The sequence below is a fragment of the Stutzerimonas sp. NM35 genome (assembly GCF_054604355.1).
This window is the reverse complement of the sequence record NZ_CM137728.1, coordinates 3,591,675-3,645,497: the sequence shown is the minus strand read 5'-3', so window position 1 is coordinate 3,645,497 and position 53,823 is coordinate 3,591,675. Positions and strand designations below refer to the sequence as shown.

Here is a 53,823-nt window from a genome sequence, read left to right as displayed (position 1 = left end):
CGCTTCGGCAGCCGCATGCGTGGCGAAGGTCAGTTCGCCGAGTTGCTTGCCCAGCGTTTTCGGCTGGCCTGCAAGCGTCTGGGTTACAACCGCCGTGACCAGAACTTCGGGCTGGACTGCAGCCGCTTCGCCCCGCCGGGGCAGCAGATGCGTTTGTGAAACAAAGGCCGAACACGTTCGGCCCTACGACAGCCCGGTATGGGCGCTTGCCGACCGTAGGACTGCATTCATTCAGCCATTGGATAACCCGCACTCGACGGGCGGGATCTGCGGCTTTTCTGCCCTCACGGATTTCGCACCGGAACTCTGGCGAGCGCGAATGGCACCAACCCATGCACGCAACGGATTGCCTGACGTGTTTCTTGGCTTACTGGAGGCGATATGGATTGGTTCGACCTGCTGCAATGGCCGGCGATGGTGGTCACGGTAGTCGCGGCGTGGCTGATCGGTTCGTTGCGACCGGGACGGCGGACGACTGGTTTCTGGTGCTTTCTGGCAAGCAACCTGCTCTGGGTCATCTGGGGCTGGCATGCCGGCGCCTGGGCGCTGATCGTCCTGCAGGTATGCCTGGCGCTGATGAACATTCGGGGCGTGAAGAAGAACGATGGTGGTACCGAGCGGTCCGAAGCAGCGACGGAGGGTTCATGAATTGCCAGTCGGCAATCGCTGTCTATACTCCGAAGCGTAGGGGTACTGAGTGCAATCCGACTGTGTTATGCAGGCGAAGGATTGGCCACTGTAGTCTCGGTGGCGCAGCCAGAGCAGATCGGTCTGATCGGGAACGTAGCTGGGATCACCGGGTCAAGGCCTCAGGCCCGGAACAGCCGCTTTTCGGCGGGGCGAAGCAGTCGGCGGGATAACAAGAACCATAAAGGGGACCCGCAATGTCTCGACATCCAACGTTCTGGATGAGTCTCGGGCTGTGGCTATTGTTCGGTCAGGCGCACGCCGCCTGGGACGTGAACATGCGAGCCGGTGTAACCGATGTCAGCCGCTCCGTCTTCGACCTGCACATGGCGATCTTCTGGATCTGCGTGGTGATCGGCGCGCTGGTGTTCGGCGTGATGATCTATTCGATGATCGCGCACCGCCGCTCCAAGCGTCCGCACTCGGCGAACTTCCATGAAAACACCAGGGTCGAGGTGCTCTGGACGGTCATTCCCTTGCTGATCCTGGTGGGCATGGCGGTGCCGGCCACGCGCACGCTGATCCATATCTACGATTCGTCCGAGTCCGACGTGGATATCCAGATTACGGGCTACCAGTGGAAGTGGCACTACAAGTACCTGGGTGAGGATGTGGAGTTCTTCAGCAACCTCACCACGCCGCGCGACCAGATCAACAACCTGGTGCCCAAGGGTGAGCACTATCTGCTGGAGGTCGATGAGCCGCTGGTGATTCCCACCGGCGCCAAAGTGCGCTTCCTGATTACTGCGGCGGATGTCATCCACTCCTGGTGGGTGCCGCAGCTGGCGGTGAAGAAGGATGCCATTCCCGGCTTCATCAACGAATCCTGGACCCGCGTCGAGGAACCCGGCATCTACCGCGGTCAGTGCACCGAGCTGTGTGGCAAGGATCACGGCTTCATGCCGGTGGTGGTGGACGTACGTGCGCCGGAAGACTATGCCGCCTGGCTCGTCGAGAAAAAGGCCGAGGCCGCCAAGCTGGCCGAGCTGACCAGCAAGGAATGGACGCTGGAGGAGCTTATTGCTCGCGGCGAGAAGGTCTATCAGACCACCTGCGTGGCCTGCCACCAGGCCAGCGGCGAGGGCATGCCGCCGACCTTCCCGGCGCTCAAGGGCTCGCAGATGGTCACCCAGGACATCGAGGCGCATATCGATATCGTCGTCAACGGCAAGCCGGGCACCTCCATGGCGGCCTTTGGCAAGCAGCTGTCGGAAGTCGATCTGGCTGCCGTCATCACCTACGAGCGCAACGCCTGGGGCAATGACACGGGCGAGATGGTCACGCCGAAAGACGTGCTCGATTTCAAACAGGCCGAAGAAGCCACCCAATAAGAGGACAGGCTGATGAGTGCAGTGATCGACGACCATGGTCATGCCGGGCACGACCATCATCACGGCCCGGCCAAGGGCCTCTCGCGCTGGCTGCTGACCACCAACCACAAGGACATCGGCTCGATGTACCTGTGGTTCAGCTTCGCCGCCTTCCTGCTCGGCGGCTCCATGGCCATGGTGATCCGTGCCGAGCTGTTCCAGCCGGGCCTGCAGATCGTGCAGCCGGAGTTCTTCAACCAGATGACCACCATGCACGGCCTGATCATGGTCTTCGGCGCGGTGATGCCGGCCTTCGTCGGCCTGGCCAACTGGATGATCCCGCTGATGATCGGCGCGCCGGACATGGCCCTGCCGCGGATGAACAACTTCAGCTTCTGGCTGCTGCCGGCGGCCTTCGGCCTCTTGGTCTCGACGCTGTTCATGGAGGGCGGCGGGCCGAACTTCGGCTGGACCTTCTACGCGCCGCTGTCGACCACCTACGCGCCGGAGTCGGTGACCTTCTTCATCTTCGCCATCCACCTGATGGGCATCAGCTCGATCATGGGCGCGATCAACGTCATCGCCACCGTGCTCAACCTGCGCGCGCCAGGCATGACGCTGATGAAGATGCCGCTGTTCGTCTGGACCTGGCTGATCACCGCCTTCCTGCTGATCGCGGTGATGCCGGTGCTGGCCGGTGTGGTGACCATGATGCTGATGGACATCCACTTCGGCACCAGCTTCTTCAGCGCGGCGGGTGGCGGCGATCCGGTGCTGTTCCAGCATGTGTTCTGGTTCTTCGGCCACCCCGAGGTGTACATCATGATCCTGCCGGCGTTCGGCGCGGTCAGTTCGATCATCCCGGCCTTCAGCCGCAAGCCGCTGTTCGGCTATACCTCGATGGTCTACGCCACCGGCGCCATCGCCTTCCTCTCGTTCATCGTCTGGGCGCACCACATGTTCACCGTGGGCATCCCGCTGACCGGCGAGCTGTTCTTCATGTACGCGACCATGCTCATCGCCGTGCCAACGGGGGTGAAGGTGTTCAACTGGGTGAGCACCATGTGGCGCGGCTCCTTGACCTTCGAGGCGCCGATGCTGTTCGCCGTGGCCTTCGTCATCCTCTTCAGCATCGGCGGCTTCTCCGGACTGATGCTGGCCATCGCCCCGGCGGACTTCCAGTACCACGATACCTATTTCGTGGTGGCGCACTTCCACTACGTGCTGGTGCCCGGTGCGATCTTCGGCATCTTCGCTTCGACCTACTACTGGCTGCCCAAATGGACCGGGCACATGTATGACGAAACCCTGGCCAGGCTGCATTTCTGGCTGTCGTTCGTGGGCATGAACCTGGCGTTCTTCCCGATGCACTTCGTCGGTCTGGCCGGCATGCCACGGCGTATCCCGGACTACAACATGATGTTCGCCAACTTCAACATGGTGTCCTCGGTGGGTGCCTTCATGTTCGGCGCCACTCAGCTGCTGTTCCTGTTCATCGTCATCAAGTGCATCCGAGGTGGCCCCGCTGCTGCAGCCAAGCCTTGGGACGGTGCGGAAGGACTGGAATGGAGCGTGCCTTCGCCGGCGCCCTACCACACCTTTACCACCCCGCCGGACATGCACACCCTGCATGAGCACCGGACGGGTCCCAAGCATGAATAGGTTAGAAGCCGCTGGAGGCTGGAGGCTGGAGGCTGGACGAAGAGGAGGCTTCGACGACGTGCTTTGCCGTCACTTGGATGAGACGCAAAGCTTCGCGAGCATGTTTCTGCGGATAATTCTGGAGTGGCTAAAGGGCTTTTTCGTCCAGCTTCCAGCTTCCAGCTTCCAGCCTCCAGCGCTCTTGTCGTCTTCTGGAGATACGGCCATGAAAGCTGAGCTGCCGCTTGCCCAACTGGTCCGCCGCCTGATCTTCGTCGTGGTGGCGATGTTCGCCTTCGGCTTCGCTCTGGTGCCGATCTATGACGTGATGTGCCAGGCCTTCGGCATCAATGGCAAGACCGCCGGTGCCTATCAGGGGGCGCAGACGGTGGACGAGGCGCGAGAAATTCGCGTGCAGTTCCTGGCCACCAACGCCGCCGGCATGGTCTGGCAGTTCGGTCCCCAGGCTGAGCAGCTCAGGGTCAACCCCGGTGCCAGCGAGGAAATCCGCTTTGTCGCCTACAACCCCACGGACAAGCCGATGACCGCCCAGGCCGTGCCCAGCGTGTCGCCGTCCAGAGCGGCAGCGTATTTCCACAAGACCGAGTGTTTCTGCTTTACCCAGCAGGTGTTGCAGCCGGGTGAGCGTATCGAAATGCCGGTGCGCTTCATCGTCGACCGCGACCTGCCGGGCGATGTGCACAACCTGACCCTCGCCTACACGCTGTTCGACATCACGTCCAGCCAGCCGCCGGTTGCCGCTCTGTCCAGGGCGACCAAGGAGAGCCCGCAATGAGCACCGAGAGCCATCAGCCAACCGAAAGCCATCAGCAGTACTACGTCCCGGCCCAGAGCAAATGGCCCATCGTCGCCACCGTCGCACTGCTGGTCACCGTCTACGGCCTGGGGCTCTGGTTCAACGATCTCAAGGCCGCACGGGCCGAATCCAGCGGTCCGCTGGTGTTCTTCATCGGCGCCCTGCTGATCGCCTGGATGATGTTCGGCTGGTTCGGTGCGGTGGTCAGAGAAAGCCGCTCGGGCCTCTACAGCCCGCAGATGGACCGCTCGTTCCGTTGGGGCATGACCTGGTTCATCTTCTCCGAGGTGATGTTCTTCGCCGCCTTCTTCGGTGCGCTGTTCTACATCCGCTACTGGGTCGGCCCCTGGCTCGGCGGCGAAGGTGACAAGGGCGTCAGCAACATGCTCTGGCCCGGTTTCGAATACACCTGGCCGCTGCTGAACAACCCCGACCCGAAACTCTACCCGGCACCGGACGGCGTCATCAGCGCCTGGGGCCTGCCGCTGATCAACACCATACTGCTGGTGACCTCCAGCTTCACCCTGACCTGGGCGCACCATGCGCTGAAGAAGGACAACCGCAAGCAGCTGAAGATCGGCCTGGGGCTGACCGTGCTGCTGGGTGCGATCTTCCTGGCGCTACAGATCGAAGAGTATGTCCACGCCTACAGCGAGCTGGGGCTGACGCTGGGATCGGGCATCTACGGGGCGACTTTCTTCATGCTCACCGGCTTTCACGGCGCCCACGTCACCATCGGCGCGATCATCCTGACGGTGATGCTGGTACGCATCCTGCGAGGCCACTTCACGCGTGAACATCATTTCGGCTTCGAGGCGGCTGCCTGGTATTGGCACTTCGTGGATGTGGTCTGGCTGGGGCTGTTCATCTTCGTCTACGTGCTCTAGCCAAGAACCGACCGCAGCTGGCCCGAATAGAACCCCCAGCCGATCAGCGCGACGATCAGCGCGCTGAGGATGACGCGAACGAACAGGGCCATGACGACACGAGACGTCCGTCCCGCGTCATGGACCAGGAAGAACAGGCCACTGAACAGACTGATCAGCGTGGCGACTAAGAGAACAACGATAACCGCCTTGAGCATGGGCGGATCCACGACAGGGGTGATGGGGGTGGAGTATAGCCAGCCGTATCCACAGACGAGAGCGACCGCAGGAGGGCCGCGTCATGAACGGCTTCCGACCGGGGCTGCTGCCGACGCTGGTGGTGCTGGCCCTGCTGCCGGTGCTGGTCTGGCTGGGGTTCTGGCAACTCGAACGCGGCGAGCAGAAGCGCGACATGCTGGAGCGACAGGAGGCCCGCGCCCAGCTCGGAGCATTGTCGCCCGCCGAGCTGGACGGGCTGCCGGACCCTGCCTACAGCCGCGTACACCTGCAGGGCCGTTTCGATGCCGAGCACAGCTTCCTGCTCGACAGCCGCACCCGCGACGGCCAGGTCGGGGTCGAGTTGCTGCAGCCCTTCCAGGATCAGCCCAGCGGACGCTGGGTCATCGTCAATCGCGGCTGGATTCCCTGGCCGGACCGGCGTATCGCGCCCGCATTCGATACCCCCGGGCAGGCGCTGAAGCTGGCCGCCTGGGTCCATGTGCCGGCGGGCAAGCCGTTCGTCCTCGACAGGGGCATGGCCGAAGGCTGGCCGCGGCTGATCAATCATGTGGATGTACAGCAATTGTGGGAGACCCTTGGGCGCGACGGCATTGCCTACGAGCTGCGTCTCGAGCCGGGGCCGACGGCCTATCGCGCCGACTGGCCGGTCACCAGCATGAGCCCGGCGCAGCATCGGGGCTATGCCGTGCAATGGTTCGCGCTGGCCGCCGCGCTGCTGGCGCTGTTCATTTATCTGGGCGTGCATCAGGCACGGGAGAATCAGCATGCCAATCATGAATCCGACCGCCGCCCAACCTGAGCCACGACGTGGCCGTGGTCGCCTGCAACTGCTGCTGATCATCGGCGTGGTGCTGGGGCCGATGTTGCTTGCTTCGGCCATGTACCGCTTCGGTTTCTGGGTGCCGGAAAGCCGCAGCTACGATGGCGTGCTGGTCGCCGACGGACAGGGCCGCGATGCCATCGGCGTGACGGCTGCGGGCGAGCCGCGCTGGGAGCTGCTGGTCACCGCACCGCAGGGCTGCCACGAGGAATGCCGGCAACTGGTCTACCTGGCGCGACAGATCAACATCGGCCTGGCCCGCGAAGCTGCTCGTGCCGGGCATGCGCTGGCCACGGCGCAGACGCTGGAGGCCGATTACGAGCAGCGGTTGCGACGCGAATACCCGCAGCTGACACGCTATGCACTGGATGCCGCCGCCTATTCGGCAAATCCCGAAGTCCCCGCCGGACCGCAACTGTGGATCGTCGATCCCCTCGGCAACCTGGTGCTGCGCTACGCGGCCGATGCCGATGGCAAGGCGATTCTTGATGACCTGAAGTACCTGCTGAAGATTTCGCAGATAGGGTGAAGACGATAAAGGCGCTGGGGGCTGAAGGCTGGACGGGGAGGCGTCTGCCACATGGATTACTGGTGAGACGGCGGTCTGAGCGTCCAGCTCAAGCCTCCAGACCGAGTGAAACGAGGACTCTATGCAAGCATCACGCCCCGGATACCGTCTCGCCCTGATCGCCACCGCCCTGGCCGTGGTGGTGGTGTTGCTGGGCGCCTATACGCGGCTGACCCATGCTGGCCTGGGCTGCCCGGACTGGCCCGGCTGTTACGGTTTTCTCGCTGTGCCGATGAGCGAGCACAAGCAGAGCCTCGCTGCCCTGCGTTTCCCCGAGGCACCGCTGGAGGTGCGCAAGGGCTGGAACGAGATGGTCCATCGCTACTTCGCCGGCGCCCTGGGGCTGGTGGTTCTCGGGTTGGCGGTACAGGCCCTGCGCCGTCGCGGCGAGCCGGGCCAGCCAGTGAAACTGCCGCTGCTGTTGCTCGCTGTGGTGATCGCCCAGGCGATCTTCGGCATGTGGACGGTGACGCTGCAGCTCTGGCCGCAGATCGTCACCACGCATCTGCTCGGCGGCTTCGCCACCCTGAGCCTGCTGTTTCTGCTGTGTCTGCGCCTGTCCGGACGCTTACCCGCTCTGTCTGTAGCCGTTCCGGCACGGCTGCGGCTGTTCGCCGGGCTGGCCATGTCGCTGGTGATCGGGCAGATCGCCCTGGGCGGCTGGGTCAGCAGCAACTATGCGGCAGTGGCCTGCACGGATTTCCCGACCTGCCACGGTGAATGGTGGCCGCAGATGGATTTCATCCGCGCCTTCGATCTGACTCATCACGACATCGGCCCCAACTACCTTGGCGGGCTGCTCTATGGCGAGGCGCGCACCGCCATCCATGTCGCCCACCGGATCGGTGCGCTGCTGATCATTCTGGTACTGCTGATGCTGGCCTGGCGACTGTTTCGCTACGGCCTCGGTCACCTTGCCGCGCTGTTGCTGGCGGCGCTAGCCGTGCAGGTCGCCCTGGGCATCAGCAATGTGCTGCTCAACCTGCCGCTGGCCGTCGCCGTGGCCCACAACGGTGGCGGCGCGGCTCTGCTGCTGGTGCTGGTGCTGATCAATTTCCGCTTGCGTGCGCAGCGCCGGACGGTTGCCCGGACACACACTGAAACCCCTTCCGGCATGCTGCAGCGCGACCCCAATGGCAATGCCGGGGTCGAACTGCCCAGCCCATGACCACAAGGAGAAGCCCATGGCCACAGTACTCAGCCAATCGAGCGTCACGGCAGGCTGGCGCGACTACCTGGAGCTGACCAAGCCGAAGGTGGTGCTGCTGATGCTCATCACCTCGCTGGTAGGCATGTTCCTCGCCACCCGCGCCGGGGTGCCCTGGACGGTGCTGCTGTTCGGCAACCTCGGCATCGCCCTGTGCGCCGGGGGCGCGGCGGCGGTCAATCATGTGGTGGACCGTCGTATCGACGCGGTGATGGCGCGCACCCACAAGCGGCCACTGGCCGAGGGGCGGGTTTCACCCTTCGCCGCGCTGACCTTCGCCCTGGCGCTGAGCGTCGCCGGGCTGGCCCTGCTGCTGGTGTTCACCAATGCCCTGGCGGCCTGGCTGACGCTGGCCTCGCTGCTCGGCTATGCGGTGGTCTATACCGGCTTTCTCAAACGCGCCACGCCGCAGAACATCGTCATCGGTGGGCTGGCCGGCGCCGCGCCGCCGTTGCTGGGCTGGGTCGCGGTAACCGGGCAGGTCAGCGCCGAACCGCTGCTGCTGGTGCTGATCATCTTCGCCTGGACGCCGCCGCACTTCTGGGCGCTGGCCATCCATCGCAAGGCCGAATACGCCAAGGTCAATATCCCCATGCTGCCGGTGACCCACGGCGAGCATTACACCAAGGTGCACATCCTGCTCTACACGGCGGTGCTGCTGGCGGTGAGCTTCATGCCCTATGCCATCCACATGAGCGGCCCGCTGTACCTGGCTGCCGCCGTCCTGTTGGGTGCGCGTTTCCTCTACTGGGCCGTCGTGCTGTACCGCGACAGCCGGCCCCATGCGGCGATCAGGACCTTCAAATTCAGCATCTGGTACCTGTTCGCCCTGTTCATTGCGCTGCTGGTTGATCATTATCTGCTGCTGAATATCTGAAGCCGCTCAACAAGGAAGCCCATGACTCGTATCCAGACCACCGTGTTCATCCTCGTCGCGTTGATCGCGCTGGTCATCGGGCTGACGGTCTACCGGGTGCTCGACAGCGAGCCCCAGGCCGATCCGACCCGGATGCTGGATGCCGGCATCATCCTGTTGCCGCAGAGCCGCACGGTGCCGGCGCTGAGCCTGACCAATCAGGATGGCGAGCCGGTCCAGGTGGATGAGCTGAAGGGCAAGTGGACCCTGTTGTTCTTCGGCTATACCTTCTGCCCGGATATCTGCCCGGCGACTCTGGCCGAGCTGCGCCAAGTGCGAAACGAGCTGCCCGAGACGGTGCGCGAGCGCATGCAGCCGGTGCTGGTCAGCGTCGATCCGCACCGCGACACGCCTGAGCAGCTCAAGCAGTATCTGGGCTTTTTCGGCGATGGCTTCACCGGGCTGACCGGCCCGCTGGACGATATCCAGACCCTGGCCAATGGCGTCGGCATACCCTTCATTCCCGGCGATACCAGCCGGGAAAACTACACCGTCGATCACAGCGGCAACCTGGTCATCATCGGCCCGGACGGTCGCCAGCGCGGCTTTATCCGCGCGCCGCTGAAAGTGCAGAAGCTGAAGGCAGAATTGCCGGGGCTACTGACCCAGACACAGTAGAAGCCGCCCGCTCCGAAACTAAATCCCTACTCGTAGGGCCGAACTTGTTCGGCCATTACCCGTTCGTGGCCGAATGAATTCGGCCCTACAGCATGAACGACGAACCCCGCACATGGCGGGGTTCGGGGTTAGTCTCGGGATCGGTGGTGCGCCAGCCGGCCCGCTCAAAAAACCTATGTCCTGAAAATGAAACCCCTCGTAGGGCCGAACTTGTTCGGCCATTGCCGGTTCGTGGCCGAATGAATTCGGCCCTGCGCCATGAACGACGAACCCCGCACATGGCGGGGTTCGTCGTCAGACCAAGAGCAGATCAGAAGGCGGGAACGACCGCGCCCTGGTACTTCTCTTCGATGAACTGGCGAACCTCCTCGCTGTGCAGCGCGGCGGCGAGTTTCTGCATGGCCTCGCTGTCCTTGTTGTCTGGGCGGGCGACGAGGATGTTCACGTAGGGCGAATCGCTGCCTTCGATGACCAGCGCGTCCTCGGTGGGGTTGAGCTTGGCCTCCAGCGCGTAGTTGGTGTTGATCAGCGCCAGATCGACCTGGGTCAGCACGCGCGGCAAGGTCGCCGCTTCCAGTTCACGCACCTTGATGCGCTTGGGGTTGTCGGCGATGTCCTTCGGCGTGGCGGTGATGCCGGCGCCATCCTTGAGGCTGATCACACCCGCCTTGGCCAGCAGCAGCAACGCGCGACCGCCGTTGGTGGCGTCGTTGGGAATCACCACGTTGGCGCCGTTGGGCAGTTCGTCCAGCAACTTGTGCTTGCTGGAGTAGGCGCCGAACGGTTCGATATGCACGCCCGCGACGCTGATCAGATCGGTGCCCTTGCCCTTGTTGAATTCATCGAGGTACGGCTGATGTTGGAAGAAGTTGGCGTCCAGACGCTTCTCGGCGACCTGGATATTGGGCTGCACATAGTCGGTGAAAACCTTCACGTTCAGCGTCACGCCCTGCTCGGCCAGCTTGGGTTTGACGAATTCCAGCAGCTCCGCATGGGGCACGGCGGTGGCGGCGACGTTCAGTTCGGCAGCCTGGGCGGAAAACGCCGCGACGGTGGCCAGGGCGGCAATCAGTTTTTTCATCGTTCGGTTCCTTCGGAGGTGAATGGGGTGCGAAGGTTCGCTCGCCCTGATAGGTCTAATGGTTCATTTGCGCGAAAAATGGGTAACCAGCTTGTCGCCGACGCTCTGCAGGATCTGCACCAGCACCAGCAGCAGGACCACGGTGACGACCATCACATCGGTCTGGAAACGCTGGTAGCCAAAGCGGATCGCCAGGTCGCCCAGGCCACCGGCACCCACCACGCCGGCCATCGCAGTGTAGGACACCAGGGTGATGGCGGTGACGGTAATCGCAGCGATGATGCCCGGTCGCGCCTCGGGCAGCAATGCACTGAAGATGATTTGCCGCGTCGTCGCGCCCATCGCCTGGGTTGCCTCGATGATGCCGCGATCCACTTCGCGCAGCGCGGTTTCCACCAGCCGCGCGAAGAAGGGCGCGGCGCCCACCACCAGCGGCGGGATCGCCCCGGCCACGCCCAGCGAGGTGCCGGTCAGCAGCACGGTGAAGGGAATCATCACGATCAGCAGGATGATGAACGGCAGCGAGCGCAGCACGTTGACCACGAACGACAGCGCGGCATACAGCGGGCCGTTCTCGAACAGCTGGCGCGGGCCGCTGAGAAACAGCAGCACACCCAGCGGCAGGCCCAGCAGGATGGTGAACAGCAGCGAGCCGCCGAGCATCAGCAGAGTGTCCAGCGTCGCCAGCCAGATCTCGTACCAGTCCACATTGGTAAACAAAGCGTCCATCAGCGCAGCACCTCCACATGAACATCGGCGCTATCGAAACGGGACAGGGCGGCCTCGATGTCGCCGCCCACCAGGGCCAGGGTCAGTTGGCCGTAGGGGGTGTCCTTGATGCGGTCGATACGCCCGGACAGGATCGAGAAGTCCACGCCCGTCTCGCGTGCGACGCTGCCCAGCAGCGGCTGGTAGGTGGAGTCGCCCTGGAAGGTCAGGCGCAGGATACGTCCTGGTACATGGGCGAAGTCGTCACGCTGTTCGCCTTCATCCACGGCTTCGTCTTCGAGAACGAAACGCTGGGTGGTGGGATGCTGCGGATGCAGAAAGACATCCGTGACCGCGCCCTGTTCGACGATCGCCCCGCCGTCCATCACCGCCACGCGGTCGCAGACCCGGCGGATCACGTCCATCTCATGGGTGATCAGCACGATGGTGAGGTTCAGCTCGCGGTTGATTTCCCCCAGCAACTGCAGCACCTGCGCGGTGGTCTGCGGGTCGAGGGCGCTGGTGGCCTCGTCGCAGAGCAGGATGTCCGGTTCGGTGGCCAGCGCCCGGGCGATGCCGACGCGCTGCTTCTGCCCGCCGGACAGTTGCGCCGGGTATTTGCGCGCATGGTCCTCCAGGCCGACGCGCTGGAGCAGGGCGGCGACGCGGCGCTCGATCTCGCTTTTCGAGTAGCTGCCGGCCAGCCGCAGCGGCATGGCGACGTTGTCGGCGACCGTCTTGGACATCAGCAGATTGAAGTGCTGGAAGATCATCCCCACGCGCTGGCGGAAGCGCCGCAGGCCTTCGGCATCCAGCGCGGTGACCTCTACGCCGTTGACCAGAATGCGCCCGCCGGAAGGCTCTTCCAGGCGGTTGATCAGGCGCAGCAGGGTACTCTTGCCGGCGCCGGAATGGCCAATCAGGCCGAACACCTCGCCAGCGCTGATTTCCAGTCGGGTCGGTTGGAGCGCGGCGATATCGCGACCGGCAACCCGGTAGGTTTTATGGACGTCTTGGAATTCGATCACGGGCGAACCTGTAGGTGCGACGTTCGGAGCCGATGTTCGGCGAAAGGCGGGCATTCTACCTGCTTGGCGTTCAGGTCGCTCGTTTGTGCTGGTTCGATTGAAGGAATCTACTGCTTCCATAGGCAACACAAATCGTCGCAGTCGGCAACCTTGCCGGCCCTGGAAGGGTCATTAATCGGTACACCGTGAATTGATCACGTATCCAGCCGTTGTCGGATGATCGTTTGCGGTTCAGCCAGTTGCTAACCGAGGCCCATCATGACGAACACAACCCCCAAACAGAGCGAGCTGGCCGGCACCGATACGGTAGACCGCGCCAATCACAACGCCAAGCTCGATCAGCTGGAGCAGTTTCGCAGCGACGCCACCGGCGCAGCGTTGAGGACCAACCAGGGCGTGAAGATCGCCGACAACCAGAACACCCTCAAGGCCGGTGATCGAGGCCCCTCGTTGCTCGAAGACTTCATCATGCGCGAGAAGATCACCCACTTCGATCACGAGCGCATTCCCGAACGCATCGTCCATGCCCGCGGCGCGGCGGCCCATGGTGTGTTCACAAGCTACGGCGACCACAGCTGGCTGACCAAGGCCTCGTTCCTCGCCGCCGAGGGCAAGGAAACGCCGGTATTCGTGCGTTTCTCCACGGTGCAGGGCTCGCGCGGCTCGGCGGATACGGTGCGTGACGTGCGCGGTTTCGCTACCAAGTTCTACACCGACGAGGGCAACTTCGACCTGGTCGGCAACAACATGCCGGTGTTCTTCATCCAGGATGCGATCAAGTTCCCGGACTTCGTGCATGCGGTCAAACCCGAGCCGCACAACGAGATTCCCCAGGGCCAGTCGGCCCACGACACCTTCTGGGACTTCGTCTCGCTGACCCCGGAGTCGGCGCACATGGTGCTCTGGACCATGTCCGACCGCGCCATTCCGCGAAGCTACCGGGCGATGGAAGGCTTCGGCGTGCACACTTTCCGCCTGATCAATGCCGAGGGTGTCAGCCGCTTCGTCAAGTTCCACTGGAAGCCGGTGGCCGGTGCCTTTTCGCTGGTCTGGGACGAAACGCTGAAGATCGCTGGCAAGGACCCCGACTTCAACCGCCGCGACATGTGGGAATCCATCGAGATGGGCGACTACTTCGAGTGGGAGCTGGGTGTGCAGGTGGTGGAAGAGGCCGACGAACACAGCTTCGATTTCGACCTGCTCGATCCGACCAAGATCATTCCCGAGGAGCTGGTGCCGGTGCAGAAGCTCGGCAGGATGACGCTCAACCGTAACCCGGACAATTTCTTCGCCGAGACCGAGCAGGCCGCCTTTCACATCGGCCACATCGTGCCGGGCATCGACTTCAGCAACGACCCGCTGCTGCAGGGCCGGCTGTTCTCCTACACCGATACCCAGCTGTTGCGCCTGGGCGGACCGAACTTCCACGAGATCCCGATCAACCGACCGCTGTGCCCTTTCCACAACAACCAGCGTGATGCGTTTCATCGCCAGACGATCCACAAGGGTCGCGCCAACTACGAGCCCAACTCCATCGATAGCGGCTGGCCCAAGGAAACCCCGCCAGCGGCGCAGGATGGCGGCTTCGAGAGCTATCCCGAGCGGGTCGAAGGGCACAAGATCCGCAACCGCAGCGAATCCTTCGGTGATCACTTCTCCCAGGCCACGCTGTTCTTCAACAGCATGAGCGCGCCGGAAAAGGAACATATCATCGGTGCCTACACCTTCGAGCTGGGCAAGGTCGAGCGGGTGTTCATTCGCGAACGGCAGGTCAACGAAATACTCGCCAACATCGACCTGGAACTGGCCCGGCGGGTTGCCGAGAACCTCGGCCTGCCGGCACCGACGCAGCCCTCTGTGCCGAAGAAAGAGCCGACGCCGCCCAGCTCGCCGGCGCTGAGCCTGGCGAATCATGCGCCAGGCAACATCAAGTCGCGCAAGGTGGCGATTCTCGTGGCCAACGGTGTGGACGGCGCTGCCATCGATGCGTTCAAGGCCAAACTGGCCAAAGAGGGCGCCTTCGCCAAGCTGATCGGCCCGACGCCTGCGCCAGTGAAGACCGCCGAGGGCAAGTTGTTGGTGGTCGATGCGGCCATGGACGGCATGCCGTCGGTCATGTTCGATGCGGTATTCGTGCCCGGCGGAGCCGATGCGGCGGCGGCCATGGCCCAGTCCGGCGAGGCCAGGCACTACCTGCTGGAAGCCTACAAGCACCTCAAGCCTGTCGTCATGCTGGGTGCGGCGCGACCGCTGCTGACGTCGTTGAACCTTGTGCCCGATGCCGGCCTGCTGGAGGGTGATGACGTGGATGCGGTGTTCGGCGCCTTCGCTCAGGCGCTCGGTCAGCACCGTGTCTGGGATCGCGAGGCGGCAGCCAAGGCGGTGCCGGCCTGATCGCGCTTCGCGGCAGGCGCCACAAGCACCTGCCGCGATTCCATCCTGCGGAGCTACAACCCCGTAGGGCCGAATTCATTCGGCCAGCGGAGCGCACGAATGGCCGAAATTGTTCGGCCCTACAAATCCGTGGATCACGCTTCAGCGATCCACCCATGGTCTCTGGCCATAATGCGTTTCAGCCGTTCTGCCCCTCGCGCCAATGCAGGTACAGCCGCAGGTCGAATTCGATCTGGCCGTAGCCGGGCAGCATGTGTTCGCAGAGTTTGTAGAAGGCGCGGTTGTGCTCGCGCTCGCGCAGGTGCGCCAGCTCATGGACGACGATCATCTGCAGGAATTCCGGTGCGGCTTCGCGAAACAGCGAGGCGACGCGGATCTCCTTCTTCGCTTTGAGCTTGCCACCCTGCACGCGTGATACCGCCGTATGCAGGCCCAGGGCGCGGTGGGTGAGGTCGAGGCGGTTGTCGTAGAGCACCTTGTCGATGGCCGGCGCGCTTTTCAGATACGCCTGCCGGAGCTGCTGCACATAGCCGTACAGCGCCTTGTCGCTCTGCACCTGATGCCGTTCCGGGTAGCGCCGGGCCAGGTAATCGCCCAGACGATCCTCGGCGATCAGCTGGCGTACCTGGGCGAGCAGCGGCTCGGGGTAGCCGCGCAGGTATTTCAGGTCGCTCATGGCTCAGGCGCGCTTCGGCCAGGCGAAGCTGAGCAGGAACAGCGCGGCGGCGCTGACCACGATGGATGGGCCAGCCGGAGTGTCCTCGAACCAGGACAATGCCAGGCCCAGGCACACCGCGACGATGCCCAAGAGGCTCGCGCCGAGGGCCATCTGCTCCGGGGTGCGGGCATGGCGCTGCGCGGCGGCGGCGGGGATGATCAGCAGGGAGGTGATCAGCAGCACGCCGACGATCTTCATCGCCACCGCGATGACCACGGCGATCAGCAGCATCAGCGCCAGGCGGATCGCCGCCACCGGCAGGCCCTCGACCCTGGCCAGTTCCTCATGCACGGTGATCGCCAGCAGCGGTCGCCACAGCGGAATCAGCATCAGCAGCACCAGCGCGCTGCCGCCGACGATCCAGGCCAGGTCCGTTGGGCCGACCGCCAGCAGGTCGCCGAACAGATAGCCCATCAGGTCGATGCGCACGTCGTCCATGAAGCTCAGCGACACCAGTCCCAGCGACAGCGTGCTGTGGGCGAGGATGCCCAGCAGAGTGTCCGAGGCCAGCGGCTGGCGCTGCTGCAGTGTGACCAGCAGCAGGGCGAGCAGCACGCAGCCGACCGTCACCGCCAGGGTCAGGTTGACGTCCAGCATCAGCCCGAGGGCGACGCCGAACAGCGCGGCGTGGGACAGGGTGTCGCCGAAATAGGCCATGCGTCGCCAGACCACGAAGGAGCCGAGCGGGCCAGCCACCAGCGCCAGGGCGAGTCCGGCGAGCAGGGCGTTGAGAAGGAAGTCGGGCATGTCGATCAATGCTTGCAATTGGGGCCGTGGACGTGGGGTTTGCCGACCACCACGCTGCCATGCAGGTCGTGGCTGTGATCGTGCTGGTGGTGGTAGATCGCCAGGCTGCGTGCATCCTGGCCGAACAGCTCGACGAAGGCCGGGTCGCTGCTGACCTGCTCGGGATGTCCCGAACAGCAGACGTGGCGATTCAGGCAGACCACCTGATCGGTGGCGCTCATCACCAGATGCAGGTCGTGGGACACCATCAGCACGCCGCAGCCATGGCGCTCGCGCAAGACGCCGATCAGCCGGTACAGCTCGGCCTGGCCGGCCACGTCGACGCCCTGCACCGGCTCGTCCAGTACCAGCAGCTGCGGTTCGCGCAGCAGGGCGCGGGCCAGCAGTACGCGCTGCATCTCGCCACCGGAAATCCGTTGCAGCGGGCTGTCGATGACATGCCCGGCGCCCACCTCTTCGAGTGCTGCCAGGGCACGGGTACGCTCCACGCCCGGCACCAGGCGCAGGAAACGCAGCACCGACAGCGGCAGGGTGGCGTCCACATGCAGTTTCTGCGGCATATAGCCGATGCGCAGTTTCGGTTGCCGCCAGACCTGGCCGCGATCGGGCTTGAGCAGGCCCAGCACCACGCGCACCAGGGTGGTCTTGCCGGCGCCGTTGGGGCCGATCAGGGTGACGATCTCGCCGCGATGCACCTGCAACTGCGCGCCTTCCAGCACGTTCTGGCTGGCGAAGCGCACGTGGATGTCCTCCAGCCGCAGCAATGCCTCGTTCATGCCGCGCGCCGGCAGGGTGCGCACAGGCCGACCACTTCCACGGTCTGCCCCTCGACGCTGAAATCCACCGTGCGCGCGGCGGCAATGATGGCCTCGGCAATCGCCGGCTGCTCCAGCTCGATGGCGGTGTGGCAGTTGCGGCAGATGAGGAACTGGCCCTGGTGCGGATGCTCGGGACGGGTGCAGCCGATAAAGGCGTTGAGCGAGGCGATGCGATGCACCAGGCCGTTTTCCAAAAGGAAATCCAGCGCCCGGTAGACCGTCGGCGGCGCCGCACGGCGACCGTCCTGCTCGCTCAGCACGGCGAGGATGTCGTAGGCGCCAAGCGGTTTGTGGCTCTGCCAGACCAGTTCCAGCACGCGCTTGCGCAGGGCGGTCAGGCGCACGCCCTGGCGCGCGCAGAGCGTATCGGCTTCGGCCAGCGCATGGCTGACGCAGTGATCGTGATCGTGTGGCGTGCAGGCCAGCGGAGTTTTGGACATGGTCAGCGACGTCATAGTGGAGAGACGTTATTATGTACCAATTCACACCTGCGAGTGCTGCCCGTGATTCGTCTTTTCACCTTTCCCCTATTAGTAGCTGCGCTGGTTATCGGCGCAGCGCCCGCTCATGCCGAGATCCAGGTGCTGACCAGCATCAAGCCGCTGCAGCTGATTGCCGCCGCCGTGCAGGATGGCACCGGTGAGCCGGATGTTCTGCTCCCGGCCAATGCTTCGGCGCACCATTACGCGCTGCGCCCATCCGACGTGCGGCGTCTGCAGGAGGCCACGCTGCTCTACTGGATCGGCCCCGATCTGGAGAATTTCCTGCCGCGTGCGCTGAGCGGGCGCAAAGGTCCGAGCCTCGCCATACAGGAGCTGCCGGGGCTGACGCTGCGGCATTTCGGCGATGCCCATGACGATCAGCACGAGCATGCCGATCACGATCACGATCACGATCACGATCACGATCACGATCACGATCATGGGCCTGCGTATGCCGACGAGCATGACCACGACCACCGCCCTGGCAGTCTCGATGCCCATCTCTGGCTGCTGCCGGCCAATGCGCGGGTGATCGCCGAGCGCATGGCTGATGATTTCGCTGCCGCCGACCCGGCCAATGCCGAACGCTACCGCTCGAACAGCGCGGCATTCGCCGAACGCCTCGCGGCGCTGGATCAGCGTCTCAAGCAGCGCCTTGCCGGCGTGCAGAGCAAACCCTTCTTCGTCTTCCACCAGGCCTACGATTACTTCGAAGCCGCCTATGGCCTGCGCCATACGGGCGTGTTCAGCGCCAGCGGCGAGGTGCAGCCGGGGGCGCGCCACGTCGCGGCCATGCGCCAGCGTCTGCAGCAGGCCGGCCCCAGCTGCGTATTCAGTGAACCCCCCGCCCGCCCGCGCCTGGCCGAGACGCTGACCAGCGGTCTGCCGGTGAAAATGGCCGAGCTGGACGTGCTGGGCGTGGGCTTGCCGGTGGATGCCCGAGGCTACGAACAGCTCGCCGAAGGCCTGGGCAATACCCTAGCGGAGTGTCTGGAGTCGCTCTGACAGGCCGTTTCGTGATCGCGCAGACCTGCGTGCCACTGATCCGGAATGCGTCATTTTCATGCGTACCTGTGGGGTAGATTGATAACCGTCAGGTGCCATTCTCGCCGGCATGGCATAAGCTTCGCGTTTCGATTTTTCCCATACGACACGAGGATGCGCAGCGCATGGCGAAGACGGGCGGGCCGGTCGCGGCAGAGAGCACAACCACTTCCAGCATTCCCCTGCAGGTGGCCTCCGAGGATATCTGGGCGCAGAAATACCGCCTTACCAGCAAGGATGGCGCGGCGGTCGATGCGGACGTGGACGCCACTTGGCAGCGGGTGGCACGGGCGCTGGCCGAAGTGGAAGCGCAGGATACGCGCGAACTCTGGTATCAGCAGTTCCTCTGGGCGCTGCGTAACGGCGCCATCCCGGCCGGGCGGATCATTTCCAACGCCGGCGCGCAGGACTACAAGCCGGCGACCTCGACCATCAACTGCACCGTGTCCGGCACCATCGACGACTCGATGGACGAGATTCTCGGCAAGGTCCACGAGGCCGGGCTGACGCTCAAGGCCGGCTGCGGCATCGGTTACGAATTCAGCACCCTGCGCCCGCGCGGCTCCTTCGTTTCGGGTGCCGGCGCGCATACCAGCGGGCCGCTGTCGTTCATGGATATCTTCGACAAGATGTGCTTCACCGTCAGCTCCGCCGGCGGTCGCCGTGGCGCGCAGATGGGCACCTTCGACGTCGGCCATCCGGACGTGCGCGAATTCATCCGCGCCAAGCGCGAGGATGGCCGCCTGCGCCAGTTCAACCTCAGCCTGCTGATCACCGACGAGTTCATGCAGGCGGTCGAAGCCGACGGCGAATGGCCGCTGATCTTCCCGCTGCACCTCAAGGAAAAGGCCGAGCTGGACCTGGATGACCCCGAGCAGGTGGTCTGGCGCGAATGGCCGACCCACGAAGGCTACATCGTTCGCGAGGACGGCCTGGTGGCCTGCAAGATCTATGGCCGGGTCAAGGCGCGGCACCTGTGGGACATGATCATGGTCTCCACCTACGACTACGCCGAGCCGGGCTTCATCCTCATCGACCGCGTCAACCAGTTGAACAACAACTGGTGGTGCGAGGCGATCCGGGCGACCAACCCCTGCGGCGAACAGCCGCTGCCGCCCTACGGCTCCTGCCTGCTGGGCTCGATCAACCTGACCCGCTTCGTCATCGACCCCTTCGGCGAAGATGCGCGCTTCGACTGGGACAAATACCGCGAGGTGGTGCGCCTGTTCACCCGCATGCTCGACAACGTCGTGGAAATCAACGGCCTGCCTCTGGCACGCCAGCGTCACGAGATCGAGCACAAGCGCCGCCACGGCATGGGCTTCCTTGGTCTCGGCTCGGCCCTGACTCTGCTCAAGCTGCGTTATGGCAGCCCGGAAGCCTGCGTGTTCACCGAAGAAGTCGCCCGCGAAATGGCTCTGGTCGGCTGGCAGGTGGCGCTTGAACTGTCCCGCGAGAAAGGCCCTGCGCCGCTGCTTGCCGAGTCCTTCGAAGTCACCGCCGAGATGCTGCGCAAGCGCCCGGAGATGAAGAAGGACGGCTACCAGGTCGGCGATCAGGTGCCGGGCCGTGTGCTGCACGCCAGGTATTCGCGCTACATGCAGAAGATCGCCGAATACGCGCCCGAGCTGATCGAGGCGCTGGCCGAACAGGGCGCGCGTTTCACTCACCACAGCTCCATCGCGCCCACCGGCACCATCAGCCTGAGCCTGGCCAACAACGCCTCCAATGGCATCGAGCCGAGCTTCGCCCACCACTACTCGCGCAACCTGATCCGCGCAGGGCGCAAGGCCAAGGAAAAGATCGAGGTCTACAGCTACGAGCTGCTGGCCTACCGCACGCTGATCAACGAGCGCGCCAAGCCGGGCTCCCAGGAGCCGGGCGAGAAGCTGCCGGACTACTTCATCACTGCCGATGACATCACCCCGACGCAGCACGTCGATATCCAGGCCGCCGCGCAGAAGTGGGTCGATTCGTCGATTTCCAAGACCGCCAACGTGCCCACCGACTACCCGTTCGAGGCCTTCAAGGACATCTACCGCTACGCCTGGCGCCAGGGCCTCAAGGGCTGCACCACCTTCCGCTTCAACCCGGCGGCCTTCCAGGGCGTGCTGGTCAAGGAAGCCGACCTGGAGAAGACCCTCTACCGCTTCACCCTCGAAGACGGCAGCGTGGTCGAGCTCAAGGGCAACCAGGAAGTGGAATACGACGGCGAGGTGAACAGCGCCGCCAACCTCTTCGACGCCCTCAAAGAAGGCTATTACGGCAAGTACTGAGCCGGCCCACCTGACGTTAGCCGGGCGGCCCGCCGCCCGGATGGAGAACACAATGACCGTAAAGATCACTCAGCGCATCAAGGGCTTCAAGGTCGTCGATGAAACCCTCGAACGCCCTATCGCGCCCGCCGAGCCGCAACCCGCTGGCAAGCCCGTGGTGGAGATGGACGAGAGCCTGCAGCGCCCGGAAACACTGATCGGCATGACCTACAAGATCAAGTCGCCGCTGTTCGAGCACGCGCTCTACGTCACCGTCAACGACATCGTGCTCAACGCCGGCACGCAGCACGAGCAGCGCCGCCCGTTCGAGATCTTCATCAATTCGAAGAACATGGACCACTTCCAGTGGATCGTTGCCCTCACCCGCATCATGTCGGCGGTGTTCCGCAAAGGCGGTGACTGCACCTTCCTGGTGGAAGAGCTGAAGGCGGTGTTCGACCCGCGTGGCGGTTACCTGAAGAAGGGCGGCGTCTACATGCCGTCCATCGTCGCCGAGATCGGCGGCGTGCTGGAGCGCCATCTGATCGCCATTGGCATGCTCGAAGGTCAGGCGCTGGACGAAACCCAGCTCAAGTACCTGGCCGAGAAGCGTGCCGCCTATGAAGCCAGCCAGGGCGCCGTGGCGCTGGAGCCGGGCGACGGCTTTCCCGCCGGCGCCCAGCTGTGCAACAAGTGCAGTACCCAGGCCGTGGTGCAGATGGACGGCTGCGCCACCTGCCTCAACTGCGGCAATTCCAAGTGCGGTTGAGCTAACGTCCAGACTCTCAGCGAGTCTGACCGCCCGCTCGTCGGGTCGGTGAAGCGTGACCCGACCTACACAGCGCAGAGCCGACCGTTGTAGGTCGGATTAGCCGAAGGCGTAATCCGACGATCCGGTCTCGTAATCCGACGAGCAAAGCGCCGGCTCTCAGCGAGTCTGACCGCCCGCTCGTCGGGTCGGTGAAGCGTGACCCGACCTACACAGCGCAGAGCCGACCGTTGTAGGTCGGATTAGCCGAAGGCGTAATCCGACGATCCGGTCTCGTAATCCGACAAGCAAAGCGCGGCTCTCAGCGAGTCTGACCGCCCGTTCGTCGGGTCGGTGGAGCGTGACCCGTAGGTTCAGCTCACCACGCGATAACACGGCTCGTAGGGCCGTCCACCGGGCAATTTCATCCGGTGCTGTGCGACGAAGGCCTGCAACAGCGCGTCCAGCGGTTTCATGATCGCCGGGTCGCCATGGATTTCGTAGCGCCCGAACTGCTCGATACGGCGGATGCCCTTGTCCTTCACGTTGCCGGCGACGATTCCGGAAAAGGCCCGGCGCAGGTTGGCCGCCAGCTCATGGGGCGGTACCTCGCGGGTCAGCTGCAGGCTGGCCATGTTCTCGTGGGTGGGGTCGAAGGGGTGCTGGAAGCTTTCCTCGATCTTCAGCAGCCAGTTGAAATGGAAGGCGTCGTTGCGTTCGCGGCGGAAATTCTTCACCGCCTTCAGTCCTTCGACCATCTGCCTGGCCACTTCGGCCGGATTGTCGATGATGATCTGGTAGCGCTGCTGGGCCGCCTCGCCCAGGGTGGCGCCGACGAATTCGTGCAGTTGCTGCAGATAGGGTGCTGCTTCGCTCGGGCCGGTGAGAATGACCGGCAGGGGAATGTCCTGGTTGTCCGGATGCAACAGGATGCCGAGCAGATAGAGGAACTCTTCCGCCGTGCCGACGCCGCCCGGAAAGATGATGATGCCGTGGCCGACACGGACGAAGGCCTCCAGGCGCTTCTCGATATCCGGCATGATCACCAGTTCGTTGACGATGGGGTTCGGCGCCTCGGCGGCGATGATCCCCGGCTCGGTCAGGCCCAGATAGCGCCCGCCGACCAGGCGTTGCTTGGCGTGGGCGATGGTGGCGCCTTTCATCGGGCCTTTCATCACGCCCGGCCCGCAGCCGGTGCAGATGTTCAGGTTGCGCAGGCCCAGTTCATGGCCGACGCGCTTGCTGTACTGGTATTCCTCGCTGCTGATCGAGTGTCCACCCCAGCATACGGCCATGTTCGGCTCGGCGCCGGGATGCAGGGTGCGGGCGTTGCGCAGCAGGTGGAAGACATAGTCGGTGATGCCCTGGGACGTGCTCAGATCGATGCGCGTGCTGCACAGCTCGTTTTCGGTGTAGACGATGTCGCGTAGTGCGCTGAACAGCATTTCGCGGGTGCTGGCGATCATATGGCCATCGACGAAGGCGTCGGCGGGCGCGTTGATCAGTTCCAGGCGCACGCCCCGGTCCTGCTGATGAATGCGCACCTCGAAGTCCTCGTAGGCTTCGAGGATGGTCTTGGCATTGTCGATATGTGCGCCGGTATTGAGGATCGCCAGGGCGCATTGGCGGAACAGTGCATAGGTGCTGCCCGAGCCGGCTTCGCTCAGCTGCTGGACTTCCCGTTGCGACAGCGTTTCCAGGCTGCCCTTGGGGTGTACCGAGGCATCGATTACATAGCGTGAAGTCATTCGTGTTTCCCTGAAGACAATGCCACCGGCCCCGCAAGGGCACAGGTGCATCAGGATGGTGAGTGGTCAGCCTGACAAGCGTGAGGAATGGCCGAGGTGGCTCATCTTAACCGCACTCCTCGGGAGGACCACAAGCGGAGAGGACAGACGTCGGCGGCGGGGAAATGTTCCCTGCCTGTCAGAAGGCGAACGGCAATGCGCTGTGGAAATGCTGGCGCGCGCGCAGCAGGCGGTGGAACTCGTCGGGATCCTTGACCAGCACCTGCTGGCCGGCAACCTGCTGGGCGGCGACCAGGCGTGAAAGCCAGAAGCGCACGCAGGCCATGCGCAGCATCGGCTGCCAGAGCTCGGCCTCGACCGGGGTGAAGCGGCGCAGGGCGGAATAGGCCGCCAGCAGGGGCCGGCTGCGCGCTTCGTCGATTTCACCGTTGGGGTGCGAGCACCAGTCGTTCACCGCAATCGCCACGTCATAGAGCATCGGCCCCGAGCAGGCGTTGTAGAAGTCGACCACGCCGGTCAGGTGGCTGCCTTCGAAGAGCACGTTGTCGCGGAACAGGTCGGCATGCAGGTTGGCCCTGGGCAGGGTGCGGAACTTCGGCTTCAGCTCGGCGATTTCCGCCAGGCCATCGCGCAGCAGTGGCAGTTGCGTGTCGGGCAGGTTCAGCGCCAGGCTCGGCCCCTCCCGCTGCATCCAGTCCGGACCACGGTCGCTGGGGCGCTCCAGAATCCGCTCGCGGGTCGCCAGGTGGATGCGCGCCAGCAGGTGCCCGACTTCCGTGCAGTGCGCGGCATTCGGCGAGGTAACGTGCCGGCCCGGCAGGCGCGGTTGCAGCAATGCGGGCTTTTCTGCCAGCGTACCCAGCGCCACACCTTCGGCGGTGCGCACGGCATGGGGCACGGGGATGCGCGCCTGATGCAGCACGTCGAGCAGCTCGATGAAGAACGGCAGATCCTGCACTGGCCCACGCTCGATCAGCGTGAGGACGTATTCACCCCGCTCCAGGCTGACGAAGAAGTTGCTGTTCTCGGTGCCGGCGACGATGCCCTGGAAGTCGCGCAGGCGCCCCAGTTGGAAAGGCGCCAGAAAGGCTTCCAGTTCGTGCTCTTCAAGTGGCGTGAATACGGACATGGGCGGCCTTCCTCAATGACAGCGGGCGTTTACCAACGGAAGATCTCCCAGGCGGGAATCAGCATGTCCGGCTGGTCGGCGCGCACGAAATTGCTGTCGCCGTCGGCGCGCACCAAGAAGTAGGGCTTGCCGTGCTTGGGCGTGACTTTCACGGCGTAGAGGAAGCCATTGACGCGGTATTCCTCCACTGTGCGTTCGCCTTCCTGACGGATGGTGACGTCCGGATCGCCGTCCACCGATTCCTGGGCAAAGCCGACGAGCGGAACGGCTGCCAGCACACCGGCCAGCATCAGGTGTTTGAGAGCGCGCATGATAACCTTGTCCCTTTCCAGTGATTGGTCCTGCGCATTCTAGCCCCGAGGCCATCGAAAAGGTTGATCCCGCTCATGAGTCAAACGCCCCTGGTCCTGGTGGACGGTTCGTCCTACCTCTATCGCGCCTTCCATGCCCTGCCGCCGCTGACCACCTCCACCGGCAAGCCCACCGGCGCGGTGAAAGGCGTGCTGAACATGCTGCTGTCGCTGCGCCGGCAGTACCCGGACAGCCCGTTTGCGGTGGTCTTCGACGCCAAGGGGCCGACCTTTCGTGACGAGCTGTTCGCCGAATACAAATCCCACCGCCCGCCGATGCCCGACGACCTGCGCGGCCAGATCGAGCCGTTGCATGCCAGCGTGCGTGCGCTGGGCCTGCCGCTGCTGTGTGTCGAAGGCGTCGAGGCCGACGATGTGATCGGCACCCTGGCGCGCCAGTGCGCGGCGCTGGGGCGCGACGTGGTGATTTCCACCGGCGACAAGGACATGGCGCAGCTGGTCTGCCCTCACGTCACTCTGGTCAACACCATGACCGGCAGCGTTTATGACGTGGCAGGCGTGCAGAACAAGTTCGGCGTCGGCCCCGAGCTGATCATCGACTTCCTTGCGCTGATGGGCGACAAGGTGGACAACATACCCGGCGTGCCCGGCGTCGGCGAGAAGACCGCCTGCGGCCTGCTCAACGGCATCGCCGGCGGGCTCAAGGGGCTTTACGACAACCTCGATGCGGTTGCGGCGCTGCCGATTCGCGGCGCCAAGTCGCTGGGTATCAAGCTTGCGGAACACCGCGAGGCGGCCTTCATGTCCTACGAGCTGGCGACCATCAAGCTCGACGTGCCGCTGGACGTGCAGGTGGCCGACCTGATGCCCGGCGAGCCGCAGCGCGAGGCGCTGATCGCGCTCTACCGCGAGCTGGAGTTCAAGCAGTGGCTGGACGAGCTGTTGCGTGAAGCGAAAGCCGCTGAAAGCGATGAGGCCACCTCGGAAGGGGCTTCGATTCAGGCCGAAGCCGAGTACGAGACGCTTCTCGCACAGGCCGACTTCGACCGCTGGCTGGCGCAGCTCAAGCGCGCCGAGCGCTTCGCCTTCGACACCGAAACCACCAGCATCGACGCGCAGAAGGCGCAGCTGGTGGGTCTGTCCTTCGCCATCGAGACCGGCAAGGCTGCTTACGTGCCGCTGTGCCACAGCTATATGGGTGTGCCGCAGCAGCTGGACCGCGACAGCGTGCTCGCCGCCCTCAAACCGCTGCTGGAAGACCCGGACCAGGGCAAGATCTGCCAGCACGGCAAGTACGACATGAACGTGCTCGCGCACTACGGTATCGAGATGCGCGGCCTGCGCTTCGACACCATGCTCGAATCCTACGTGCTGGACGCCACCGCCACCCGCCATGATATGGACAGCCTGGCGCTCAAGTACCTCGGTCGCGGCACCATCCGCTTCGAGGACATCGCCGGCAAGGGTGCCAAGCAGCTGACCTTCGACCAGATCGCCATCGAGCAGGCCGGCCCCTACGCCGCCGAAGATGCCGACGTCACCCTGCGCCTGCACCAGACGCTGCTGGAAAAGCTCGAAGCCACGCCTTCGCTGCTCAAGGTATTGAACGAAATCGAAATGCCGCTGGTGCCGGTGCTGGCGCGTATCGAGCGTAGCGGCGCTCTGGTCGATGCCCAGTTGCTGGGCCAGCAGAGCGTCGAGCTGGGTGAAAAGCTGGTGCAGCTCGAACGCGAAGCCTTCGATATCGCCGGCGAGGAGTTCAACCTCGGTTCGCCCAAGCAGCTGTGCGCCATTCTTTATGAAAAGCTCGGTTGCCCGGTGCTGTCGAAAACCGCTGGCGGCCAGCCTTCCACCGCCGAAAGCGTGCTGGCGGAACTGGCCGAGCGTGACTACCCGCTGCCCAAGGTGATCATGCAGCACCGCAGCCTGAGCAAGCTCAAGGGCACCTACACCGACAAGCTGCCGCAGCAGATCAACCCGCGCACCGGGCGCATCCACACCAGCTATCACCAGGCGGTCACCGCCACTGGCCGGTTGTCTTCCAGTGACCCGAACCTGCAGAACATCCCGATCCGTACCGCCGAGGGCCGGCGTATCCGCCAGGCCTTCGTCGCTGCGCCCGGCTACAAGTTGCTGGCGGCGGACTACTCGCAGATCGAGTTGCGGATCATGGCCCACCTGGCCCAGGACGAAGGCCTGCTGCACGCCTTCCGCAACGGTCTGGACGTACACCGCGCCACTGCCGCCGAGGTGTTCGGCGTGCCGCTGGATGAGGTCAGTGCGGAGCAGCGGCGCCGCGCCAAGGCGATCAACTTCGGCCTGATCTACGGCATGAGCGCCTTCGGCCTGGCCAAGCAGATCGACGTCGCCCGCGGTGAAGCCCAGGCCTATATCGACCGCTACTTCGCCCGTTACCCCGGCGTGCTGGCCTACATGGAGCGCACCCGCGCCCAGGCTGCCGAGCAGGGTTATGTCGAGACGCTGTTCGGACGCCGCCTGTACCTGCCCGAGATCAACTCGAAGAACGGCGCCATGCGCAAGGGTGCCGAGCGCACCGCGATCAACGCGCCGATGCAGGGCACCGCAGCGGACATCATCAAGCGCGCGATGATCACCGTGGACGCCTGGCTGCAACAGAGCGGGCTGGATGCGCGGGTGATCCTGCAGGTGCACGATGAACTGGTGCTGGAGGTGCGCGAAGACCTGATCGAGCAGGTGCGCGAGGCGCTTTGCCCGCTGATGAGCCATGCCGCTGAACTGGATGTACCGCTGCTGGTGGAGACGGGTGTAGGTGGCAACTGGGACGAGGCGCATTGACGCGCCTCGTTTTTGTAACGGCGCGAATATTTTTCGTGGTGCATTGAACTTCGGGCGGACAGTCGAGTCCTAGGCTACGAAGGGTTTGAAAGCTCTTCGATGCTCCTTGTTGTGTTAAGTGTTGGCAGATCTTCGGACCCCGCCCTAGCGGTCCGGATTCAACCTCGAACTTCCCCCTCCCCCAACGAAGTTCGAGGTTTTTTTTCGCCCAGAGAAAATCAACCGCTGGGGCATGGACTCGTCTCTGAAACTGATAAGTGCTGCCGGTAGAAATTCGCTATTGAGAAGCGTTATCATTCCTCTCGCCAACCTGCGGGAGGCTCCATGGCAGCCGACAGTCTCATCCGGCAACAATACATACAGCGGCTCTATGTCGAGCATCAGGGCTGGCTGAATGGCTGGTTGCGGCGCCAGCTGGGCTGCAGTCAGAACGCCGCCGATCTGGCGCAGGATACTTTCGTCCGGCTGCTGGGCAAGGATCAGGACATGGCCGCCATCCGCGAGCCACGGGCCTATCTGCACACCATTGCCAAGGGGCTGCTGATCAATCACTGGCGTCGCCGGCAGGTGGAGCAGGCCTATCTCGATGCCCTGACACTGCAACCGGAGGCGGTCGCGCCTTCGCCCGAATCCCAGGCGCTGATCGTGGAAACCTTGCTGCGAATCGACGCGATGTTGGCCCGCCTGCCCTCGAAAGTGACAACGGCGTTTCTCATGTCCCAGCTGCATGGCATGAAGTACGCAGCCATTGCGGTGGAGCTTGGCGTCTCCGAGCGCATGGTCAAGAAGTACATGGCGCAGGCGATGCTGCACTGCCTGCTGTTGGTGGAAGAGCCATGAACGCCGATTACCGGGTCTTGCAGGAGGCGGCACACTGGTTCGCGGTGCTGCAGTCGGGCTCCGCCAGTGCGGTGGACCGGCAGGCCTGGCACGCCTGGTTGCGGGAGCCGCAACATGCACTGGCCTGGCAACGGGTCGAGCGCATCAGCGGACAATTCCAGCCACTGGCCGATGACCGGGCCGGGCGGGCAGCCAGCCGTCTGTTGCAACAACGTCAGCCCAACCGAAGGCAGGCGCTGAAGATGCTCTCGCTGGTGGGTGGCGGCGCGCTGGCGCTGTCTACGGGCCTGGGCGGGTGGCAGGAGTGGTCGGCTGATCAACGCACCGCCGTCGGCGAAGTCCGCGACCTGCGCCTGGCGGATGGCTCGCAACTGTGGCTGAACACCGACAGCGCCGTGGATGTGTCTTTCGACCGGCATGTCCGTCAGCTTTCCCTGTTGCGCGGCGAGTTGCTGCTCGATACGCCTGAGGAACGGCGTCCCTTGCTGCTGCGCACGGCAGAAGGCCGCGTGCAGACACGCCAGCAGGCACGCTTCGCGGTGCGGCAACATCCGGGGCTGACCCAGCTCGACGTCTTTGCCGGTATGGTTGAAATCCAGCCGACCCGCTTCGGCGCGCCGCAAACCATTGCCTCAGGACAACAAGCCACCTTCGGCATCGACTTCATTCGACCGGCGCAACCCGTTCAGGCGGCCAGCCAGGCATGGGCCAACGGCGTGCTGCTGGCCGACAATCAGCGCCTGGAAGACTTCGTCGCCGAACTGGGCCGCTATCGCCGTGGCTATATCGGTTGCGATCCGCGCATCGCCGACTTGCGGGTGGTGGGCGCCTTTCCGCTGGCGGATACCGAGCGGGTGCTGGATGCGCTGGAAAGCACCTTGCCGCTGCGCATCAACCGGCGCCTGCCCTGGTGGATCAGCCTTGAACCCTCGGGGCGAACAGGCGACGTCTGAGTTCGACCTTAACGCGAATAAAAAATATTCCTGTTCGGGTTCCTTTTTTGTGAGCTGGGCGGGCATAGGGTCACTGACCGTGAATTTGCCCTCCGCAAAAAGGATCACTCATGCCCTTCCAAGACCGCCCGTATCACCGTTCGCGTCCCCTGGCGCAGGCCATTCGCGCCGCGCTGTTCTGCCTGCCACTGGCGACCCTCGTCGCTACGCCTGCCGCGTTGGCGCAGTTCGCCGCCAGCGAGCAATCGGTTCGCAGTTATGAAATTCCCGCAGGCCCGCTGTCCAGCGTCCTCAGCCGCTTCGCCGGTGAGGCGGGCGTCATGCTTTCTGTGGATGGCGCCTTGCTCGAAGGCCGCCAGTCGCGCGGTCTGAGCGGGCAATACGGTGTGGACGAAGGCTTCGCCGCGCTGCTGCAGGGCAGCGGCCTGCAGGCGCTACGCAATGGGCAGGGCACCTATTCGCTGGCGCCGCGTGCCGAACAGGCCAGCACGGTCGAGCTCAAGCCGATGGTGGTCGAAGGCTTCGCTCTGGGTAACGCCCTGGGCGAGATGGAAGGCTACAACGCCACCCACAGCAGCGTGGCGACCAAGACCAGCATGCCGTTGGTGGAAACCTCGCAAAGCGTTTCGGTGGTGACCCGCAAGCAGATGGATGACCAGGGCTCGCTCACGGTTGCCCAGGCCTTGCGCTACACGCCAGGAGTGATGAGCAGCCCCTACGGCGCCACCAGCCGCTACGACTATGTGGCCATGCGCGGTTTCAACGATGGCTCGGTGGATAACCTCTATCTCGATGGCCTCAAGGTCATGGGGGATGCCGGCACTTACAGCACCATGCAGATCGATCCCTATCTGCTGGAGCGTATCGATGTGCTGAAGGGGCCTTCGTCGGTGCTGTATGGCCGCAGCCTCCCCGGCGGGCTGGTGACGATGACCAGCAAGCAGCCGACCCGCGAGCCATACCGCCAGATCCAGGCGACGGTCGGTAGCAACAGGCAGAAGGCCATCGGCGTCGATCTGGGCGGCCCTCTGGATGAGCAGGGGCAGCTTTCCTATCGCCTGGTCGGCCTGGCCGACCGGAGCGATACCCAGTACGACCACGTCGAATCGGAGCGTTATGCGCTGGCGCCGTCTTTGCGTATGGCGTTTTCCGAGGACACCGCGCTGACGCTGCAAGCCTATCTGCAACACGACCCTGAAAGCGGCTATCACGGCGGCTTGCCTGCCGAAGGCACGCTCTATCGGCGCAACGGGCGTTATCTCTCCGATGGTTTCTTCGAAGGCGAGCCCGATCACGAGAAATTCGAGCGCACCCAGCAGATGCTCGGCTACCAGTTCGAGCACCGCTTCGACGATACCTGGTCGATACGGCAGAATTTCCGCTATCTGGATTCGCAGGTCGAGTCGGAACAGGTCTATGGCATGGGCTGGGTCGGGGATACCTCGGAACTGGCGCGCGCCTATACCGGTGCGGATGAGCGGCTGCACTCCTGGACCATCGACAATATGCTGCAGGCCGAATTCGACACCGGTGCGCTTCGCCACACCCTGATCACGGGTATCGATTACCAGCGCGGAAAAGCGAAGGTGGCCTATTACGGCGCGGCTGTCGCCAACCTCGATGCCTTCGACCCGGTCTACGGTGCACCGGTGGCGCCCGGCGCGCCCTTCGCCCAGACCCGCCGCCTGGAGCAGACGGGCCTGTATATGCAGGACCTGATCGAACTCGATCGCTGGCGCTTCTCCCTGGGCCTGCGCCAGGACTGGGTCGATACCGAGGTGCAAACGGCGGGTGCGAGCGTCTCTTCAACCAAGGATTCCAGCCAGCTGACGACCCGTGCCGGCGTTCTGTACCTGTTCGACAACGGCGTGGCGCCCTATCTCAGCTATTCGGAGTCGTTCAACCCCAACTCGACCGCCGACGCCAATGGCATCCCGCTCGATCCGACCGAGGGCACCCAGTGGGAGCTGGGCATCAAGTACCAGCCGGCAGGCAGCGACGACCTGTATACCGCTGCGCTGTTCCACATCGAGCAGGAAAACCTCGCCTCCAAGCTGCCTGACGAGAACTTCTTCCGCCCGGTCGGGGCCGTTCGTTCGCAAGGTCTGGAGCTTGAAGCCCGTCTGCAACTGACCGACAGCCTGCGCCTGCTGGGCAGCTACACCTTCACTGATATCGAATACTCGAAGTCGGTGTTCAGCGCTTTGGACAGCACCCTGGATAACAAGGGCAACACCCCGACCCAATCCGTGCGTCACATGGCCTCCCTCTGGGCGGATTACCGTTTCATCGGTGAGCGCCTGGAAGGGCTGAGCACCGGCGCGGGCATCCGCTATGTCGGCAAGAGCTGGGCCGATGCCGAGAACACACAACGTATTCCGTCCTATACGCTCTTCGATGCCTCTATTGGCTATGACCTTGCCAATGTGGGCCTGCCGGGTATGGATGTCCGCTTGAACGCCAACAACCTCACCGACAAAAGGTACGTGGCGGCCTGCGGCAGCAGCCTGAACTACTGCTATCTGGGTGAGGAGCGCAATGTCACCGCAACGGTCAGCTACGAATTCTGATCGATAACCAGCCGCCGGCCTTCACGGGCCGGCGGCTTCGTGCTTTCTGAATCAACGGAAAACCGACGATGCGTTCTATCCTCGTGCTCCTGCACCGCTACATCGGCCTGGCCACGGCGTTGTTCCTGTTCCTGGCGGGCATCACCGGCAGCATCCTGGCCTTCCATCACGAACTGGACGAGTGGCTGAATCCCGAGTTCTACCACACCACCAGCGAGGGGCCGGTGCTGACGCCGGGCGATCTGGTCGAGCGGATCGAGGCGGCCAATCCGCGCATGCAGGTCTGGTACATGGAGTTCCCCGACGAGCCGGGCCATGCCGCGTTGATGGCGCTGGTGCCACGCAAGGACCCCGCGACCGGCAAGCCTTTCGATATCAGGCCCGTGGTGCATTACCTCGACGCGGTGACCGGCGAGCCGGTAGGCACACGCTATTGGGGCGAATGCTGTTTCTCGCGCAAGAACTTCGTGCCCTTCATGCTCGAGTTCCACTACAACCTGTCGCTGCCGGGCAACTGGGGGCTGTGGCTGATGGGCATCGTGGCGATCGCCTGGGTGATCGACTGCTTCGTCTCGCTGCTGCTGACGTTCCCGCGGGGGCGGCCGTTCTTCGGCAAGTGGTGGACGTCGTGGAAGATCAAGCGCCAGCGCATGAATCATGACGTGCACCGCGCTGGCGGCCTGTGGCTGTGGCTGCTGCTCACCCCGGTAGCGGTGAGCAGCGTGGCCATGAACCTGCCCGAGCAGGTGTTCAAGCCGGTGGTGTCGCTGGTATCCAAGGTAGAGCCGAGCGTCTACGAGGCGCGCGGCAGGCTGCCCAAGAACGAGCTGGGCACTACCGCCTACGATTTCCACCAGGCCTACGCCTACGCCATGCAGCATGCGGCCGACCTTGGCCTGAGCGAGCCCATCGGCGAGCTGTACTACAGCTTCGAATACAACTTCTACGGCGCCGGCTTCGGCGATCACGACAGCAACCAGGGCAATGCCTGGCTGTTCTTCCACGGTACCGATGGGACCCGGTTGCTGGGTCAGGAAATACCGGGGCAAGGCACCCTGGGCCAGCAGTTCCACATGCTGCAGCCGGCGATCCATGGTGGGCGTATTCTCGGGATGCCGGGGCGGATCCTGATCGCGGTGCTGGGCGTGGCGATAGCCGTGCTGTCAGTGACGGGTGTGGTGATCTGGTGGCGCAAGCTGCGTGCGAGGAGGGCGGCAGCGTTCAGGCGCGAGGCAGAGTGGGTGGTGTGATTGAGAGGTGTGTGTCGGGTTCGCCTTCGGATCGTCGGATTACGCCTTCGGCTAATTCGACCTACAAATGCCGCGGCTTCGTAGGTCGGGTCGCGCTTTATCGATCCGATGCGCAGCTCCACAGCTCCAGCGCAGGCCGCTCCGCCGTCGGCGGGCCGAGCCATTCGCTCAGCGCGTGGCAAGTACCTTCGAAGCACAACTGGTAATCCCCGGCTTCGGGGGTGCGTCCTACGCGCAGTGGCTGCATCGGTGGCAGCTGGCGCCGGTAGTGCCAGCTGCCGTCGCGCAGTTCGGCGTCGTCCGGGGCATCCATTCCGGCGCCGCTGCCCTTGATCCGCGCTTCTCCGAGCAGCAGGCCGTCCGGCGTCACGCGGTAGTCTTCTTCCCAGCGGATCTTCTCGATCGTATGGTTCCAGGCCAGGGTGAAGGATGGTGTGGGCACCTGCGCCCACACCACGCCCGCCAACCCCAGGCAGAGCCCGATCACGCCACCGCCGGCTCGGCACGACGGGCGCGCCAGAGGTGCTGGGCGATCAGGGCGATGCCCAGTACGAAGCCGATTTCATCGCTGATCGGCAGCGCCAGGATCAGCGCGACGCCAGCGGCGAAGGCCCACAGACGTTCCCAGATCGGCATGCGCAGGCTCAGGTGGCCGGTCACCGCCATGCCCCACAGGCACACCGCGAAGACCGTCTTGACCACCATGTACCCCGTGGCCAGCCAGCTGTCGCCCTGCATCATCAGCGCCGGGTCGTAGACCGCCATGAACGGCACGACGAAGCCGGCGGCGGCGATGCGGATCGCCCAGAGGCTGATCTTGAAGCCGTTTTCCCGGGCGATCGGCGCCGCGGCGAAGCAGGCCAGCGCCACCGGCGGCGTCAGGTCGGCCATCAGCCCGAAGTAGAAGACGAACATGTGCGAGACGATCAGCGGCACACCCAGCTGCTCCAGTGCCGGTGCGGCGATGGCGCTGGTGATGATGTAGTTGGGAATGGTCGGGATGCCCATGCCCAGCACCAGGCAGGTGATCATGGTCAGCACCAGCGAGAGGAACAGGTTGTTTTCGCCGATGGCCAGGATGTAGCCGGCGAAGGTGCTGGCGATGCCGGTCAGCGAGACGATGCCGATGATCACCCCCACCAGCACGCAGGCGATGCCCACCGGCACTGCATGGCGCGCGCCTTCCACCAGGGCGAACAGGCAGGCGCGAAGAGTCTCGCGACCGCCCTGGATGAACCAGCAGACCGCTACCAGTGCGCCGATGACGCCGAAGATCACCCCGATGCCGAGCTGGAAGAAGCCGGCGCAGAGTACGCCCAGCGCGATCCAGAAGGCGCCGCGCAGCCAGAAGCTGCTGGCCTTGAGGATGATCGCCGAGCCGAGAATGACGATGGCGGTCAGTGCCAGGCCCACGGTGCCGGAGAACATCGGCGTGCGGCCGGAGAACAGCAGGTAGACCAGCACGAACAGCGGGATCAGCAGATACCAGCGCTCCTTGACCGAACCCCAGGCGCTCGGGCACTGGTCCTTCGGCAGGCCCTTGAGGTTCTTGCTGCGGGCTTCCAGATGGACGATCCAGAATACCGCGAAGAAGTACAGCATCGCCGGGATCAGCGCCGCCTTGGCCACCTCGACGTACGGCACGTTGATGGTTTCGGCCATGATGAAGGCCACCGCGCCCATCACCGGCGGCATGATCTGCCCGCCCATGCTGGCCGTGGCCTCCACTGCGCCGGCGAAGGCCGGACGGTAGCCGAAGCGTTTCATCAGCGGAATGGTGAACTGCCCGGTGGTAACCACGTTGGCCACGCCGGAGCCGGTGATGGTGCCCATCAGCGCGGATGACACCACCGATACCTTGGCCGGGCCACCGGTCTTGTGGCCGAACATGCCCATGGCGAAGTCGGTGAACAGCTTGATCATCCCGGCCTGCTCGAGGAAGGAGCCGAACAGGATGAAGAGGAAGATATAGGTCGCCGAGACATAGGTCGGCGTGCCGTAGAAGCCCTCGGTGCCGAACGACAGCTGGTTGACGATCTGATCGAAGCCATAGCCGCGATGGGCAAAGTCGCCCGGCAGGTATTCGCCGAGCAGGCCGTAGGCGAGGAAGATCGCGCAGATGGTCGGCAGTGCGATACCCATCACCCGGCGCCCGGCCTCGAACACCAGCACGATCAGGATGATGCCGATGATCATGTCGGTGCCGGTCAGGTCACCCGAGCGCTGAACCAGGTCGCCCTCGAAATACCATTGATAGAAAGCCGTCGCCATGCCGGCCAGGCCGAGCAGCCAGGCCAGTGGCTGCCAGGGGCGGCCATTACCTTTGGCCGGGTAGCAGAGAAACACCATCAGCAGCAGGAAGCCGACGTGGCCCGCGCGTAGCACCTGGCTGGATACCGGGTGGAAGGCGGCAGTGATGATCTGGTACGTGGAAAACAGCAGGGCGACGTAGAACAACGTCTTCGGCCATTCGCTGGGACTGCTGTGCAGCCCTTGGGTCTCGCTCATGGGATGGCTCTCTCGGAAAGGTTGAAGCGTCGCGCCAGTGCGGAGCATGGGCGTTCTTCGCGATGGCCCGGGATGCGGGCCATCAGGCTATGCAGCCTTGAAGGCAAGCCGGGCGGGTATCAGGCCCGCCCGGCCCGGCTGTCACTTGAGCACGCCGGCTTCCTTGTAGTAGCGCTCGGCGCCCGGATGCAGCGGGATCGGCAGGCCTTCGGTGGCGGTTTCCAGCTTGATGTCCTTGGCTGCCGAGTGTGCGCTGGACAGGTGATCAAGGTTCTCGAAGATGCGCTTGGTCATCTGGTAGGCGACCTCGTCGGAAACCTTCTCGTGGCTGACCAGGATATTGGTGATGGCAGCGGTCGGAACGTCGGCGTCCTGACCGTCATAGGTGCCTGCCGGAATCATCTTCGGCTGGTAGGCGGCGCTGCCGATCTTGGTCACCACATCCTCGGGTACCGCCACGAAGGTGATCGGGACCATGGCAGCCAGGTCGCGGATCGCCGCCATGCCCAGGCCCGAGGACTGCAGGGTGGCATCCAGCTGACGGTTCTTGATCAGTTCGACCGATTCGGCATAGGGCATGAACTCCACGCGGCCCATATCCTCGTAGGTCAGGCCGGCGGCCTTGAAGATCGCGCGGGCGTTGAGCTCGGTACCGGACTTCGGCGCGCCGACGGAGATGCGCTTGCCCTTCAGATCTTCCAGGGTCTTGATCCCGGATTCCTTGCTGGCAACGATGTGGATGTAGTTCGGGTAGGTCGCCGCGATGGCGCGCAGACGCTTGAGGGGTGCCTTGAAGCCGGCATCTTCGACGCCGTTCCAGGCATCGTCCACCGAGTCACCCAAGGAGAACGCCAGCTCGCCACGACCCGCTTGCAGCAGGTTGAGGTTTTCTACCGAGGCCTTGGTGGCCTGAACGGAAGTCCTGGCGCCATCGATCTTGTTGTACTGCTGCGACAGGGCCACGCCGATGGGGTAGTAAACGCCGCTGGTGCCGCCAGTGAGGATGTTGATGAAGGTCGGTGCGGCGACAGCTGCCGTACTGGCGGTGAACGCCGCTGCTGCAGCGAGCAGGCCCAGGCTTTTGGTCAGTCTCATGGTGGATCTCCGTTTCGTTTTTATTGGATGACGCAGGATCACGATAGACGATTGCCTCGGCGTGCAGGTAGCGACCGAGTGGACAAGCAGGGCAGCGTTGGTGCTGGAAGCATCCCGCAAGGCGGGTTTATCGCTGCAATCTTCTTGTCGTTGGTATCGCATCGAGTGCTTATGCTCTGCAGAAGCCGTGCCAGCGCTCAACTCACCCATCCAGACGGGCTCGCACAAGAAAGATGAAGGCTGATCGGCGGAAAACCGCTTATGGGGTCTTCGACATGGGCAATATTGCGCTCATGGGGGCGGCGCGGTGTCGCCGAGGACCGGGAGCGGGCGCCGGGTGGTGCTTGTGCAACCTGCCGATGGCGCTACAGTAGTCCCGTCCTTTCCAGCGAAGCCCGACCATGCGTGTGCTGCTTTTCGCGTTCAGCCTGACAGTGCCGCTGCTGGCGAGCGCCGCCCCGGCGCCCTATTACCAGTGGCAAAGCAAGACCGACGGCACGGTCATCTGCCGGCAGACCCCGCCTGGACATGGCTGGGAACGTCTCAGCGATCAGCCGTTTCGCGACCTCAACTGCACGATGCCCGCCACCCGAACGGATCGTCCCGGTGCGATACCGGGTTTTCGCCCGCAGCCGGGGCGCTGACACCTCTGCCAGGTACCGCGACAAAGGGCGATGGGGGAGGTCTGAAGGTAGTCCAGCACTAGCCAGCCTATGTATGAGGCTTACCTATACTGCGAATGCTGCTTTGGGGGTGATCCATGTCGTTGCGTTATTTCGGGCTGCTGGCCGGACTGCTGGCCATCGCGGGTTGCAATCCCGTCACCCAGGAAAACTTCGCCAAGCTGGAAGCCGGCATGTCGCGCCAGCAGGTGGAAGAGCTGCTCGGCAAGCCGGGCGAATGTGCCGGGGCGCTGGGCATGTCCAGCTGTACCTGGGGGCAGAAGAACCGCTTCATCAGCATTCAGTTCGCCGGGGACAAGGTCATGATGTTTTCCGGCCAGGGCCTGAAATAAGTCAGCGTCTCGAGACAGGAGAGAACCATGCGTATCGCAGCAGCTCTATTCAGCGCTTTATTGCTGGCCGGGTGCGCCAGCTCCAACGCCGTCGATGCGCCACGGACGGTGGGTGACGTCGATCTGCAGCGCTATCAGGGCACCTGGTACGAACAGGCGCGGCTGCCGATGTTCTTCCAGCGCGACTGCGTGCGCTCCGAGGCGCGTTACCGGCTGCAGGAAGAGGGTCGCGTCGAGGTGGTCAACCGCTGCGAAACGGCAAGCGGCGAGTGGAAGGAAGCCAGGGGCGAGGCGGTGCCGCAGCAGCCGGGCCGCACCGACAAGCTCTGGGTGCGCTTCGACAACTGGTTCAGCACTCTTTTCCCCGGCCTGAGCAAGGGCCATTACTGGGTGCTCTATCTGGATGACGACTACAGCGTCGCGCTGGTCGGCAGTCCGGATCGCGACTACCTCTGGCTGCTGTCGCGCGAGGAGCGAGTCGACCCGGCGACGCGCGCACGTCTGCTCGACGAGGCGCACAGGCGTGGCTACGACACCGACGAGCTGATCTGGCGCGGCGCGGCGCGCTGATTACCGCTCCGTTTCGTCCGCAGCGCGCTGGGTGGCACCCCGCTGGCGCAGTTCGATGGACACCAGGCTAGCGGCCTCGCCATGATCGAAGGCACACCCCGAGGGCGCGGGTTTGCCCTTGAACAGGCGCGGGTTGCTGGAGAATCCCACCGGCTCGGTTGGCAGGCCTCGGGGCGTGAGGTCGAGCCGGCCATTGGCGTTCACGTCGACGAACAGTTGCACCGCATAGCGTCCGGGCGGGACATCATGAAAAACGAGCGCCTCCCGAGAACCGCTCATCCGCTGCAAGGGCGCGTCCCAGCGCGTCGCGTCGGCTGAATGCAGCTCGGCATGCAGCACACCCTGGGCGACATTCTCGACCTGCAACCGGATATCCGCCGCCTGCGCGGCAGCCATGCCGGTCGTCACAAGGCCGGCAAAGAGCCATGCGCGCGTTACATTCCGGTTTACATGCTGTGGCATAATCGCGACCATTTTCGGTGACTGAAGTTTCGATGCGCCAGGTATTGGTCGTTCACTATTCGCAAACGGGGCAGCTCGGCCGGCTGGTGCAGTCCGTCTGTGCGCCGCTGCTGGCGCGTGACGATGTGCAGCTGGACTTCCTCGCCGTGCAACCGGCCACACCTTATCCCTTTCCCTGGCCGTTCCTCACCTTTTTCAGCATCTTCCCCGAAACCGTGCTGATGCGCCCCGAGCCACTGCTGCCGTTGCAGGTGGATGCGAACAAGCGCTACGACCTGGTGATTCTCGCGTACCAGGTCTGGTTCCTCTCGCCGTCGCGGCCCATCACCAGCTTCCTCGCCTCGCCGGAAGCGGCGCGGCTGCTGCGGGGTACGCCGGTGGTGACGCTGATCGGCTGCCGCAACATGTGGCTGATGGCCCAGGAAAAGCTCAAGGCACGCCTCGATGCGCTGGGTGCGCGGCTGCTGGACAACATCGTGCTGACCGATGCATGCGGCAGCGCGGCGAGCTTCCTGGCCACGCCGCTGTGGATGTTCACCGGTCGCCAGCAACCCTTCGCCTGGCTGCCCAAGGCGGGCATCAGCGAGGCCGAGATCACCGCTGCGCAGCGCTTCGGCGTGGCCATCGGCGAGCGCCTGGCGCAAGGCGGCCCCATCGAACAGCCGATGCTGCGTGGCCTGGGCGCGGTGCGCATCGATGAAAAACTGATCGCCAGCGAGCGCGTCGGTACCCGCAGTTTCAAGGCCTGGGGCACGCTGCTGGCGGCGCTCGGCCCGCAGCACAGTCTGCGCCGACGTGTCGGGCTGATTGTCTATATCGTCTTTCTGCTGAGCCTGATTCTCACCGTGGTGCCGGTCACCGCATTGCTGAAAAAGCTGCTTAGTCCCCTGACCCGCGCCCGAATCCAGCGGGAAAAAGCCTATTTTGCCGCGCCGTCCGGCGAATAACGTTTCGAGGACCGTCCCGTGGCCAAGCCCGTCTACATCAATCGCATCAGCGCCTGCCTGCCGCACGACCCGGTGGACAACGAGCAGATGGAAGCACGCCTCGGTCAGGTCGGCGACCGTCCTTCGCGGGCGCGTTCCATCGTCCTGCGCCGCAATGGCATTCGCCAGCGCCACTACGTGATCGATCCGGCCACCGGCGAGCCGAGCATGACCAACGCGCAGCTGTCCGCCGAGGCCGTTCGCGGTCTGGCCAGCCCCGCCGAGCTTGCGGAACTGCAGTGCCTGGTGGCCGCCACCTCCTCGCCGGACCAGACCCTGCCCGGCCATGCGGTGATGGTGCATGGCGAACTGGGCAATCCGCCCTGCGAGGTGGTGACCACCGCGGGCATCTGCCTGTGCGGCGTCAGCGCGCTGAAATACGCCTGGCTCAACGTGGCAAGTGGCGAGAGCCGCAACGCCGTGGCCTGCGGGTCGGAAGTCGCCTCGGCGCTGATGCAGGCGCGCAACTTCAGCGCCGAGATCGACAGCGCCGCCGAAGAGCTGGAGCGCCGCCCGGAACTGGCCTTCGAGAAGGATTTCCTGCGCTGGATGCTCTCCGACGGCGCCGGCGCGGTCTGGCTGGAAGACCGCCCCAACCCCGAGGGCCTGAGCCTGCGCATCGACTGGATCGACATCCTGTCCTTCGCCGACCGCTTTCCGGCCTGCATGTACGGCGGCGCGGACAGGCAGGGCGAGCGCCTGGTCGGCTGGAGCCGCATGGACGTCGAGGAACGCAACCGCCGCTCGGTGATGGCCATCAAGCAGGACGTCAAGCTGCTCAACGAGAACATCGTCCAGGTCACCGTCGAGGAGGCGCTGCAACGCATCCGCCGCCGCCGCGAAATGCGCGCCGAGGATATCGACTGGTTCCTGCCGCACTATTCCTCGGAATTCTTCCGCGACCGCCTGGCCGAGGGCCTGGCCCGCATCGACTTCGCCATTCCCCAGCAGCGCTGGTTCACCAACCTGACGCGCAAGGGCAACACCGGCGCCGCCTCCTTCTTCATCATGCTCGACGAGCTGTTCCACAGCGGCCAGCTCCGTGCCGGCCAGCGCCTGCTCGGCTACGTGCCGGAAAGTGGCCGCTTCTCCAGCGCCTTCCTGCACATGACCGTGGTCCGGCCCGATGAGGCTTGACGAGGTCCCGCAGGACCCCGACAGCAGCTACGGCGGCCACAGCAAGCTGCTCTACGCCGTGGACGAACAGGGCCGCTACCGCGGTACCCAGAGTGCTGGCTGGGAGCCCGAGTCCTACGCCACGCAACTGGCCGTGGCGCAGCTCGAGGAGCAGGAAGCCCAGGCTCTGGCCGAGTGGCGCAGTGGCCAGGCCTCGCCGCTGAAATGCCTGATGTACCGCTACCGGCTCGACGAGCCGGCGCTGGCGCAGATAACCGGCTTCTGGCAATGGCGCATCCGCCGGCATTTTCGTCCTGAAATCTATCGCCGTTTGACTAGCAAGCAGCTGGCGCGCTACGCCGAGGCCTTCGGCCTGGACGTCGCCGAACTGATTCGCTACCAGCAGGAGTTGCCGCGATGAGCGCCTTCCAGCATCGCCAGAGCGCCCATTGCGAAAGTGGGGTGATGGCCAACCTGCTGACCCATGCCGGCCTGCCCATGAGCGAGCCGATGGCCTTCGGCCTGGCTTCGGGGCTGGCGTTCGCCTATCTGCCCATCGTCAAGCTCGGCGGCATGCCGCTGATCGCTTACCGGATGCCGCCGAAGCACATCATCAGAACGCTGAGCAAGCGCCTTGGCGCGCGCCTGTACACGGCCACCTTCCGTCAGCCGGAACAGGGCCGACTGGCGCTGGACCGCGCCCTGGCCGAGGGGCGCCTGGCCGGGTTGCAGAGCTCGGTGTTCTGGCTGCCGTACTTTCCGCCGGAGATGCGCTTTCACTTCAACGCGCACAACCTGCTGGCCTATGGTCGTGATGGCGACGACTACCTGCTCAGCGACCCGGTTTTCGAGGAACCGGTGCGCTGCGCCAGCGCTGACCTGCAGAAGGCGCGCTTCGCCAAGGGTGCGCTGGCCGCCAAGGGGCTGATGTACTGGCTCGAAGATGTGCCGCCGGAACAGGACTGGGATCGCCTGGTGCGCCAGAGCCTGGTGTCCACCACGCGCATCCTCGACGGCATGCCACTGCCCTGGATCGGCATTCGCGGCATCCGCCACCTGGCCGCGCAGATCCGCAAGCTCGATCCGGCCCAGGCGAAATACAACCGGCTCTACCTCACCCATATCGTGCGCATGCAGGAGGAGATCGGCACCGGCGGCGCGGGTTTCCGCTTCATGTACGCCAGCTTCCTGCAGGAATCCGGCACGCTGCTGGGCGATCCGGCACTTAACGACATGGCCACGCAGCTGACCCGCATCGGCGACGACTGGCGCCAGTTCGCCTCGGCCTGCGTACGCCAGTCGCGCAACAAGCAGGGCGACGGCGACTTCAATGCCATTGCCGGGATGCTGGACGGTATCGCGGTGCAGGAACGCGAGCTGGTGCGACGGTTGGCCGGGTGGGCCAAGCGGCGCTGATTCGGCACTGATCGTGCCAATGCTCCTGCGTGGGCACGCATGGGTGGCTTGCACGCCGAAGTTGTAGGTCGGGTTAGCCGAAGGCGTAACCCGACAATTCGAAGGCGTAATCCAACGTTCGAGACATCATCCGGGTGTAATGCCTTGGCATTTCTTGCGTCTGGCCGTTCGTCGTCGGGTCGGTGAGGCGTGACCCGACCTTGTATCTCGACTGCAGCCTTTCAGGAGGCGATAGTCCCCGGCTGATCATCGGGGGAGAGAGTGCAAGTAGTACCCGCCCTTAAGCTTCGAGCTTGTGACGTAGATAACGCTGCACTCCTCCGCACTCATCCAGTAAGTCCGAACGGTATCTTGAGCCACGAGCTCGCATTAGCAAGGTAGGACGGATGCAGTGACGATCTATCCGTTCACTGAGGAGGAAAACCATGGCCATAGTCGTCGGCATCGACATCGCCAAACACACATTCGACATCGCGACCCTGCAGAGCAACGGCAAGCACCGCACCAAAGGCAAGCTGACCAATGACTCAGCAGGCTTTGAGGTGTTCCAGCAATGGCTGCTCAAGTACGCCGAGCCGCAGGCATGGGTCGTCATGGAGGCTACTGGCATCTACTACGAAGCCCTGGCCGAATGGCTGCTCGCACGAGGCTACCGGGTGTGCGTCCTCAACCCGGCCCAGGTTGCCTATTACGCCCGCAGCCAATTGCAGCGGGTGAAGACCGACAAGGTCGACGCCAAGCTCATTGCCGATTATGGCAGCCTGCATCAGGCCAAGCTGCGTGCTTGGCAGCCTGATCCACCGTCCATTCGCCGCCTCAAGGCCCTGGTGCATCGCCTGAAGGATCTTCAGGAGCTGGAGCAGATGGAACAGAACCGCCTGGACGTGACCCGCGAGACCAAGGTCAAGGCGTCGATCGAGTCGGTTCTTGAACATTTACGCCAGCAAATCGCCGAGACGCTGGAAGCGATCAAGCAGCATTTCGACGACAACGATGACTTGCGCGGCCAGCGTGACCTGCTCACGAGCATCGACGGCATTGCTGAGCGGACGGCAGCACTTGTGCTGGCTGAACTGGGGGACATTCAACGCTTCGGCAGCAGCCGAGCGGTCACCGCCTTTGCAGGGCTCAATCCCAAGCTACAGGGCTCGGGGATACTCAAAGGGCATGTGCGGATTTCCCGCATGGGGTCGGCCAGCTTGCGCGCAGGGCTCTACATGCCAGCCATTACGTCCATGAGCCGTAACCCTGCCATTCGGGCAATGGTCGAGCGGATGAAAGCCAGAGGTAAAGTCGGCAAACAGATCGTCTGCGCGGCGATGCGTAAATTGCTCTGTATCGCCTATGGCGTGTTGAAATCCGGCGAACCGTTCAACCCCGAACTCGCTATTGCGAAGTGAGGGGCAAGACGGTATCTACCAGACTGGCGGGTTGGGCCAGGGGCTTGTAGGGCCGAATTTATTCGGCCACGGATACAAAGCCAGCCGAACAAGTTCGGCCCTACACGGATGTCGAGTCAGTCCCCAGCGCCATCCGAACAACCTCCACCGAGCCGCTCAGCGTGGCGAAATCCCGTGCGCTGAGCGCGTCGCCACCCGGCTCCAGCACCAGCGCCTGAGCGCTGAAGCCGTCCTGCTGATCTTCCTCGACCAGCAGCACCAGCGCCTGGCGTACCTGTGCCCGCTCCAGGTCGTTGCCGGCCAGGTCGAGCAAGTGCCCCCAGACCTGTGGCCCCGCGCCGATGAACAGGTTCGGCCCCTGCAGCCCCAGTTGCTGCGCCACGTGGAAACCCGCGGCATTGCTCACGCTGTTGACGAACTCGAAGGGCTTGGGCAGCCGCTGCTGGGCGCAGACGTTCTCCAGCAGGGCGAACATGTTCTGCCGCGCCGGGTAGGTGGCGGCGAGATAGAGCCCGCTGTCCGCCTGCATGTGTGCCTTCAGCGGCGCGGCGGCGAGCAGCGCCAGCAGGGTCAGGCGATCGGTGCGTCGTGGCGGGCTGGACAGGTAAGTGCCGAGGGCGGCCTTGAGCTGGCTGTCGCTGTGGTTGCAACCGCGAACCTCGCTGGCGGCGATCACCTTCATGCTGGAATTCCTTGCAGTACCAGGCTGGCGTTGTTGCCGCCGAAGCCGAAATAGTTGGCCAGCAACAGGCTGCCGGCGGACACCGACAGCGGCCCGGCGGCCAGCGGCAGCAACGCATGCTCGGCGTAGTCGCAGCCCGGCAGCGCGCCCTGGCGCAGGCTTTCCAGCAGCAACAGAGTTTCGCTGAGGCCACAGGCGCCCAGGGTGTGCCCCAGATAGGGCTTGAGCACGCACAGTGGCGGCAGTGCGTGGGCGAAGGTGCGGCGCATGCCGTTGCTTTCGGCCTGATCGTTGGCGGCGGTGGCGGTGCCGTGCAGCTTGACCAGGGCGATTTTCGCCGTTGTGGTTCGTGCGCTGTGCAGGGCGCGGCGCATGACCCAGTCGATATGGCTGCCGTCCTCGGCGGTGTTGGTCAGGCTGCTGGTGTCGCAGGCGCTGAAGCCGCCGAGCAGCTTCGCCAGTGGCGCCGATCCGGGTTCGCGGGTGAGCATTACGCTGGCGTAGGCTTCGCCGAGAATCAACCCGTCGCGTTCGGCATGGAAGGGCCGATAGGCGGCGCTGGGGCTGGTCAGTTCGAGCACGCCGAAGCCTTGCCGGGTGACTTCGCTGGGTGTCTCGAAGGCCAGCACCAGGGCGCGGCGATAGTGATTGCGGGCCACCAGCCGCGCGCCATATAGCAGCGCATTGGCGGCACTGGTGCAGGCGGTGTTGAGGGTGAAGGCGCCGGCGAAACCCCATTCCTGGCGCAGCTCTTCGGCGAGGGCATCGAGTGCCGGGGCCATCGGGTTGCCGGTCGCCTCGCCGGCCTTCACCCGCGCCTCGATGGCGACGATATCCAGGGTGGTGGAGGCCAGGATCAGCAGGCAGTCATCCAGCGCGCCGTCGCTGCTGGCGGCGACCAACTGGTGCAGGCGCTGGCGCAGGTCGAGCGATGCGCCAGCCACGGCCAGGTAGGGTCGTCGCTCGTTGCGTTCATGCAGCTCGAACCACTCCGGCTGCGGCAACCGGCCTTGCCGGCAGGCCGTCGCGGCGGCCTGCAGGTCTTCGCCCAGTGCGCTGCACAGCTGTGCGCGTTGCAGGTAGACCGGCTTCATGAGGCCTGCCGGATGAACGCGGCGATGCTGTCGATGCTATTGAGGATGCGCCGGCCATCCTTGGCGCCTTCGATGCGCACGCCGTAATGCTGTTGCAGGGCCAGCGACACCTGCAGGGCGTCGAGGCTGTCCATCTGGATGCGGCTCTGCTGGCCGAACAGCGGCTCGTCGTCGGCGATGCTCTGCCAGTCGATGTCGTCCTGCTTGTCGCACTCGCGGATCAGCAACTGCTTGAGCGCCTGTTTTAGTTGTGTGTCGTCCATTGCGTGTCGTTCAGTCGTTTGAGAAACAGGAACAGCGCCGCGGCGCCGACGATTGCCGCGAACAGCAACAGCCGGGCGCACCAGGGCGCAACATCGGAAAGCGAGCCCTGGCCGACCAGCAGCACCAGGAAGGCGTCCAGCGCCCAGCTCATGGGTGAAATCTCCGCCAGCCGGGCCATGGCCTCGGGCATCACGCTCCTGGGCACCATGATGCCGCCGATGGCGGCGAGAATCAGGTTGATGCCGCCGCTGAGCATCAGCGCCTGCTCGCCGTTGCGCGCCAGGCTGGCGATGGCCAGTCCCAGACTGCAGGCCGCCAGCGCCAGGCACCCGGCCAGCAGCACATAGGCCGCGACGCTGCCCGGCAGCTGCAGGCCGGGCAAGCCGAGCAGCGGCAGCGCCCAGACGCCGATGGCCAGCAGCAAGGCGAACTGCAGCAGGTTGATCGCCAGGTACGGCAGCAGCTTGCTCAGCGCCAGAGTGCCCATGCTGACGCCCAGGCAGCGCAGACGCAGCAGGACGCCGCTCTGCTGCTCGCGCTGGAAACCGTTGGCCATCGGCAGCATGACGAAGAACATGCCGAAGATCAGCCAGGCCGGCACGCTGTGCTGGCTGGCGTTGGCGCGCTGGGTGAGGGCGCCGCTGGCCAGTTGTTGCTGTTCGTCGATGCGCACTGCGGTGCGCTGTGTGATCAGCGCCAATCGTTCGTCCCGCGTCGAGTCGGGATCGAGTTCGCCGCTGTCGAGCAGGAAGGTCATCAGCCGTGTCTGCGCCAGCGCCACCTGCACCGCAGCGCGCAGGCGCTGGCGGGTCAGGGCGTCGGTGGCGGCGGGGAAGACCAGGCCCAGGCTGGCCTGTTCGGCATCCAGCAACTGCCCGGCGAAGTCGGCGCTCAGGCGCACCCGTGGCAGCAGCTGGCCGCTGGCATCCGGCATGTGGCCGTCGGGCAGTTGCTGGCGCAGCGCGGCGGTGAAGAAGGCGCTCTGCTCGCTGGCCTGGGGAATCTCCAGCACCAGTTCCAGAGACGGCAGGCGATCCTGGTTGACCTCCGCCAGGGCGAAGGCCATCAGCAGCACGAACAGCGCCGGCATCAGGAACAGCACCGCCAGCGCATGGTAGTCGCGCGTGAGCAAAAGGAATTCCTTGCGCACCAACGCTCCGAGTCTCACAGCGAACCTCCGCTGAGGTGCAGGTAAAGCTGTTCCAGCGAAGGGCGGCCAAAGCGCAGCAGATTGGGCGGTTGCGGCTGGTCGGCGATGAACTGGCACAGGCGCGCCAGCTGGGCGCTGTCGATGCGCTCGATGCGGCAGCCGCGGGTGGTCGGCTGGTATTCCAGGCGCAGCTCGGCGAGCAGTGCAGCGAGGCCGGGTGGCGGTGCGCCGGGCCATTCCAGCAGCAGGCCGTGGTCATCGCCAAGCAGCTGGCGCTTGTCCAGGTCGAGGCGCACCCGGCCTTCGGCGAGCAGCACGATCCGCTGCGCCAGGCGCTCGATCTCGTCCAGGTAATGGCTGGTGTAGATCACCGCGCAGCCCTCGCGGGTGAGCGCCTGCACGGCATCGAGCAGCAGCTCGCGCGAGTGCGCGTCGACACCCACCGTGGCCTCGTCGAACAGGTACAGGCCGGCGGGCTGGAGCAGGCCGATGGCGAAATTGAGCCGACGCTGCTGCCCGCCGGACAGGCGCGACGCACGCTGCCCGAGTAATCGTTCGAGGCGAGTCGCGTGAATGCAACGCTGCAGACCTGTGTTACGTTCGGGGCCGCGCAGTCGATAGAGATCGGCGAACAGCTGAAGGTTTTCCCGGACGCTCAGCTCGGCATAGAAGGCCGGTTGCTGCGGCACCAGGCCGATTCCGGGTTTGCCGTGCCAGCGGATTTCGCCCTGCTGCGGTTGGCGCAGGCCGGCGATCAGCGAGAGCAGGGTGGTCTTGCCGGCGCCGTTGCTGCCCAGCAGGCCGACGCATTCGCCTGCGACAATGCGCAAATCGATGCCATCCAGCGCCGGCCGCTCGGCGTCGGGATAGCGGAAGCCCAGATCATGCAGCTCAAGCATGGACGAGGACCAGCAACAGGCGACCATCGAGCAGCAGCCGCTCGTCGCTGTGAATGCTGAACGCGTAGAGCGCGCCGGCCGGGCTGAGCGCTTCCTGGGTCGCGCTGACCCGCAGCGGGCCATTGCGCTCGGCGGGCTCGTGGTGCAGTTGCAGCGCGCTCAGCTTGCCCACCAGCGCCATCTCGATGGATTTTCCGTCGCCGTATAGGGCACCATGCGCGCCGCATAATTGCGCCGCCGCCTCGAACAGCAGGCAGGGCGAGGCGTCAGGACCGAATGGCTGCAGATGGGACCAGGCGCTCAGGCCGCTGATGCTGCTGGCGTCGTGTTCGACCACGCAGTCCAGCCAGAGCGCAGGCCCCTGATGCGGCAGCAGGCTGAGCAGTTGGGTTCGGTCCATCGTGAAGACTGCGTGAATATTGGCGGGCCGAAGTGTATCAGATGGCCCCATGAGGTTGCCGTCCACCATGGTGGGCTATCAGGCTGTTGAAAAAGGTAGGCGAGGCAGGCAAGAGGAGCCTGTTTAACGACGTATTGCCAACGCAGGTGGTTTTTCAACGGCCTGAAACGCTCGAAGGAGATTAATGATGCTGCAGGCTGGTTTTTTCCTGCTGGGTACGCTGATCCTGGCCTGGCTGTCGCGTGCCTCGTTGCGCCAGCCGCGCTCGCACGGCTTCCCGCGTTTTCTGGCCTGGGAGGCGATCCTTGCGCTGCTGGCGCTCAATGGTCCGGTCTGGTTCGATGACCGCTATGCCGCGCACCAGATGGTGTCCTGGGTGTTGCTGCAGACTTCCATCGCCGTGCTGATCGCCGGGCTGTACATGCTGCGGCGCGTCGGCAAGACGGATCAGGCGCGCGGGGATGACGAACTGTTCGCCTTCGAGAAAACCTCGCAGCTGGTGACCGTGGGCATCTTCAGGTATATCCGCCATCCCATGTACTGCTCGCTGTTGCTGCTGGCCTGGGGCATCTTCTTCAAGCAGCCGGAGCTGCTCGGCCTGCTGCTGGCGCTGGCCGCCTCGTTGTTCCTGTGGCTGACGGCGCTACGTGACGAGGAAGAATGCCTGGCCTACTTCGGCGAGGACTATCGCCACTATATGCGGCGCAGCAAACGCTTTATCCCCTTCGTTCTGTAGCCATCGCCAAGCGGCCTGAAAGCGGTGTCGCCACGGCTGATTTCCAGACGGGCATGCCGAACCCGGTGAACCCCGTTATGATGCCTGAACCCCGCAGCACAGAACCTGGAGTGTGCCATGCAGACCTTGCATCCGGAGATCAAACCCTACGCGCGGCATGAGCTGGCGGTCGAAGCGCCGCATGTGCTTTACGTCGACGAAAGCGGTTCGCCGGACGGTCTGCCAGTGCTGTTCGTGCATGGTGGCCCGGGCGGTGGCTGTGATGCCCTGAGTCGGCGTTTCTTCGACCCCAACCTGTACCGCATCATCACCTTCGATCAGCGCGGCTGCGGTCGCTCGACACCCCATGCCAGCCTGGAAAACAACACCACCGCGCATCTGATCGCCGACATGGAGCGCATCCGCGAATTTCTCGGCATCGACAAATGGGTGCTGTTCGGTGGCTCCTGGGGTTCGACGCTGTCGCTGGCCTATGCCCAGGCGCATCCCGAGCATGTGCATGCGCTGATCCTGCGCGGCATCTTCCTTTGCCGCCCGCACGAGTTTTCCTGGTTCTATCAGGAGGGCGCCAGCCGCCTGTTCCCCGACTACTGGCAGGACTTCATCGCGCCGATTCCGCCGGAAGAGCGCGGCGACCTGATGCAGGCGTTCTACAAGCGTCTGACCGGCACCGACCAGATCGCCCAGATGCACGCAGCCAAGGCCTGGTCCTGCTGGGAAGGGCGGACCGCCACGCTACGGCCCAGCCATGACGTGGCGGAGCGCTTCGCCGATACTCACCGGGCGCTGGCCATGGCGCGGATCGAGTGCCACTACTTCGTCAACGATGGCTTTCTCGAACCTGACCAGCTGTTGCGCGACATGCACAAGATCGCGCACCTGCCGGCCATCATCGTCCATGGCCGTTATGACGTTATCTGCCCACTGGAAAACGCCTGGCAATTGCACGAGGCCTGGCCCGGCAGCGAACTGCAGATCATCCGCGAAGCGGGGCACTCGGCTACCGAGCCAGGCATCTGCGATGCTCTGGTGCGTGCCGCCAGTGGTATCGCCCACCGGCTGTTGAACCTGCCGCCCGAGGATGCCTGATGAAGGCATTGATCCAGCGTGTGCGGAAGGCGCGGGTCGAAGTGGCCGGCGAGATCGTCGGAGCCATAGATCAGGGGCTGTTGGTGCTGGTCGGCGTCGAGCGTGAGGATGACCGTGCCCGTGCGGACAAACTGTTGCACAAGCTGCTGCGCTATCGGGTATTTGCCGACGACGAGGGGCGGATGAACCGCTCGCTGAGCGATATCGGCGGCGGCCTGCTGCTGGTTTCGCAATTCACCCTGGTCGCCGATACCCGCAGTGGGTTGCGACCGAGTTTCTCCAGTGCCGCATCGCCGGCGCAGGGCGAAGAGCTTTACGAGTATCTGCTGGCCCAGGCACGGCATCAGCATGTTCAGGTCGCCAGCGGACGCTTTGGTGCCGATATGCAGGTGCATCTGCAGAACGACGGCCCGGTGACCTTTCTGCTGGAAAGCTGAGCGTCTAGCGTCCGGAAGGCTCCAGCCCGTTGTCGTGCAGCCAGGTGATGGCGTATTCGCGCAGCTGGACGGCCTGGTAGTCGAGCCAGGCCTGGCGCACCTCGGGAAAATCCTCCAGCTTGAAATCAAAGGTGCGCAGAGGCCTGCGACTGCGCAAAGCGGTGCTCAGTACGGCATGGGCGTTGGGATCGTGCTGGGTGAACAGGAAGGCCTCGCGCATGGCGATGGACTGCGGCAGGTCGAGCGCTTCGATATGCAGGAAACGGTCGAGCTGGACGTCGTATTTCTCATCGGCGCCTGGACGCGATTCCCCCGGAAATACAGCGCGGATTTCGCCGCTTTCCAGATCCAGGTAATGCTCGCAGGCATCGCGCGCATCCAGGGCGTATTCGAGGCGGTGCAGATCAATGGTCAAAGGTCGCATGGCAGGGACTGCTCTTGGGGCTCAGAGGCTCTGACCCATTTGCATCCATTGCGTGCATTACGTTTATCGGTACTGGTTCGCGTTCTGACGAGATGGCTTGTTCAGCCAGGCGGGCTCTTCAGAAAAGCCGTGCCAGCAGCGCGCTGACGGCGGTCTCGACCCGCAGGATGCGTTCGCCCAGCTGCACCGGCGTGAGACCGGCCTCGCTCAGCTTCTCCACTTCATAGGGTATCCAGCCGCCTTCGGGGCCGATGGCCAGGGTGACCGGGCGCTCCACCGCGCGTGGGCAGTGCGGAAAATCACCGGGATGACCGACCAGTCCAAGGCTGCCGGCGGTGAGCTGCGGCAGGCGGTCCTCGACGAAGGGCTTGAAGCGCTTTTCGATGATGACCTCGGGTAGCACCGTGTCGCGTGCCTGTTCAAGGCCGAGTAACAGCTGTTCACGAATCGCTGCTGGCTCCAGAAAGGGCGTCTGCCAGAAGCTCTTTTCCACTCGATAGCTGTTGAGCAGCACCAGCCGTGGTACGCCCATGGTGGCGACCGTCTGCAGCACGCGACGGAGCATCTTCGGGCGCGGCAGGGCCAGCAGCAGGGTGATGGGCAGCTTGGCTGGTGGTGGCTGGTCGAAGGTGACCTGCAGCTCGGCAGACGCCATGTCCAGGCGCAGCAGTCGGCCTTCGCCCATCTCGCCGCCAAGCAGGCCGACCCGCAGGGTTTCACCGGCCTCGGCGCGGTGGACTTCCTGCAGGTGCTTCAACCGGCGGCCATCGAGCAGCACCCGGTCGGCGGCAACGAAATCCGCCGGCTCCAGCAGCAGCAGGTTCACGGACGCGAGACGGGTGGTTGGTCGCGCTCGGGCTTGTCTTCATCGGCGTCGCCGCGAAATTCCGCTTCGCGCTTGCTGATCATGCTGCCGCAGATCACGCCAGCCTCGAACAGCAGCCACATCGGCACAGCCAGCAGCGTCTGCGAGAATACGTCGGGCGGCGTCAGCACCATGCCGATCGCGAAGCAGCCGACGATCACGTAGGGACGACTCTTGCGCAGTGTCGCCACATCGACGAGGCCGACCCAGATCAGCAGGAAGGTCGCCACCGGAATCTCGAAAGCCACCCCGAAGGCGAAGAACAGCGTCAGCACGAAATCCAGGTATTGGCCGATATCGGTCATCATTGCCACGCCTTCGGGCGTCACGCTGGCGAAGAAGCCGAACATGATGGGGAAGACCACGAAATAGGCGAATGCCATGCCGGCATAGAACAGGATGATGCTGGAAATCAGCAGCGGTACGGCGATGCGCTTCTCATGCTTGTACAGGCCGGGGGCAATGAAGCCCCAGATCTGGTGCAGGATCACCGGCATCGACAGAAACAGCGACACCATCAGGGTCAGCTTGAACGGTGTCAGGAACGGCGAGGCGACGCCGGTGGCGATCATGGTCGCACCTTCCGGCAAGTACGTGCGCAGGGGCGCTGCCACCAGAGCGTAGATCTGTTGCGAGAAATAGAACAGGCCGGCGAACAGCAGCAATATCGCCACTACGCAGCGCAGTAGACGCTTGCGCAGTTCGGTCAGGTGAGCGATCAGGGGCATTTCCTGATCGGTGCCGGTATCGTGACTCATGGTTCGGGGGATCTGTCCGTGCGAGGAGCGGGGGCTGATTCGACAGGCGTGGCCGTTTCGGTCGGTTTGGCCGGTTCAGTCGATTCGGTCGGGGCTTTGGTGGTGCTGGAGGAGGGTGGCATGATGCTCTCCTTCAGCTCCTTCTCAAGGTCGAGAATGCGCTCGTTATGCAGCTGGCGGCGGATTTCGTCGGCGCCGATCTCTCGCTCGACCTCGGCCTTGATGTTGCTGAAACTGCGTTTCAGGCGGCCTACCCACAAGCCGGCAGTGCGCACCGCGCCGGGCAGACGCTCGGGGCCGAGTACGAACAGGGCCACCAACCCGACCAGGAGCAGTTCAGTGAAACCGATATCGAACATGCCTCAGTTCTTCTTGGTCGGATCTTCGACCTTGCGGGCCTCGGCGTCGATGGTGTGGCTCTGCTTCTCTTCGACACCGGGCTTTTCCTCATCGGTGCCCATCGACTTGCGGAAACCCTTGATCGCATCACCCAGGTCCGAACCCAGGCCCTTGAGGCGCTTGGTGCCGAACAGCATGACGACGATCAGCAGGATGATCAGGAGTTGCCAGACGCTTATTCCACCGAAACCCATGGTGCTACCTCCGAAAAATGAATCAGTTGTGCGGGCGCGCGGCTTTTTCCGCGTGCCCGGAAAGGCCGAAGCGGCGGTCCAGTTCGTCCAGTACCGCCTGGGGATGCTGGTCGAGCGCGGCCAGCATGACCAGGCTGTGAAACCACAGATCTGCGGTTTCACCGATCAGCTCGCGGGCATCGCCGCTGGCGGCGGCATCCTTGGCTGCAAGGATGGTTTCCACCGACTCCTCGCCAACCTTTTCCAGAATCTTGTTCAGGCCCTTGTGGTACAGGCTGGCCACGTAGGAGCTGTCCGGCTCGGCGCCCTTGCGGGCTTCCAGCACCTCGGCCAGGCGGGCGAAGGTTTCACTCATGCTTGTGCTCCGCATAGATGGCGTGCGGGTCCTTGAGGACCGGTTCGACGGTTTTCCATTCGCCATTCTCGAACACCCGGTAGAAGCAGCTTTCCCGGCCGGTATGGCAAGCGATGCCGCCCAGTTGCTCGATCATCAGCACGATCACGTCGGCGTCGCAGTCCAGGCGCAGCTCATG

59 protein-coding genes (2 of these 59 running past the window's edge) are annotated in these 53,823 nt (G+C 64.2%); 31 read left to right on the top strand and 28 right to left on the bottom strand.

Annotated elements, in window-relative coordinates:
• From ACYCFC_RS16840 to ACYCFC_RS16815, 6 genes are all read left to right on the top strand, one after another.
• A protein-coding gene (locus ACYCFC_RS16840) for a PA0069 family radical SAM protein (protein ID WP_459652303.1) crosses the window boundary here: on the top strand, positions 1 to 159 show its 3' end. It extends 903 nt beyond the left edge of the window; 159 of the gene's 1,062 nt are visible here — the last part of the coding sequence; its start codon lies off the left edge, out of view; the stop codon is at positions 157 to 159.
• A gap of 222 nt (positions 160 to 381) precedes the next feature.
• Positions 382 to 648 (top strand): hypothetical protein, encoded by a 267-nt coding sequence (locus tag ACYCFC_RS16835; protein ID WP_181085164.1) that lies wholly within the window; start codon positions 382 to 384, stop codon positions 646 to 648.
• Positions 649 to 884: 236 nt separating this feature from the next.
• Positions 885 to 2,018, top strand: coding sequence for a cytochrome c oxidase subunit II (gene coxB, locus ACYCFC_RS16830; RefSeq protein WP_459652302.1), 1,134 nt, complete (start codon positions 885 to 887; stop codon positions 2,016 to 2,018).
• A gap of 12 nt (positions 2,019 to 2,030) precedes the next feature.
• Positions 2,031 to 3,659 (top strand): cytochrome c oxidase subunit I, encoded by a 1,629-nt coding sequence (gene ctaD / locus ACYCFC_RS16825; protein ID WP_459652301.1) that lies wholly within the window; start codon positions 2,031 to 2,033, stop codon positions 3,657 to 3,659.
• 205 nt (positions 3,660 to 3,864) lie between these two features.
• Positions 3,865 to 4,434, top strand: a complete 570-nt coding sequence (locus ACYCFC_RS16820; protein WP_181085157.1) for a cytochrome c oxidase assembly protein — start codon at positions 3,865 to 3,867, stop codon at positions 4,432 to 4,434.
• The gene (locus tag ACYCFC_RS16815) at positions 4,431 to 5,342 is read left to right on the top strand and encodes a cytochrome c oxidase subunit 3 (protein WP_181085156.1); all 912 of its coding nucleotides are present in this window, start codon (positions 4,431 to 4,433) and stop codon (positions 5,340 to 5,342) included. Before ACYCFC_RS16820 ends, ACYCFC_RS16815 begins: the two co-directional genes overlap by 4 nt.
• Here ACYCFC_RS16815 and ACYCFC_RS16810 read toward each other — a convergent pair.
• Positions 5,339 to 5,539, bottom strand: coding sequence for a twin transmembrane helix small protein (locus tag ACYCFC_RS16810; protein ID WP_181085154.1), 201 nt, complete (start codon positions 5,537 to 5,539; stop codon positions 5,339 to 5,341). The two genes, ACYCFC_RS16815 and ACYCFC_RS16810, sit on opposite strands and share 4 nt — an antisense overlap.
• A gap of 83 nt (positions 5,540 to 5,622) precedes the next feature.
• On the opposite strand from ACYCFC_RS16810, the gene ACYCFC_RS16805 reads away from it, so the two are divergent.
• From ACYCFC_RS16805 to ACYCFC_RS16785, 5 genes are all read left to right on the top strand, one after another.
• Positions 5,623 to 6,360, top strand: a complete 738-nt coding sequence (locus ACYCFC_RS16805; protein WP_459652300.1) for an SURF1 family protein — start codon at positions 5,623 to 5,625, stop codon at positions 6,358 to 6,360.
• Positions 6,335 to 6,910, top strand: coding sequence for a hypothetical protein (locus tag ACYCFC_RS16800; protein ID WP_459654017.1), 576 nt, complete (start codon positions 6,335 to 6,337; stop codon positions 6,908 to 6,910). Before ACYCFC_RS16805 ends, ACYCFC_RS16800 begins: the two co-directional genes overlap by 26 nt.
• Positions 6,911 to 7,031: 121 nt before the next feature.
• A complete protein-coding gene (locus tag ACYCFC_RS16795) occupies positions 7,032 to 8,117 on the top strand; it encodes a COX15/CtaA family protein (RefSeq protein ID WP_459652299.1) in 1,086 nt (361 codons plus the stop codon).
• Positions 8,118 to 8,133: 16 nt separating this feature from the next.
• Positions 8,134 to 9,033, top strand: coding sequence for a heme o synthase (gene cyoE / locus ACYCFC_RS16790; protein WP_181085148.1), 900 nt, complete (start codon positions 8,134 to 8,136; stop codon positions 9,031 to 9,033).
• A 21-nt stretch (positions 9,034 to 9,054) separates the two neighbouring features.
• Complete coding sequence (locus ACYCFC_RS16785; protein ID WP_181085146.1) at positions 9,055 to 9,690, top strand: SCO family protein; 636 nt, start codon at positions 9,055 to 9,057, stop codon at positions 9,688 to 9,690.
• Between the two features lie 310 nt (positions 9,691 to 10,000).
• On the opposite strand, the gene ACYCFC_RS16780 is transcribed toward ACYCFC_RS16785, so the two are convergent.
• The 3 genes from ACYCFC_RS16780 to ACYCFC_RS16770 form a co-directional block, all read right to left on the bottom strand.
• Entirely contained in the window at positions 10,001 to 10,771 is a 771-nt protein-coding gene (locus tag ACYCFC_RS16780) for a MetQ/NlpA family ABC transporter substrate-binding protein (RefSeq protein WP_181085144.1), read from the bottom strand.
• A 63-nt stretch (positions 10,772 to 10,834) separates the two neighbouring features.
• Complete coding sequence (locus tag ACYCFC_RS16775) at positions 10,835 to 11,500, bottom strand: methionine ABC transporter permease (RefSeq protein ID WP_181085142.1); 666 nt, start codon at positions 11,498 to 11,500, stop codon at positions 10,835 to 10,837.
• Positions 11,500 to 12,507, bottom strand: coding sequence for an ATP-binding cassette domain-containing protein (locus ACYCFC_RS16770; RefSeq protein WP_181085140.1), 1,008 nt, complete (start codon positions 12,505 to 12,507; stop codon positions 11,500 to 11,502). The genes ACYCFC_RS16775 and ACYCFC_RS16770 overlap by 1 nt, the downstream gene beginning before the upstream one ends.
• Positions 12,508 to 12,765: 258 nt before the next feature.
• On the opposite strand from ACYCFC_RS16770, the gene katE reads away from it, so the two are divergent.
• Positions 12,766 to 14,901 carry a catalase HPII gene (gene katE / locus ACYCFC_RS16765; RefSeq protein ID WP_459652298.1) on the top strand — a complete coding sequence of 712 codons (2,136 nt, stop codon included), beginning with the start codon at positions 12,766 to 12,768 and terminating at the stop codon, positions 14,899 to 14,901.
• Positions 14,902 to 15,079: 178 nt separating this feature from the next.
• Here katE and ACYCFC_RS16760 read toward each other — a convergent pair whose 3' ends face one another.
• The 4 genes from ACYCFC_RS16760 to zur are packed head-to-tail and all read right to left on the bottom strand — an operon-like array spanning position 15,080 to position 17,624.
• Positions 15,080 to 15,577, bottom strand: a complete 498-nt coding sequence (locus tag ACYCFC_RS16760; RefSeq protein WP_459652297.1) for a YgjP-like metallopeptidase domain-containing protein — start codon at positions 15,575 to 15,577, stop codon at positions 15,080 to 15,082.
• 3 nt (positions 15,578 to 15,580) lie between these two features.
• Complete coding sequence (gene znuB, locus ACYCFC_RS16755; protein WP_181085134.1) at positions 15,581 to 16,366, bottom strand: zinc ABC transporter permease subunit ZnuB; 786 nt, start codon at positions 16,364 to 16,366, stop codon at positions 15,581 to 15,583.
• Positions 16,367 to 16,371: 5 nt separating this feature from the next.
• Positions 16,372 to 17,142, bottom strand: coding sequence for a zinc ABC transporter ATP-binding protein ZnuC (gene znuC, locus ACYCFC_RS16750; protein ID WP_181085132.1), 771 nt, complete (start codon positions 17,140 to 17,142; stop codon positions 16,372 to 16,374).
• Positions 17,139 to 17,624, bottom strand: a complete 486-nt coding sequence (zur, locus tag ACYCFC_RS16745) for a zinc uptake transcriptional repressor Zur (protein ID WP_459652296.1) — start codon at positions 17,622 to 17,624, stop codon at positions 17,139 to 17,141. Before zur ends, znuC begins: the two co-directional genes overlap by 4 nt.
• 63 nt (positions 17,625 to 17,687) lie before the next feature.
• On the opposite strand from zur, the gene znuA reads away from it, so the two are divergent.
• The 3 genes from znuA to ACYCFC_RS16730 all read left to right on the top strand — a co-directional run bounded on the left by znuA (position 17,688) and on the right by ACYCFC_RS16730 (position 21,734).
• Positions 17,688 to 18,671: a zinc ABC transporter substrate-binding protein ZnuA gene (gene znuA, locus ACYCFC_RS16740; RefSeq protein ID WP_459652295.1), complete on the top strand. Its 984-nt coding sequence runs from the start codon at positions 17,688 to 17,690 to the stop codon at positions 18,669 to 18,671.
• A gap of 164 nt (positions 18,672 to 18,835) precedes the next feature.
• Entirely contained in the window at positions 18,836 to 20,986 is a 2,151-nt protein-coding gene (locus ACYCFC_RS16735) for an adenosylcobalamin-dependent ribonucleoside-diphosphate reductase (RefSeq protein WP_459652294.1), read from the top strand.
• 52 nt (positions 20,987 to 21,038) lie between these two features.
• Positions 21,039 to 21,734, top strand: coding sequence for a TSCPD domain-containing protein (locus ACYCFC_RS16730; RefSeq protein WP_181085125.1), 696 nt, complete (start codon positions 21,039 to 21,041; stop codon positions 21,732 to 21,734).
• Positions 21,735 to 22,087: 353 nt separating this feature from the next.
• On the opposite strand, the gene ppnN is transcribed toward ACYCFC_RS16730, so the two are convergent.
• The 3 genes from ppnN to ACYCFC_RS16715 form a co-directional block, all read right to left on the bottom strand.
• Positions 22,088 to 23,461, bottom strand: a complete 1,374-nt coding sequence (ppnN, locus tag ACYCFC_RS16725) for a nucleotide 5'-monophosphate nucleosidase PpnN (protein WP_181085123.1) — start codon at positions 23,459 to 23,461, stop codon at positions 22,088 to 22,090.
• Between the two features lie 178 nt (positions 23,462 to 23,639).
• On the bottom strand, positions 23,640 to 24,590 hold the full coding sequence (locus ACYCFC_RS16720; protein WP_459652293.1) for a homoserine kinase: 951 nt from the start codon (positions 24,588 to 24,590) through the stop codon (positions 23,640 to 23,642).
• 29 nt (positions 24,591 to 24,619) lie between these two features.
• The gene (locus ACYCFC_RS16715) at positions 24,620 to 24,901 is read right to left on the bottom strand and encodes a DUF2782 domain-containing protein (protein ID WP_181085119.1); all 282 of its coding nucleotides are present in this window, start codon (positions 24,899 to 24,901) and stop codon (positions 24,620 to 24,622) included.
• A gap of 75 nt (positions 24,902 to 24,976) precedes the next feature.
• On the opposite strand from ACYCFC_RS16715, the gene polA reads away from it, so the two are divergent.
• The 5 genes from polA (at position 24,977) to ACYCFC_RS16690 (ending at position 33,331) form a co-directional block, all read left to right on the top strand.
• A complete protein-coding gene (polA, locus tag ACYCFC_RS16710; RefSeq protein WP_459652292.1) occupies positions 24,977 to 27,718 on the top strand; it encodes a DNA polymerase I in 2,742 nt (913 codons plus the stop codon).
• 324 nt (positions 27,719 to 28,042) lie between these two features.
• Positions 28,043 to 28,558, top strand: coding sequence for a sigma-70 family RNA polymerase sigma factor (locus ACYCFC_RS16705; RefSeq protein ID WP_459652291.1), 516 nt, complete (start codon positions 28,043 to 28,045; stop codon positions 28,556 to 28,558).
• On the top strand, positions 28,555 to 29,511 hold the full coding sequence (locus ACYCFC_RS16700; protein WP_459652290.1) for a FecR domain-containing protein: 957 nt from the start codon (positions 28,555 to 28,557) through the stop codon (positions 29,509 to 29,511). Before ACYCFC_RS16705 ends, ACYCFC_RS16700 begins: the two co-directional genes overlap by 4 nt.
• Positions 29,512 to 29,621: 110 nt before the next feature.
• A complete protein-coding gene (locus ACYCFC_RS16695; protein ID WP_459652289.1) occupies positions 29,622 to 32,081 on the top strand; it encodes a TonB-dependent siderophore receptor in 2,460 nt (819 codons plus the stop codon).
• Positions 32,082 to 32,149: 68 nt separating this feature from the next.
• The gene (locus tag ACYCFC_RS16690) at positions 32,150 to 33,331 is read left to right on the top strand and encodes a PepSY-associated TM helix domain-containing protein (protein ID WP_459652288.1); all 1,182 of its coding nucleotides are present in this window, start codon (positions 32,150 to 32,152) and stop codon (positions 33,329 to 33,331) included.
• A gap of 97 nt (positions 33,332 to 33,428) precedes the next feature.
• Here the strand turns inward: ACYCFC_RS16690 and ACYCFC_RS16685 are convergent, their stop codons facing one another.
• The 3 genes from ACYCFC_RS16685 to ACYCFC_RS16675 all read right to left on the bottom strand — a co-directional run bounded on the left by ACYCFC_RS16685 (position 33,429) and on the right by ACYCFC_RS16675 (position 36,934).
• Complete coding sequence (locus ACYCFC_RS16685; protein WP_459652287.1) at positions 33,429 to 33,818, bottom strand: DUF1850 domain-containing protein; 390 nt, start codon at positions 33,816 to 33,818, stop codon at positions 33,429 to 33,431.
• Positions 33,815 to 35,839: a TRAP transporter permease gene (locus ACYCFC_RS16680; protein WP_181085755.1), complete on the bottom strand. Its 2,025-nt coding sequence runs from the start codon at positions 35,837 to 35,839 to the stop codon at positions 33,815 to 33,817. Before ACYCFC_RS16680 ends, ACYCFC_RS16685 begins: the two co-directional genes overlap by 4 nt.
• Before the next feature lie 141 nt (positions 35,840 to 35,980).
• Complete coding sequence (locus ACYCFC_RS16675) at positions 35,981 to 36,934, bottom strand: TAXI family TRAP transporter solute-binding subunit (protein WP_181085753.1); 954 nt, start codon at positions 36,932 to 36,934, stop codon at positions 35,981 to 35,983.
• Between the two features lie 401 nt (positions 36,935 to 37,335).
• Between ACYCFC_RS16675 and ACYCFC_RS16670 the strand changes: the two genes are divergently transcribed.
• The 3 genes from ACYCFC_RS16670 to ACYCFC_RS16660 all read left to right on the top strand — a co-directional run bounded on the left by ACYCFC_RS16670 (position 37,336) and on the right by ACYCFC_RS16660 (position 38,519).
• Positions 37,336 to 37,578 (top strand): hypothetical protein, encoded by a 243-nt coding sequence (locus tag ACYCFC_RS16670; protein WP_459652286.1) that lies wholly within the window; start codon positions 37,336 to 37,338, stop codon positions 37,576 to 37,578.
• Positions 37,579 to 37,694: 116 nt separating this feature from the next.
• Entirely contained in the window at positions 37,695 to 37,949 is a 255-nt protein-coding gene (gene bamE, locus ACYCFC_RS16665; protein WP_181085749.1) for an outer membrane protein assembly factor BamE domain-containing protein, read from the top strand.
• Positions 37,950 to 37,976: 27 nt separating this feature from the next.
• Positions 37,977 to 38,519: a lipocalin family protein gene (locus tag ACYCFC_RS16660; RefSeq protein ID WP_459652285.1), complete on the top strand. Its 543-nt coding sequence runs from the start codon at positions 37,977 to 37,979 to the stop codon at positions 38,517 to 38,519.
• On the opposite strand, the gene ACYCFC_RS16655 is transcribed toward ACYCFC_RS16660, so the two are convergent.
• Positions 38,520 to 38,981, bottom strand: a complete 462-nt coding sequence (locus ACYCFC_RS16655) for a DUF2141 domain-containing protein (protein ID WP_459652284.1) — start codon at positions 38,979 to 38,981, stop codon at positions 38,520 to 38,522.
• A 32-nt stretch (positions 38,982 to 39,013) separates the two neighbouring features.
• Between ACYCFC_RS16655 and ACYCFC_RS16650 the strand changes: the two genes are divergently transcribed.
• The 5 genes from ACYCFC_RS16650 to ACYCFC_RS16630 all read left to right on the top strand — a co-directional run bounded on the left by ACYCFC_RS16650 (position 39,014) and on the right by ACYCFC_RS16630 (position 43,899).
• Positions 39,014 to 39,928, top strand: a complete 915-nt coding sequence (locus ACYCFC_RS16650; RefSeq protein ID WP_459652283.1) for a dialkylrecorsinol condensing enzyme — start codon at positions 39,014 to 39,016, stop codon at positions 39,926 to 39,928.
• 18 nt (positions 39,929 to 39,946) lie between these two features.
• On the top strand, positions 39,947 to 41,104 hold the full coding sequence (locus tag ACYCFC_RS16645; protein WP_181085743.1) for a beta-ketoacyl-ACP synthase III: 1,158 nt from the start codon (positions 39,947 to 39,949) through the stop codon (positions 41,102 to 41,104).
• Entirely contained in the window at positions 41,094 to 41,504 is a 411-nt protein-coding gene (locus tag ACYCFC_RS16640; RefSeq protein ID WP_312957245.1) for a hypothetical protein, read from the top strand. Before ACYCFC_RS16645 ends, ACYCFC_RS16640 begins: the two co-directional genes overlap by 11 nt.
• A complete protein-coding gene (locus ACYCFC_RS16635) occupies positions 41,501 to 42,499 on the top strand; it encodes a BtrH N-terminal domain-containing protein (protein ID WP_459652282.1) in 999 nt (332 codons plus the stop codon). The genes ACYCFC_RS16640 and ACYCFC_RS16635 overlap by 4 nt, the downstream gene beginning before the upstream one ends.
• A gap of 425 nt (positions 42,500 to 42,924) precedes the next feature.
• Positions 42,925 to 43,899: an IS110 family RNA-guided transposase gene (locus tag ACYCFC_RS16630; protein WP_459652281.1), complete on the top strand. Its 975-nt coding sequence runs from the start codon at positions 42,925 to 42,927 to the stop codon at positions 43,897 to 43,899.
• Between the two features lie 100 nt (positions 43,900 to 43,999).
• Here ACYCFC_RS16630 and ACYCFC_RS16625 read toward each other — a convergent pair whose 3' ends face one another.
• From ACYCFC_RS16625 to ACYCFC_RS16600, 6 genes are read right to left on the bottom strand one after another with little or no spacing between them, the layout of a single operon-like run.
• The gene (locus ACYCFC_RS16625) at positions 44,000 to 44,581 is read right to left on the bottom strand and encodes a hypothetical protein (protein WP_459652280.1); all 582 of its coding nucleotides are present in this window, start codon (positions 44,579 to 44,581) and stop codon (positions 44,000 to 44,002) included.
• Positions 44,578 to 45,675: a beta-ketoacyl synthase N-terminal-like domain-containing protein gene (locus ACYCFC_RS16620; RefSeq protein ID WP_459652279.1), complete on the bottom strand. Its 1,098-nt coding sequence runs from the start codon at positions 45,673 to 45,675 to the stop codon at positions 44,578 to 44,580. Before ACYCFC_RS16620 ends, ACYCFC_RS16625 begins: the two co-directional genes overlap by 4 nt.
• Positions 45,672 to 45,938 carry an acyl carrier protein gene (locus tag ACYCFC_RS16615; protein WP_122075113.1) on the bottom strand — a complete coding sequence of 89 codons (267 nt, stop codon included), beginning with the start codon at positions 45,936 to 45,938 and terminating at the stop codon, positions 45,672 to 45,674. The genes ACYCFC_RS16620 and ACYCFC_RS16615 overlap by 4 nt, the downstream gene beginning before the upstream one ends.
• Positions 45,920 to 47,089, bottom strand: coding sequence for an ABC transporter permease (locus tag ACYCFC_RS16610; RefSeq protein ID WP_459652278.1), 1,170 nt, complete (start codon positions 47,087 to 47,089; stop codon positions 45,920 to 45,922). Before ACYCFC_RS16610 ends, ACYCFC_RS16615 begins: the two co-directional genes overlap by 19 nt.
• A gap of 14 nt (positions 47,090 to 47,103) precedes the next feature.
• Complete coding sequence (locus ACYCFC_RS16605) at positions 47,104 to 47,988, bottom strand: ABC transporter ATP-binding protein (protein ID WP_459652277.1); 885 nt, start codon at positions 47,986 to 47,988, stop codon at positions 47,104 to 47,106.
• Complete coding sequence (locus tag ACYCFC_RS16600) at positions 47,981 to 48,388, bottom strand: beta-hydroxyacyl-ACP dehydratase (protein WP_459652276.1); 408 nt, start codon at positions 48,386 to 48,388, stop codon at positions 47,981 to 47,983. Before ACYCFC_RS16600 ends, ACYCFC_RS16605 begins: the two co-directional genes overlap by 8 nt.
• Before the next feature lie 184 nt (positions 48,389 to 48,572).
• Between ACYCFC_RS16600 and ACYCFC_RS16595 the strand changes: the two genes are divergently transcribed.
• From ACYCFC_RS16595 to dtd, 3 genes are all read left to right on the top strand, one after another.
• Positions 48,573 to 49,124 carry a methyltransferase family protein gene (locus tag ACYCFC_RS16595; protein WP_459652275.1) on the top strand — a complete coding sequence of 184 codons (552 nt, stop codon included), beginning with the start codon at positions 48,573 to 48,575 and terminating at the stop codon, positions 49,122 to 49,124.
• A 117-nt stretch (positions 49,125 to 49,241) separates the two neighbouring features.
• Positions 49,242 to 50,213 (top strand): prolyl aminopeptidase, encoded by a 972-nt coding sequence (gene pip, locus ACYCFC_RS16590; protein WP_181085724.1) that lies wholly within the window; start codon positions 49,242 to 49,244, stop codon positions 50,211 to 50,213.
• The gene (dtd, locus tag ACYCFC_RS16585; RefSeq protein ID WP_459652274.1) at positions 50,213 to 50,650 is read left to right on the top strand and encodes a D-aminoacyl-tRNA deacylase; all 438 of its coding nucleotides are present in this window, start codon (positions 50,213 to 50,215) and stop codon (positions 50,648 to 50,650) included. The genes pip and dtd overlap by 1 nt, the downstream gene beginning before the upstream one ends.
• A 4-nt stretch (positions 50,651 to 50,654) precedes the next feature.
• On the opposite strand, the gene ACYCFC_RS16580 is transcribed toward dtd, so the two are convergent.
• The 7 genes from ACYCFC_RS16580 to hisI all read right to left on the bottom strand — a co-directional run.
• The gene (locus ACYCFC_RS16580; RefSeq protein WP_459652273.1) at positions 50,655 to 51,074 is read right to left on the bottom strand and encodes a UPF0158 family protein; all 420 of its coding nucleotides are present in this window, start codon (positions 51,072 to 51,074) and stop codon (positions 50,655 to 50,657) included.
• 118 nt (positions 51,075 to 51,192) lie between these two features.
• Positions 51,193 to 51,900 carry a 16S rRNA (uracil(1498)-N(3))-methyltransferase gene (locus tag ACYCFC_RS16575; RefSeq protein WP_459652272.1) on the bottom strand — a complete coding sequence of 236 codons (708 nt, stop codon included), beginning with the start codon at positions 51,898 to 51,900 and terminating at the stop codon, positions 51,193 to 51,195.
• Entirely contained in the window at positions 51,897 to 52,697 is an 801-nt protein-coding gene (gene tatC / locus ACYCFC_RS16570) for a twin-arginine translocase subunit TatC (RefSeq protein WP_181085717.1), read from the bottom strand. Before tatC ends, ACYCFC_RS16575 begins: the two co-directional genes overlap by 4 nt.
• On the bottom strand, positions 52,694 to 53,056 hold the full coding sequence (gene tatB, locus ACYCFC_RS16565; protein ID WP_181085715.1) for a Sec-independent protein translocase protein TatB: 363 nt from the start codon (positions 53,054 to 53,056) through the stop codon (positions 52,694 to 52,696). Before tatB ends, tatC begins: the two co-directional genes overlap by 4 nt.
• A 3-nt stretch (positions 53,057 to 53,059) precedes the next feature.
• Positions 53,060 to 53,290, bottom strand: a complete 231-nt coding sequence (gene tatA, locus ACYCFC_RS16560; RefSeq protein WP_459652271.1) for a twin-arginine translocase TatA/TatE family subunit — start codon at positions 53,288 to 53,290, stop codon at positions 53,060 to 53,062.
• 22 nt (positions 53,291 to 53,312) lie between these two features.
• Entirely contained in the window at positions 53,313 to 53,645 is a 333-nt protein-coding gene (locus ACYCFC_RS16555; protein ID WP_181085711.1) for a phosphoribosyl-ATP diphosphatase, read from the bottom strand.
• Positions 53,638 to 53,823, bottom strand: the 3' portion of a protein-coding gene (gene hisI / locus ACYCFC_RS16550; RefSeq protein WP_459652270.1) for a phosphoribosyl-AMP cyclohydrolase. The gene runs 210 nt beyond the window's last position; only the last 186 of its 396 coding nucleotides appear in the window; its start codon lies off the right edge, out of view; its stop codon occupies positions 53,638 to 53,640. The genes ACYCFC_RS16555 and hisI overlap by 8 nt, the downstream gene beginning before the upstream one ends.

Excerpts from the sequence above, each read along its gene's own strand:
- ACYCFC_RS16835 (WP_181085164.1), top strand. The coding sequence starts at position 382 with ATGGATTGGTTCGACCTGCTGCAATGGCCGGCGATGGTGGTCACGGTA.
- coxB (WP_459652302.1), top strand. The coding sequence starts at position 885 with ATGTCTCGACATCCAACGTTCTGGATGAGTCTCGGGCTGTGGCTATTG.
- ctaD (WP_459652301.1), top strand. The coding sequence starts at position 2,031 with ATGAGTGCAGTGATCGACGACCATGGTCATGCCGGGCACGACCATCAT.
- ACYCFC_RS16820 (WP_181085157.1), top strand. The coding sequence starts at position 3,865 with ATGAAAGCTGAGCTGCCGCTTGCCCAACTGGTCCGCCGCCTGATCTTC.
- ACYCFC_RS16815 (WP_181085156.1), top strand. The coding sequence starts at position 4,431 with ATGAGCACCGAGAGCCATCAGCCAACCGAAAGCCATCAGCAGTACTAC.
- ACYCFC_RS16810 (WP_181085154.1), bottom strand. The coding sequence starts at position 5,539 with ATGCTCAAGGCGGTTATCGTTGTTCTCTTAGTCGCCACGCTGATCAGT.
- ACYCFC_RS16805 (WP_459652300.1), top strand. The coding sequence starts at position 5,623 with ATGAACGGCTTCCGACCGGGGCTGCTGCCGACGCTGGTGGTGCTGGCC.
- ACYCFC_RS16800 (WP_459654017.1), top strand. The coding sequence starts at position 6,335 with ATGAATCCGACCGCCGCCCAACCTGAGCCACGACGTGGCCGTGGTCGC.
- ACYCFC_RS16795 (WP_459652299.1), top strand. The coding sequence starts at position 7,032 with ATGCAAGCATCACGCCCCGGATACCGTCTCGCCCTGATCGCCACCGCC.
- cyoE (WP_181085148.1), top strand. The coding sequence starts at position 8,134 with ATGGCCACAGTACTCAGCCAATCGAGCGTCACGGCAGGCTGGCGCGAC.
- ACYCFC_RS16785 (WP_181085146.1), top strand. The coding sequence starts at position 9,055 with ATGACTCGTATCCAGACCACCGTGTTCATCCTCGTCGCGTTGATCGCG.
- ACYCFC_RS16780 (WP_181085144.1), bottom strand. The coding sequence starts at position 10,771 with ATGAAAAAACTGATTGCCGCCCTGGCCACCGTCGCGGCGTTTTCCGCC.
- ACYCFC_RS16775 (WP_181085142.1), bottom strand. The coding sequence starts at position 11,500 with ATGGACGCTTTGTTTACCAATGTGGACTGGTACGAGATCTGGCTGGCG.
- katE (WP_459652298.1), top strand. The coding sequence starts at position 12,766 with ATGACGAACACAACCCCCAAACAGAGCGAGCTGGCCGGCACCGATACG.
- ACYCFC_RS16760 (WP_459652297.1), bottom strand. The coding sequence starts at position 15,577 with ATGAGCGACCTGAAATACCTGCGCGGCTACCCCGAGCCGCTGCTCGCC.
- znuB (WP_181085134.1), bottom strand. The coding sequence starts at position 16,366 with ATGCCCGACTTCCTTCTCAACGCCCTGCTCGCCGGACTCGCCCTGGCG.
- znuC (WP_181085132.1), bottom strand. The coding sequence starts at position 17,142 with ATGAACGAGGCATTGCTGCGGCTGGAGGACATCCACGTGCGCTTCGCC.
- zur (WP_459652296.1), bottom strand. The coding sequence starts at position 17,624 with ATGTCCAAAACTCCGCTGGCCTGCACGCCACACGATCACGATCACTGC.
- ACYCFC_RS16735 (WP_459652294.1), top strand. The coding sequence starts at position 18,836 with ATGGCGAAGACGGGCGGGCCGGTCGCGGCAGAGAGCACAACCACTTCC.
- ACYCFC_RS16730 (WP_181085125.1), top strand. The coding sequence starts at position 21,039 with ATGACCGTAAAGATCACTCAGCGCATCAAGGGCTTCAAGGTCGTCGAT.
- ppnN (WP_181085123.1), bottom strand. The coding sequence starts at position 23,461 with ATGACTTCACGCTATGTAATCGATGCCTCGGTACACCCCAAGGGCAGC.
- ACYCFC_RS16720 (WP_459652293.1), bottom strand. The coding sequence starts at position 24,590 with ATGTCCGTATTCACGCCACTTGAAGAGCACGAACTGGAAGCCTTTCTG.
- ACYCFC_RS16715 (WP_181085119.1), bottom strand. The coding sequence starts at position 24,901 with ATGCGCGCTCTCAAACACCTGATGCTGGCCGGTGTGCTGGCAGCCGTT.
- polA (WP_459652292.1), top strand. The coding sequence starts at position 24,977 with ATGAGTCAAACGCCCCTGGTCCTGGTGGACGGTTCGTCCTACCTCTAT.
- ACYCFC_RS16705 (WP_459652291.1), top strand. The coding sequence starts at position 28,043 with ATGGCAGCCGACAGTCTCATCCGGCAACAATACATACAGCGGCTCTAT.
- ACYCFC_RS16700 (WP_459652290.1), top strand. The coding sequence starts at position 28,555 with ATGAACGCCGATTACCGGGTCTTGCAGGAGGCGGCACACTGGTTCGCG.
- ACYCFC_RS16695 (WP_459652289.1), top strand. The coding sequence starts at position 29,622 with ATGCCCTTCCAAGACCGCCCGTATCACCGTTCGCGTCCCCTGGCGCAG.
- ACYCFC_RS16690 (WP_459652288.1), top strand. The coding sequence starts at position 32,150 with ATGCGTTCTATCCTCGTGCTCCTGCACCGCTACATCGGCCTGGCCACG.
- ACYCFC_RS16680 (WP_181085755.1), bottom strand. The coding sequence starts at position 35,839 with ATGAGCGAGACCCAAGGGCTGCACAGCAGTCCCAGCGAATGGCCGAAG.
- ACYCFC_RS16675 (WP_181085753.1), bottom strand. The coding sequence starts at position 36,934 with ATGAGACTGACCAAAAGCCTGGGCCTGCTCGCTGCAGCAGCGGCGTTC.
- ACYCFC_RS16670 (WP_459652286.1), top strand. The coding sequence starts at position 37,336 with ATGCGTGTGCTGCTTTTCGCGTTCAGCCTGACAGTGCCGCTGCTGGCG.
- bamE (WP_181085749.1), top strand. The coding sequence starts at position 37,695 with ATGTCGTTGCGTTATTTCGGGCTGCTGGCCGGACTGCTGGCCATCGCG.
- ACYCFC_RS16660 (WP_459652285.1), top strand. The coding sequence starts at position 37,977 with ATGCGTATCGCAGCAGCTCTATTCAGCGCTTTATTGCTGGCCGGGTGC.
- ACYCFC_RS16655 (WP_459652284.1), bottom strand. The coding sequence starts at position 38,981 with ATGCCACAGCATGTAAACCGGAATGTAACGCGCGCATGGCTCTTTGCC.
- ACYCFC_RS16650 (WP_459652283.1), top strand. The coding sequence starts at position 39,014 with ATGCGCCAGGTATTGGTCGTTCACTATTCGCAAACGGGGCAGCTCGGC.
- ACYCFC_RS16640 (WP_312957245.1), top strand. The coding sequence starts at position 41,094 with ATGAGGCTTGACGAGGTCCCGCAGGACCCCGACAGCAGCTACGGCGGC.
- ACYCFC_RS16635 (WP_459652282.1), top strand. The coding sequence starts at position 41,501 with ATGAGCGCCTTCCAGCATCGCCAGAGCGCCCATTGCGAAAGTGGGGTG.
- ACYCFC_RS16630 (WP_459652281.1), top strand. The coding sequence starts at position 42,925 with ATGGCCATAGTCGTCGGCATCGACATCGCCAAACACACATTCGACATC.
- ACYCFC_RS16625 (WP_459652280.1), bottom strand. The coding sequence starts at position 44,581 with ATGAAGGTGATCGCCGCCAGCGAGGTTCGCGGTTGCAACCACAGCGAC.
- ACYCFC_RS16620 (WP_459652279.1), bottom strand. The coding sequence starts at position 45,675 with ATGAAGCCGGTCTACCTGCAACGCGCACAGCTGTGCAGCGCACTGGGC.
- ACYCFC_RS16615 (WP_122075113.1), bottom strand. The coding sequence starts at position 45,938 with ATGGACGACACACAACTAAAACAGGCGCTCAAGCAGTTGCTGATCCGC.
- ACYCFC_RS16605 (WP_459652277.1), bottom strand. The coding sequence starts at position 47,988 with ATGCTTGAGCTGCATGATCTGGGCTTCCGCTATCCCGACGCCGAGCGG.
- ACYCFC_RS16600 (WP_459652276.1), bottom strand. The coding sequence starts at position 48,388 with ATGGACCGAACCCAACTGCTCAGCCTGCTGCCGCATCAGGGGCCTGCG.
- ACYCFC_RS16595 (WP_459652275.1), top strand. The coding sequence starts at position 48,573 with ATGATGCTGCAGGCTGGTTTTTTCCTGCTGGGTACGCTGATCCTGGCC.
- pip (WP_181085724.1), top strand. The coding sequence starts at position 49,242 with ATGCAGACCTTGCATCCGGAGATCAAACCCTACGCGCGGCATGAGCTG.
- dtd (WP_459652274.1), top strand. The coding sequence starts at position 50,213 with ATGAAGGCATTGATCCAGCGTGTGCGGAAGGCGCGGGTCGAAGTGGCC.
- ACYCFC_RS16580 (WP_459652273.1), bottom strand. The coding sequence starts at position 51,074 with ATGCGACCTTTGACCATTGATCTGCACCGCCTCGAATACGCCCTGGAT.
- tatC (WP_181085717.1), bottom strand. The coding sequence starts at position 52,697 with ATGAGTCACGATACCGGCACCGATCAGGAAATGCCCCTGATCGCTCAC.
- tatB (WP_181085715.1), bottom strand. The coding sequence starts at position 53,056 with ATGTTCGATATCGGTTTCACTGAACTGCTCCTGGTCGGGTTGGTGGCC.
- tatA (WP_459652271.1), bottom strand. The coding sequence starts at position 53,290 with ATGGGTTTCGGTGGAATAAGCGTCTGGCAACTCCTGATCATCCTGCTG.
- ACYCFC_RS16555 (WP_181085711.1), bottom strand. The coding sequence starts at position 53,645 with ATGAGTGAAACCTTCGCCCGCCTGGCCGAGGTGCTGGAAGCCCGCAAG.